Origin of the sequence: Micromonospora gifhornensis, assembly GCF_016863515.1 — a bacterium.
Taxonomy (GTDB): domain Bacteria; phylum Actinomycetota; class Actinomycetes; order Mycobacteriales; family Micromonosporaceae; genus Micromonospora; species Micromonospora gifhornensis.
This window is the reverse complement of record NZ_BOPA01000003.1, coordinates 1-57,671: the sequence shown is the minus strand read 5'-3', so window position 1 is coordinate 57,671 and position 57,671 is coordinate 1. Positions and strand designations below refer to the sequence as shown.

Annotated in this window: 51 protein-coding genes and 1 pseudogene (1 of these 52 running past the window's edge); 26 read left to right on the top strand and 26 right to left on the bottom strand. The window is 72.0% G+C overall.

The features are described 5' to 3' along the window. The 3 genes from Vgi01_RS01695 to Vgi01_RS01685 all read right to left on the bottom strand — a co-directional run. Nucleotides 1-526: the 5' portion of a 6-phosphofructokinase gene (locus tag Vgi01_RS01695; protein WP_102659493.1), read on the bottom strand. The gene continues 503 nt to the left of window position 1, outside the view; the window shows 526 of its 1,029 coding nt (coding positions 1-526); the start codon lies at nucleotides 524-526; its stop codon lies beyond the left edge, outside the window. Nucleotides 527-673: 147 nt separating this feature from the next. Continuing rightward, nucleotides 674-1,204 carry a pyridoxamine 5'-phosphate oxidase family protein gene (locus tag Vgi01_RS01690; RefSeq protein WP_102659492.1) on the bottom strand — a complete coding sequence of 177 codons (531 nt, stop codon included), beginning with the start codon at nucleotides 1,202-1,204 and terminating at the stop codon, nucleotides 674-676. An 81-nt stretch (nucleotides 1,205-1,285) separates the two neighbouring features. Next, nucleotides 1,286-1,783: a polyadenylate-specific 3'-exoribonuclease AS gene (locus Vgi01_RS01685; RefSeq protein WP_146017589.1), complete on the bottom strand. Its 498-nt coding sequence runs from the start codon at nucleotides 1,781-1,783 to the stop codon at nucleotides 1,286-1,288. 259 nt (nucleotides 1,784-2,042) lie between these two features. Here Vgi01_RS01685 and Vgi01_RS01680 point away from each other — a divergent pair, with 259 nt between their 5' ends. Continuing rightward, entirely contained in the window at nucleotides 2,043-2,735 is a 693-nt protein-coding gene (locus Vgi01_RS01680; RefSeq protein ID WP_013735136.1) for a Crp/Fnr family transcriptional regulator, read from the top strand. Nucleotides 2,736-2,822: 87 nt separating this feature from the next. On the opposite strand, the gene Vgi01_RS01675 is transcribed toward Vgi01_RS01680, so the two are convergent. After that, on the bottom strand, nucleotides 2,823-3,020 hold the full coding sequence (locus tag Vgi01_RS01675; protein WP_162097625.1) for a hypothetical protein: 198 nt from the start codon (nucleotides 3,018-3,020) through the stop codon (nucleotides 2,823-2,825). 177 nt (nucleotides 3,021-3,197) lie between these two features. On the opposite strand from Vgi01_RS01675, the gene Vgi01_RS01670 reads away from it, so the two are divergent. Further along, nucleotides 3,198-6,767 carry an ATP-binding protein gene (locus Vgi01_RS01670; RefSeq protein ID WP_204289942.1) on the top strand — a complete coding sequence of 1,190 codons (3,570 nt, stop codon included), beginning with the start codon at nucleotides 3,198-3,200 and terminating at the stop codon, nucleotides 6,765-6,767. 49 nt (nucleotides 6,768-6,816) lie between these two features. On the opposite strand, the gene Vgi01_RS01665 is transcribed toward Vgi01_RS01670, so the two are convergent. Then, nucleotides 6,817-7,518, bottom strand: a complete 702-nt coding sequence (locus Vgi01_RS01665) for a lysophospholipid acyltransferase family protein (protein WP_204289941.1) — start codon at nucleotides 7,516-7,518, stop codon at nucleotides 6,817-6,819. Nucleotides 7,519-7,688: 170 nt separating this feature from the next. Here Vgi01_RS01665 and Vgi01_RS01660 point away from each other — a divergent pair, with 170 nt between their 5' ends. The 3 genes from Vgi01_RS01660 to Vgi01_RS01650 all read left to right on the top strand — a co-directional run bounded on the left by Vgi01_RS01660 (nucleotide 7,689) and on the right by Vgi01_RS01650 (nucleotide 11,756). After that, nucleotides 7,689-9,110: a serine hydrolase domain-containing protein gene (locus Vgi01_RS01660; RefSeq protein ID WP_233196935.1), complete on the top strand. Its 1,422-nt coding sequence runs from the start codon at nucleotides 7,689-7,691 to the stop codon at nucleotides 9,108-9,110. 208 nt (nucleotides 9,111-9,318) lie between these two features. Next, on the top strand, nucleotides 9,319-10,167 hold the full coding sequence (locus tag Vgi01_RS01655; RefSeq protein ID WP_102659509.1) for a DUF308 domain-containing protein: 849 nt from the start codon (nucleotides 9,319-9,321) through the stop codon (nucleotides 10,165-10,167). A 176-nt stretch (nucleotides 10,168-10,343) separates the two neighbouring features. Then, nucleotides 10,344-11,756, top strand: coding sequence for an alpha,alpha-trehalose-phosphate synthase (UDP-forming) (locus Vgi01_RS01650; RefSeq protein WP_204289940.1), 1,413 nt, complete (start codon nucleotides 10,344-10,346; stop codon nucleotides 11,754-11,756). Between the two features lie 110 nt (nucleotides 11,757-11,866). Here the strand turns inward: Vgi01_RS01650 and Vgi01_RS01645 are convergent, their stop codons facing one another. From Vgi01_RS01645 to Vgi01_RS01620, 6 genes are all read right to left on the bottom strand, one after another. After that, nucleotides 11,867-12,691, bottom strand: coding sequence for an alpha/beta hydrolase (locus tag Vgi01_RS01645; RefSeq protein WP_204289939.1), 825 nt, complete (start codon nucleotides 12,689-12,691; stop codon nucleotides 11,867-11,869). A 5-nt stretch (nucleotides 12,692-12,696) separates the two neighbouring features. Next, nucleotides 12,697-14,103, bottom strand: a complete 1,407-nt coding sequence (locus Vgi01_RS01640; protein ID WP_102659487.1) for a flavin-containing monooxygenase — start codon at nucleotides 14,101-14,103, stop codon at nucleotides 12,697-12,699. Nucleotides 14,104-14,196: 93 nt separating this feature from the next. Continuing rightward, nucleotides 14,197-14,907 carry an endonuclease/exonuclease/phosphatase family protein gene (locus Vgi01_RS01635; protein WP_102659486.1) on the bottom strand — a complete coding sequence of 237 codons (711 nt, stop codon included), beginning with the start codon at nucleotides 14,905-14,907 and terminating at the stop codon, nucleotides 14,197-14,199. Nucleotide 14,908: 1 nt separating this feature from the next. Beyond that, on the bottom strand, nucleotides 14,909-15,856 hold the full coding sequence (locus Vgi01_RS01630; protein WP_102659506.1) for an ROK family glucokinase: 948 nt from the start codon (nucleotides 15,854-15,856) through the stop codon (nucleotides 14,909-14,911). A 68-nt stretch (nucleotides 15,857-15,924) separates the two neighbouring features. Further along, nucleotides 15,925-16,599: a hypothetical protein gene (locus Vgi01_RS01625; protein WP_204289938.1), complete on the bottom strand. Its 675-nt coding sequence runs from the start codon at nucleotides 16,597-16,599 to the stop codon at nucleotides 15,925-15,927. Between the two features lie 40 nt (nucleotides 16,600-16,639). Continuing rightward, a complete protein-coding gene (locus Vgi01_RS01620) occupies nucleotides 16,640-17,095 on the bottom strand; it encodes an SRPBCC family protein (protein ID WP_203220628.1) in 456 nt (151 codons plus the stop codon). Nucleotides 17,096-17,241: 146 nt separating this feature from the next. Between Vgi01_RS01620 and Vgi01_RS01615 the strand changes: the two genes are divergently transcribed. The 5 genes from Vgi01_RS01615 to Vgi01_RS01595 all read left to right on the top strand — a co-directional run bounded on the left by Vgi01_RS01615 (nucleotide 17,242) and on the right by Vgi01_RS01595 (nucleotide 24,130). Next, a complete protein-coding gene (locus Vgi01_RS01615; protein WP_204290008.1) occupies nucleotides 17,242-19,041 on the top strand; it encodes an AMP-dependent synthetase/ligase in 1,800 nt (599 codons plus the stop codon). A 14-nt stretch (nucleotides 19,042-19,055) separates the two neighbouring features. Beyond that, nucleotides 19,056-20,750, top strand: coding sequence for a sensor histidine kinase (locus tag Vgi01_RS01610; protein WP_204289937.1), 1,695 nt, complete (start codon nucleotides 19,056-19,058; stop codon nucleotides 20,748-20,750). A 7-nt stretch (nucleotides 20,751-20,757) separates the two neighbouring features. Next, entirely contained in the window at nucleotides 20,758-21,426 is a 669-nt protein-coding gene (locus Vgi01_RS01605; RefSeq protein WP_007072219.1) for a response regulator transcription factor, read from the top strand. 162 nt (nucleotides 21,427-21,588) lie between these two features. Beyond that, nucleotides 21,589-22,398, top strand: coding sequence for an SAM-dependent methyltransferase (locus tag Vgi01_RS01600; protein ID WP_204289936.1), 810 nt, complete (start codon nucleotides 21,589-21,591; stop codon nucleotides 22,396-22,398). Nucleotides 22,399-22,477: 79 nt separating this feature from the next. Continuing rightward, a complete protein-coding gene (locus Vgi01_RS01595; RefSeq protein ID WP_239088765.1) occupies nucleotides 22,478-24,130 on the top strand; it encodes a putative bifunctional diguanylate cyclase/phosphodiesterase in 1,653 nt (550 codons plus the stop codon). Between the two features lie 59 nt (nucleotides 24,131-24,189). On the opposite strand, the gene Vgi01_RS01590 is transcribed toward Vgi01_RS01595, so the two are convergent. From Vgi01_RS01590 to Vgi01_RS01580, 3 genes are all read right to left on the bottom strand, one after another. Then, nucleotides 24,190-25,314: a glycosyltransferase family 4 protein gene (locus Vgi01_RS01590; protein ID WP_204289934.1), complete on the bottom strand. Its 1,125-nt coding sequence runs from the start codon at nucleotides 25,312-25,314 to the stop codon at nucleotides 24,190-24,192. Next, nucleotides 25,314-26,570 (bottom strand): M48 family metalloprotease, encoded by a 1,257-nt coding sequence (locus Vgi01_RS01585; RefSeq protein ID WP_204289933.1) that lies wholly within the window; start codon nucleotides 26,568-26,570, stop codon nucleotides 25,314-25,316. Before Vgi01_RS01585 ends, Vgi01_RS01590 begins: the two co-directional genes overlap by 1 nt. 156 nt (nucleotides 26,571-26,726) lie before the next feature. Further along, nucleotides 26,727-28,256: an NYN domain-containing protein gene (locus Vgi01_RS01580; protein ID WP_204289932.1), complete on the bottom strand. Its 1,530-nt coding sequence runs from the start codon at nucleotides 28,254-28,256 to the stop codon at nucleotides 26,727-26,729. A gap of 127 nt (nucleotides 28,257-28,383) precedes the next feature. Between Vgi01_RS01580 and Vgi01_RS01575 the strand changes: the two genes are divergently transcribed. The 5 genes from Vgi01_RS01575 (at nucleotide 28,384) to Vgi01_RS01555 (ending at nucleotide 34,101) form a co-directional block, all read left to right on the top strand. After that, entirely contained in the window at nucleotides 28,384-30,138 is a 1,755-nt protein-coding gene (locus Vgi01_RS01575; RefSeq protein WP_204289931.1) for a DEDD exonuclease domain-containing protein, read from the top strand. A 129-nt stretch (nucleotides 30,139-30,267) separates the two neighbouring features. After that, complete coding sequence (locus Vgi01_RS01570; RefSeq protein WP_102659503.1) at nucleotides 30,268-32,058, top strand: RelA/SpoT family protein; 1,791 nt, start codon at nucleotides 30,268-30,270, stop codon at nucleotides 32,056-32,058. A 70-nt stretch (nucleotides 32,059-32,128) separates the two neighbouring features. Continuing rightward, nucleotides 32,129-32,671: an NUDIX hydrolase gene (locus Vgi01_RS01565; RefSeq protein WP_102659478.1), complete on the top strand. Its 543-nt coding sequence runs from the start codon at nucleotides 32,129-32,131 to the stop codon at nucleotides 32,669-32,671. Nucleotides 32,672-32,799: 128 nt separating this feature from the next. Continuing rightward, complete coding sequence (locus Vgi01_RS01560) at nucleotides 32,800-33,651, top strand: sugar phosphate nucleotidyltransferase (protein ID WP_102659502.1); 852 nt, start codon at nucleotides 32,800-32,802, stop codon at nucleotides 33,649-33,651. Between the two features lie 162 nt (nucleotides 33,652-33,813). Next, nucleotides 33,814-34,101, top strand: a complete 288-nt coding sequence (locus tag Vgi01_RS01555) for an Lrp/AsnC family transcriptional regulator (protein ID WP_013735163.1) — start codon at nucleotides 33,814-33,816, stop codon at nucleotides 34,099-34,101. A gap of 272 nt (nucleotides 34,102-34,373) precedes the next feature. On the opposite strand, the gene Vgi01_RS01550 is transcribed toward Vgi01_RS01555, so the two are convergent. The 5 genes from Vgi01_RS01550 to ctaE form a co-directional block, all read right to left on the bottom strand. After that, entirely contained in the window at nucleotides 34,374-35,072 is a 699-nt protein-coding gene (locus tag Vgi01_RS01550; RefSeq protein ID WP_204289930.1) for a DUF4142 domain-containing protein, read from the bottom strand. A 169-nt stretch (nucleotides 35,073-35,241) separates the two neighbouring features. Further along, nucleotides 35,242-36,864 (bottom strand): cytochrome bc1 complex cytochrome b subunit, encoded by a 1,623-nt coding sequence (gene qcrB, locus Vgi01_RS01545; RefSeq protein ID WP_204289929.1) that lies wholly within the window; start codon nucleotides 36,862-36,864, stop codon nucleotides 35,242-35,244. Then, on the bottom strand, nucleotides 36,861-37,937 hold the full coding sequence (gene qcrA / locus Vgi01_RS01540) for a cytochrome bc1 complex Rieske iron-sulfur subunit (protein ID WP_204289928.1): 1,077 nt from the start codon (nucleotides 37,935-37,937) through the stop codon (nucleotides 36,861-36,863). Before qcrA ends, qcrB begins: the two co-directional genes overlap by 4 nt. Nucleotides 37,938-38,007: 70 nt before the next feature. Then, entirely contained in the window at nucleotides 38,008-38,847 is an 840-nt protein-coding gene (gene qcrC, locus Vgi01_RS01535) for a cytochrome bc1 complex diheme cytochrome c subunit (RefSeq protein WP_102661004.1), read from the bottom strand. Between the two features lie 65 nt (nucleotides 38,848-38,912). Further along, a complete protein-coding gene (gene ctaE, locus Vgi01_RS01530; RefSeq protein WP_043721570.1) occupies nucleotides 38,913-39,512 on the bottom strand; it encodes an aa3-type cytochrome oxidase subunit III in 600 nt (199 codons plus the stop codon). A 167-nt stretch (nucleotides 39,513-39,679) separates the two neighbouring features. Between ctaE and Vgi01_RS01525 the strand changes: the two genes are divergently transcribed. From Vgi01_RS01525 to Vgi01_RS01510, 4 genes are all read left to right on the top strand, one after another. Further along, nucleotides 39,680-40,603, top strand: a complete 924-nt coding sequence (locus Vgi01_RS01525; protein WP_233197107.1) for a cytochrome c oxidase assembly protein — start codon at nucleotides 39,680-39,682, stop codon at nucleotides 40,601-40,603. Between the two features lie 164 nt (nucleotides 40,604-40,767). Further along, entirely contained in the window at nucleotides 40,768-41,166 is a 399-nt protein-coding gene (locus Vgi01_RS01520; RefSeq protein ID WP_102661007.1) for a hypothetical protein, read from the top strand. 81 nt (nucleotides 41,167-41,247) lie between these two features. After that, the gene (gene trpD / locus Vgi01_RS01515) at nucleotides 41,248-42,303 is read left to right on the top strand and encodes an anthranilate phosphoribosyltransferase (RefSeq protein ID WP_204289927.1); all 1,056 of its coding nucleotides are present in this window, start codon (nucleotides 41,248-41,250) and stop codon (nucleotides 42,301-42,303) included. Between the two features lie 202 nt (nucleotides 42,304-42,505). Continuing rightward, entirely contained in the window at nucleotides 42,506-42,700 is a 195-nt protein-coding gene (locus Vgi01_RS01510; RefSeq protein WP_204289926.1) for a hypothetical protein, read from the top strand. A gap of 279 nt (nucleotides 42,701-42,979) precedes the next feature. Here the strand turns inward: Vgi01_RS01510 and Vgi01_RS01505 are convergent, their stop codons facing one another. Both Vgi01_RS01505 and ctaC read right to left on the bottom strand, forming a co-directional pair. Further along, complete coding sequence (locus Vgi01_RS01505; protein WP_204289925.1) at nucleotides 42,980-43,402, bottom strand: cytochrome c oxidase subunit 4; 423 nt, start codon at nucleotides 43,400-43,402, stop codon at nucleotides 42,980-42,982. Between the two features lie 10 nt (nucleotides 43,403-43,412). Next, a complete protein-coding gene (gene ctaC, locus Vgi01_RS01500; protein ID WP_102661078.1) occupies nucleotides 43,413-44,387 on the bottom strand; it encodes an aa3-type cytochrome oxidase subunit II in 975 nt (324 codons plus the stop codon). 193 nt (nucleotides 44,388-44,580) lie between these two features. Between ctaC and Vgi01_RS01495 the strand changes: the two genes are divergently transcribed. Beyond that, nucleotides 44,581-45,732, top strand: a complete 1,152-nt coding sequence (locus Vgi01_RS01495; protein WP_204289924.1) for a cysteine desulfurase family protein — start codon at nucleotides 44,581-44,583, stop codon at nucleotides 45,730-45,732. Continuing rightward, complete coding sequence (locus tag Vgi01_RS01490) at nucleotides 45,729-45,953, top strand: sulfurtransferase TusA family protein (RefSeq protein ID WP_102661076.1); 225 nt, start codon at nucleotides 45,729-45,731, stop codon at nucleotides 45,951-45,953. Before Vgi01_RS01495 ends, Vgi01_RS01490 begins: the two co-directional genes overlap by 4 nt. An 83-nt stretch (nucleotides 45,954-46,036) precedes the next feature. On the opposite strand, the gene Vgi01_RS01485 is transcribed toward Vgi01_RS01490, so the two are convergent. From Vgi01_RS01485 to Vgi01_RS01475, 3 genes are all read right to left on the bottom strand, one after another. Next, a complete protein-coding gene (locus Vgi01_RS01485) occupies nucleotides 46,037-47,014 on the bottom strand; it encodes a carbohydrate kinase family protein (RefSeq protein WP_102661075.1) in 978 nt (325 codons plus the stop codon). A 247-nt stretch (nucleotides 47,015-47,261) separates the two neighbouring features. Beyond that, the gene (erpA, locus tag Vgi01_RS01480; RefSeq protein ID WP_013735179.1) at nucleotides 47,262-47,630 is read right to left on the bottom strand and encodes an iron-sulfur cluster insertion protein ErpA; all 369 of its coding nucleotides are present in this window, start codon (nucleotides 47,628-47,630) and stop codon (nucleotides 47,262-47,264) included. Between the two features lie 195 nt (nucleotides 47,631-47,825). Next, nucleotides 47,826-48,965, bottom strand: a complete 1,140-nt coding sequence (locus tag Vgi01_RS01475) for a glycerate kinase family protein (protein WP_102660673.1) — start codon at nucleotides 48,963-48,965, stop codon at nucleotides 47,826-47,828. Between the two features lie 68 nt (nucleotides 48,966-49,033). Here Vgi01_RS01475 and nadA point away from each other — a divergent pair, with 68 nt between their 5' ends. The 3 genes from nadA to Vgi01_RS01460 all read left to right on the top strand — a co-directional run bounded on the left by nadA (nucleotide 49,034) and on the right by Vgi01_RS01460 (nucleotide 52,476). Then, nucleotides 49,034-50,209 (top strand): quinolinate synthase NadA, encoded by a 1,176-nt coding sequence (gene nadA, locus Vgi01_RS01470; RefSeq protein WP_102660672.1) that lies wholly within the window; start codon nucleotides 49,034-49,036, stop codon nucleotides 50,207-50,209. A gap of 223 nt (nucleotides 50,210-50,432) precedes the next feature. Next, nucleotides 50,433-51,788, top strand: a complete 1,356-nt coding sequence (gene murA / locus Vgi01_RS01465) for a UDP-N-acetylglucosamine 1-carboxyvinyltransferase (protein WP_102660670.1) — start codon at nucleotides 50,433-50,435, stop codon at nucleotides 51,786-51,788. Nucleotides 51,789-51,873: 85 nt separating this feature from the next. Continuing rightward, the gene (locus Vgi01_RS01460) at nucleotides 51,874-52,476 is read left to right on the top strand and encodes a DUF3043 domain-containing protein (RefSeq protein WP_102660669.1); all 603 of its coding nucleotides are present in this window, start codon (nucleotides 51,874-51,876) and stop codon (nucleotides 52,474-52,476) included. A 53-nt stretch (nucleotides 52,477-52,529) separates the two neighbouring features. On the opposite strand, the gene Vgi01_RS01455 is transcribed toward Vgi01_RS01460, so the two are convergent. Together Vgi01_RS01455 and Vgi01_RS01450 are read right to left on the bottom strand one after the other, a co-directional pair. After that, nucleotides 52,530-52,838 carry an AzlD domain-containing protein gene (locus Vgi01_RS01455; RefSeq protein ID WP_102660668.1) on the bottom strand — a complete coding sequence of 103 codons (309 nt, stop codon included), beginning with the start codon at nucleotides 52,836-52,838 and terminating at the stop codon, nucleotides 52,530-52,532. Next, a complete protein-coding gene (locus tag Vgi01_RS01450; protein ID WP_102660667.1) occupies nucleotides 52,832-53,590 on the bottom strand; it encodes an AzlC family ABC transporter permease in 759 nt (252 codons plus the stop codon). The genes Vgi01_RS01455 and Vgi01_RS01450 overlap by 7 nt, the downstream gene beginning before the upstream one ends. Before the next feature lie 66 nt (nucleotides 53,591-53,656). Here Vgi01_RS01450 and Vgi01_RS01445 point away from each other — a divergent pair, with 66 nt between their 5' ends. Together Vgi01_RS01445 and Vgi01_RS01440 are read left to right on the top strand one after the other, a co-directional pair. Further along, nucleotides 53,657-54,217, top strand: coding sequence for a helix-turn-helix domain-containing protein (locus tag Vgi01_RS01445; RefSeq protein WP_204289923.1), 561 nt, complete (start codon nucleotides 53,657-53,659; stop codon nucleotides 54,215-54,217). 415 nt (nucleotides 54,218-54,632) lie between these two features. After that, nucleotides 54,633-57,671: pseudogene (locus tag Vgi01_RS01440) on the top strand (hypothetical protein); the annotation flags it as partial.

The window sequence follows — 57,671 nt, the reverse complement described above, 5'->3', positions numbered from 1 at the left end:
TCCAGCCGGCGTGCCGACCCATCACCTCGACCACCAGGGTGCGGTGGTGGCTCTCGGCGGTGGTGTGCAGCCGGTCGATGGCCTCCATCGCGATGTTGACCGCGGTGTCGAAGCCGAAGGTGTAGTCGGTGGCGCCGAGGTCGTTGTCGATGGTCTTCGGCACGCCGATGACGTGGACGCCCAGCTCGTGCAGCTTGGTGGCGACACCGAGGGTGTCCTCACCGCCGATGGCGATCAACGCGTCGACGCCCTGGGCGGCCAGGTTCTCCTTGATCCGCTCGACGCCGTTCTCGATCTTGAAGGGGTTGGTCCGCGAGGAGCCCAGGATGGTGCCGCCGCGCGGCAGGATCCCCCGGACCTCCGCGATGCCCAGCGGGCGGGACAGGCCCTCCAGCGGGCCCTTCCAACCGTCCCGGAAACCCACGAACTCATGGCCGTAGCTGGCGACGCCCTTACGGACCACCGCCCGGATGACCGCGTTGAGACCGGGGCAGTCGCCGCCGCCGGTGAGCACGCCGATACGCATGATCGCTCATCCTCCTGGGAGCATCTGGTCAAGCCCGATCAAGCCCCAGGATATGCGTCACGTCAGACCTTCGGCGCCGTTGCCGGCCCGGGGCGGGCCGTCATTGCGACTGTAGTCGCCGCTGGTCCGACCGGACACCGCGCCCCGCTACCGCTCAGTAGCGTGATCACGACGTTCACCGGCCGTCACCGGCACACTGCCCGGCGCGAACGCCGACGCACCAGGTGGCGCAGACCCGGCAGCACCGAGCAGATCCTGTCGACGGCCGGTGCGGTCCCAGCAACGGGCAGCGGTGACGTGCACGGCGATCAGGGTCAGACCGGGTGTGGTCGGCCCGTCCGGGAACCAGGTGGCCAGTTCCGGACGCCAGAGCCGCGCTGCCCGCGTCGGGTCGTGGTCGTCGCGAGCGGTGCCGGAGAGCGACACCCGGACCTGACTCTCCGGGTCGGCGAAGCTCACCTCGACCTCCGGGTTGACCCGCAGCTGCCGCACCGTCGCCGACCGGGCGTACCCGAAGAACCACAGCTCGCCGTCGAACGCCGCCCGTTGCAGGAGCATCGGCCGGCCCACCAGCCGACCGTCGAGCGAGATGGTGGTGAGCGTGCAACTGCCCGCCGCCCGGATCAGCTCGGTGATCCGCTCCCGCGCCGCGCCGACGGCCATCGCCTCGTCAGTCATGCTGGCGCTCGCTCATGGCGGTGCTCCCTCACGTCGACCCCCGTCAGGCCGAACCGGTGCCCGGGACGGAACCAGCCAAACCTACGATCCGGTCATCGCCCGCCACCGGGCCAGGTTGTGCCGGGCGTCGACCAGGGCGTCGTGCCGCGCCGAATCGGCGTTCGGCAGCCGCGGGCGACCCCGGTCGTCCCACAGCTGCCGCAGGTCCTTGGTGAACCGGGGGATCTCCCGGGGCAGCGCCGGCATGGCACCCCAGAGCTGGGCGAGCACCACGTGGTCGTACGCGGCGTACCAGGCCCACAGTTCCAACTCCTCGCCGTTGCCGGCGCGCAGCGGCTCGACGAGGAAGTCGTACAACTCGTCGCGGATGCGCTCACGGGAACGCCAGGCCCGATCCGCCGGCGAGGGCAGCTTGTCCAGGACGTTGCGGCGAACCCAGGGCACGGCTCGGGACGCGTCGAACTCGGTGGAGACCGCGTAGAACTCGCGGCCGTGCTCGTCGACCATGCCGATCGACACCAGTTCGACCGTGCGGCCGTCCTCGATGAATTCGCAGTCGTAGAAATAGCGGTAGACCATCTCCGCCATCCTCGCCGACGCCCGTACCGCCCTGACGAGCGGGGCGAGGCCTCGGGAGCGCTTCCACGCCACCCGCAACGGTGACATCGCAGCTGAAGCTGTCACACAAGCGACTTGAGGGGTGTACACCACGCGACCGGACCGTCATGATCTGATGTGTACCGCTACCGGACGCCGATCGGGTGTCAGTCCGCCTTGTCAGGGCCGCCAGGCTCACCCGGTGAGCGAGTTGGGTCCTTGACCGGGGAGGGGTGGGGCCGTGGAGATGCGCCTGCCAGAGCCGGGCGACGCTCTCACCGGTGTGGAGATGTTCGCCGGGCTGGAACCCGAGGTACGCCAGCGTGTGATCGCCGCCGCGGTGCCCCGGACATATCGCAAGGGTCAGTTGCTGTTCGTGGAGAACGACCCGGGCGAGTCGCTGATCGTGCTGCGCAGGGGTGCGGTCGCGGTGTTCCGCACCGCGCCGACCGGCGAACGGGCCGTTCTGTCGGTGATCCGACCACCTGACGTGCTCGGTGAGGTCTCGCTGCTGGACGCCTCCACCCGGTCCGCCTCGGCCGAGGCGATCGAGGACTGCACCGCCCTGGCCCTGTCCCGGGGCGCCTTCATGGAGTTGGTGCACTCGAACCCGCGCATCCTCGACGCGGTGATGCGGTCCCTCGGCGCGCTCATCCGCCGGCTGACCGAACAGAACGCCGACCATGTCTTCCTCGACCTGCCCGGCCGGGTCGCCAAGACGTTGGTGCGGCTCGCCGGCGAGAGCCAGGCACCGATGATCACCATCGAGCTGAACCAGAGCCAACTCGCGGAGATGGCCGGCGGTTCCCGGCAGAGCGTCAACCAGGCGATCGGATCGTTCGCCAACCGGGGCTGGCTGCGTACCGAGGGCCGCCGGATCGTGGTCACCGACGTGCCGGCGCTGCGCCGCCGCGCCGGCATGAGCGACCGCTGACCGGCAGCCGCGCGCACTTATCGCGAAGCCGGAACACGAAAGCGGCGTCGGGAACAGGTCCCGACGCCGCCCGTGTGCAGCTCACGGTCAGGGCTTGGTGCTCCCGGGCCCGGCCCAGTCGGTGCCGCCCGGCCCGGCCCAGTCCGTGCCGTCCTTGCCCTTGCCCGGCACCTCACCGACGATGCCCTGGGCCTGAAGCTGAGCGAGGGTCGCGGCGTCCACATCCACCGTGTCCCCGGCCAGGTGGGTGACGCCGTTACCGTCGGTCCAGTCGCTGCTCAACATGACGTACACCATGAGGCTGTCCCCCCTCTGATAACGATCAACGAATCGGTTGCCTGAATCTAGCCGTTGCGCCACACAGCGCACTGCCCGGCGGAGTGTCCACAAACCAACAGCCCGGTACCCGACACTCGGCTGGGCAGCGATACTCGGTCGTGCGCCCCGCGTCGGGGCTCACCAGTGGAGGGTGTCATCGCCACTCAGTGTGATCGCTGTGGACGCACCGCCGCCGACGGAGACCGCTTCTGCGGTGGCTGCGGCGCGGAGCTCGGTGCCGTCTGCCCGCACTGCCTGCGCCCGCTCGCGCCCGACGTGGCGTTCTGCACCTCCTGCGGCGCGCCCCGGGCCGGCAACGACCGTGCCCCGGCGATCCCGCAGGAGGACCGCCGCCGGGTCAGCGTGCTCTTCGTCGACCTGATCGACTTCACCCCGTACGTCGAGCGGGCCGACCCGGAGCTGGTCCGGGGCATGCAGACCGGGTTCTTCTCCGCCGCCCGGCGGGTGGTCAGCCAGTACGGCGGGGTGGTCGAGAAGTACATCGGCGACGCGGTGATGGCACTGTTCGGCGCGCCGGTGGCCACCGAGACCGACGCGCTGCGGTGCGTACGGGCCGGCCTGGAGCTGCAACGGGTGCTCACCCGTTTCACGCCCACCGGCACCGACGGGCTGCGCTTCCGGGTGGGGGTGGCCACCGGCGAGGCGCTTGTCGACGTGGCCGCCGCCCGTGACGGTGGGCAGGCGATCGTGGCCGGCGACGTGGTCAACACCGCCTCCCGGTTGCAGTCCGTGGCACCGCCGGGCGGGGTGCTCGTCGACGGCACCACGCACGCGCTGACCCGCGACACCATCCGCTACGAGGAGCAGCCGCCGGTCACCCTGCGCGGGCGCTCCGCACCCACCGAGGTGTGGCTGGCCCTGGCCGCGGTACGCCAGCAGCCCGCCGACCGGGAACCGGACGCCACCCCGCTTATCGACCGCGAACATGAGCTGGGCATGCTTGTCAACGCCCTGCACCGCAGTCTGCGCGACCGCCGACCCCAGGTGGTGACCGTCTTCGGACGGGCCGGCATCGGCAAGAGCCGGCTGGTCCGGGAGCTGCACCGGCACACCGACCGGCTGGTGGACGAGCCATTGACCTGGCGGATCGGGCGCTGCCCACCGTTCGGCGAGAACGTCACGTTCGCCGCGCTGGCCGACATCGTCAAGGCCGAGGCGGGCATCCTCGACACCGACCCGGCCGGCACCGCCGCGCAGCGGCTCGCCGCTGCCGTCGGCGAGCTGGTCGGCCCCGGCGAGCGGGACCGGGTCGCGGACGCGCTGCGCCCGCTTGTCGGCCTGGCGGGCACCCCGCTGCCGGCCGAGGAGGCGGAGTCGGCGTGGCGGCGGTTCCTGTTGGCGCTGGCGGCCCGCCGCCCCACCGTGCTGGTCTTCGAGGATCTGCACTGGGCCGACGACGCGATGCTGCGCTTCGTGGAACTGCTCGGCGCGGCGGCCCGGGACGTGCCGCTGCTGCTGCTCTGCACCGCCCGTCCCGAGCTGGTCGACCGGGACCCGAGCTGGGCGGGGACGATCACCGGCTCGGTGACGATCACCCTGCCGCCGCTGCGCGACACCGGCATCGCCGCGTTGTACGCGCACATGTTCGGCCAGGCCGCCTTCTCCGCCGACCTGCTCACCCCGCTGATCGAGGTGGCCGGCGGCAACCCGCTCTACGCCCACGAGTACGTCCGGATGCTGATCGAGCAGGGCGCGTTGCGCCAGTCGGGGCGGGGCTGGTCGCTGGAGAAGCATCTCGACCTGCCGATGCCGGAGAGCGTGCACGCGGTCATCGCCAACCGGGTCGACCTGCTCGACGCGAAGGAACGGGCGGTGCTGCTGGCGGCGGCCGTGGTCGGGGTGCAGTTCTGGCCGGGCGCGGTGGCGGCGGCGGTCGGGCAGTCGGTCGAGGCGGTCGAGCGGGCGCTGCGCCGGCTGGAGCAACGCGACTTCGTGCACGAGCAGGGTGCGTCCACCATGGCCGGTCAGCCGGAGTACCGGTTCCGGCACGTGCTGGTGCGCGACGTCTGCTACCAGCGGTTGCCGCGTACCGAGCGGGTGGCCCGGCACGAACGCACGGCGGACTGGCTGGACACGCTGTCGCAGAGCCGGGACACCGACCTGGCCGAGGTGCTGGCTCATCACCGTTGGGCGGCACACGAGATCGCCCGGTCGCTGGGCATGGACACCACCCGGTACGCCGGCCCGGCACGGGCCGCGCTGCACCGGGCGGCCCGCCGGGCGTACGCCCTGCACGGGTTGGACGCTGCCGCCGGGCACGCGGGTCGGGCCCTCGGGCTGGCCGACGACTCCGACCCGGTGGGCCGGCTCCAGCTGGAACTGTTGAGCACGGAGATCTCGTTCTACCGTGACGGCAACGCATTCCTCTCCGGTGGCGGCTCCGAGCAGGTGCAGACGCTGGCCGACCGGCTGCTGGCGCACGGCGACGAGGCGTGCGCGGCGCGGGCCTGGACGCTGCTCGGTCAGGCGGCGTGGCTGCGCGCCGACCGGCAGGCCGCACTGGCCTGCCTGGACCACGCGGTACGGCTGTTCGAGCCGCTGCCGGACAGCGCCCAGAAGGCGGACGCCTACGCCGAGCTGGGTCGGCTGCACATGCTCAACTACGAGCGCGACGCGGCGGTGGCAGCGGCCGACACCGCGTCCGAGATCGGCGAGCGGCTCGGCTTGACCGAGATCCGCACCAACGCCCGGATCACCGCCGCCACCGCCCGCTACCAGGCCGGCGACCGCTCCGGCCTGGACGAGTTGTACGCCATCGTCGAGTTCAGCCGGGGCCGGCAGCTGCTGGCGTTGCCCCGGGCCACCCAGAACCTCGCGTACGCGGTGCGGGAGGAGGGCGACTGGCTGCGCTCCGACGCCCTGCTCTCGGCTGCGCCGGCCCGCACCGCGAGCGGGCAGACGCTGACCACCAGCTACTCGGGCGAGGCGATGCGGGCCTGGTTCGAGGGGGACTTCAATCGGCTGCTCGCCGCCGCCGAGGCGTTCGTGGACACCCCGACCGGCAGCTGGGACATGCAGGTCCGTGGGCTGCGGTCGTGTCTGCTGGTGCTGCGTGGCCAGCCGGTGCCGCCGGCCGCCGGTTCGTCGACCGCCCCGGGTCCGGCAGCGGTGCCGGCGGGCGACGACGTGGCTGCCGCGCTGGAGACCGCCCGGCGCAGCGGCTTCCACCGGCTGCACTGGACGATGCTGGCGATGGGCGCGCTGTGCCGGGCGGTGCAGGGGCGCACCGAGTGCGCGGTGTCCCTGCTCGACGAGTTGGCACAGGCGTGGACGGCGGTGCCGGCGCTGGCCAGCGGCGAGTGGATCGCCGCCGCCAGTTGGGCGGCCACCCTCACCGGCCGCAGGTCCGCCGCTCGGGTACGCGGCATGCTGGATCAGGTCGGTCACCGTACGCCCTGGTCGGAGGCGGCGCTGCGGACCGTCACCGGGGCGCTGGCCGGCGCCGACGGCGACCACCGGCACGCCGCAGAGCTGCACCTGGCCGCCGCCGAGCTCTACGCGGGCATTCCCGACGTCACCGACCGGATCCTGGCGTTGACGTTCGCGGTGCGGGAACTGGAGACGGTGGGCGAGCACGCGCGGGCCGCCGATCCGCTGGCCGAGGTACGGGCCTTCGCCCACCGCAACGCCGCACCGGGCCTGCTCACCCTGGCCCGACCGGACGTCGGCGAGACCCGGACCCTCGCCGGCTGACCCGCCACCGTCGGGCGGCACAACCGAGAGGCGGCGTGCCGAAAGCGGCTCAGGCGGCGACGGGGGCGGCGGGGGCGGCGGGTGGGTTCTTCAGCTTCTGGGCGTAGACGTCGACGTACTCACGGCCGGAGAGTTCCATCAGCTCGTACATGATCTCGTCGGTGACCGCGCGCTCGACGAACCGGTCACCGGCCAGCCCGGCGTACCGGGAGAAGTCCAGCGGCGGGCCGAACCGGATGCGCACCCGTTCCACTCTGGGCAGCAGCGTGCCGGGCGGCTGGATCCTGTCGAGGTTGAGCATCACCACCGGCACCACCGGCGCGCCGCTCTCCAACGCCAGCCGGGCCACGCCGGTCTTGCCCCGGTAGAGCCGCCCGTCCGGGGAGCGGGTGCCCTCCGGGTAGATGCCGGCGATGCCGCCGGCCCGCAGCACCTTGAGCTGGGTGTCCAGGGCGGCGCGGGCCGCCTGGCCGCCGGAGCGGTCCACCGGGATGGTGCCGGTGCCGGTGAAGAACATCTTCGTCAGCGCACCCTTGATCCCCTTGCCGGTGAAGTACTCCGCCTTGGCCACGAAGGTGACCTTCCGGGGCACGATCAACGGGGTGAAGATCGAGTCGGAGAAGGAGAGGTGGTTGCTGGCCAGGATCACCGGGCCGGTGGCCGGTACGTGGTGCAGGCCCTCCACCTGCGGCCGGAAGATGAGTCTCAGCAGTGGGCCGAGAATCACGTACTTCAACAGCCAGTACAGCACCGGCGTCCTTCCCTTGGCGGTGGTTCGCGACGGCGCGGTCGCGACACGAGCCTACGAATCCGGCCCGCCGATCACAACGGTTACCGGGCAGACTCAGAAACCGTGACACAGCGCCGCCGGCAAGGGGCAGGGGCTTTGTCGGACGATCAACGCCTGTCATGATGCGGCGCATGTCTGTGCACCGCCGTACCGTGCTCGGGCTCGGCCTGGCCGCGGTCACCGCTGCCGTCGCCGGCTGCCGCCAGCCGGTGTCGCCGTCCACGCCGGACGCCGTTGCCGCCACCGGCTCACCCACCGGCCCCGCCGCGACGCACCGTCCCGGCGCCGGGGCGTCGAGTGCGCCGCCCACGGGAACGCCCTCGGCGGCGGCCGGCGAGGCGCTCGGCGCGGCACCCGGCAGCTCGGCCGAGGCGGCGGCCGACGGCAGCCTGAGCGGGCAGGCCGGCATCGGCACGCCGTCACCGCTGAGCCGGGGCCTGGCGATGGAGCTGACCCGGCACCTGAAGCCCACGGCACAGAACCCGAACCACCCCGCGTACGCCGGCGCGGTGACGTCCGTGCAGGTCGACGGCAAGCTCGTCGCCCGGGCCGTGGTCGGCAAGGCGCTGCGCTACGGTGCCGGCCCGGTGCTGCTGCCCGAGTCGAAGCAGGTCGCCATGCGTCACGACTCGATCTTCGACACCGCCTCGCTGACCAAGGTGTTCACCGCCATCCTGACCCTGCAGCAGGTCGACGCCGGCCGGATCGCCCTCGACGCCCCCGTCGTGGAGTATCTGCCCGGCTTCACCGGTGCCGGCAAGAGCAAGGTCACCGTCGGCATGCTGCTGGCGCACACCAGCGGGCTGCCCGTCGGCGCCAAGGTCACCGGTCTGCCCGACGACGCCGCCCGGCGGGCCGCCGTCCTGGCCACCCCGCTGATCAAGGGCGCCACCCCCGGCACGGTCTTCCGCTACTCCAGCGTCGGTCTCATGGTCGCCGCCCAACTCGTCGAGCACGTCACCGGTCAACGGCTCGACAAGGCGCTCAAGTCCGGCATCACCGGCCCGCTCGGCCTGCGCGACACCGGCTTCAACCCCAAGACCTGGCTCAGCAGCGCCGACCAGGCCGCGCGACTCGTCGCCACCGACGCCCGCTCCAGCCGGGGACTGCTGCGGGGCACCGTGCACGACGACGTCGCCAACCATCTCGGTGGGATCGCCGGACACGCCGGCATCTTCTCCACCGCCGCCGACCTCACCGTCATCGGGCAGCTCCTGCTGGACGGCGGCACCTACCGCGGCACCCGGATCCTCTCCGCGGAAACCACCGCGAAGATGCTGACAAACGTCAACGCCGGCCTGCCCGCCGTCGACGCCGAACGTCCCGACCGCACCTCCGACCATGGCCTGGGGGTGGTGCTTCACCAGCCCTGGTTCATGGGCAAACTCGCCACCAGTCGCACCTTCGGACACACCGGCTTCACCGGCACCTCGCTTCTCGTGCACCCCGGCCGCCGGATCGTGCTCGTTCTGCTCACCAACCGCGCGCACCCCAACTGGAGCTGGGCCAACCCCGATCCGGTCCGGGTCGCGGTGGCGAACCTCTGCGCCTGAGCATCCGCCGGATTGCCTGGCACCCGCCGCACAAAAGGACAAAGAGCCGCGTGTCGACCAGCGGCGCGGGACGCGCCCGGGTACCCCACGCCACAAGGCACTCCCCGAACCCGGTCCGGACGTGTCACGATTCAGAGCACGGCGTGTGGGTGGCGCCCAGGGGCTGGACGCGGGGCGCGCCGGCGGCGCGATGAGGAGGATGGTCCGGGTGTCAGCGGGTGGAGCCCGCCGGGGACGGCGGGACAACGGGATCGACGCGAACGAGTACGCCGTGGCCGGCGACGTCGATCCGCGCGTCGGCGAGCACCTGCTCGACGTGCTGGCGGCCGGCGGCATCGCCGCGTACCTGCAACCGTCGGCAGATCTGAATCCGGTCACCCGCACCACCACCGTCCCGCCTCGGCCGGTCGACCGGCTCTACGTGGACCGCTCGCACCTGAGCACGGCCCGGGACTACCTCAACCAACTGTCCGACGAGGGCACCTCGGGACGGGTCAACGAGGAACCGGACATCGACGCCGAATGGGCTCAGATCGTCGCCGGGTTCCACTCCTCGCCGGGCGCCGGGGCGCACCCGTGGCCGGCCGCGGAGGACGTGGACGAGCCGCCGGGCCGGGCGGGCACCACCACGACCGCGACCCTGCCGGGCCCCGACGAGCCGGCCGGACCGACCGCCACCGGCGTACGCCGGTTGCCGTACGCGGCGGACATCTCCGGTGTCTCGGTGGGCCGTGGCCCACGCGACGGCGACGGCCCTTCCCTGCTGGAGGGCCTGGACACCTTCGGCGCGGACCTGCCCGACGACCCGGACGCCGACGAGCGTTACGTGCCGCCCCCGCCCCCACCGCTGCCCCGGGTGTCGAAGTTCGCGGTGGCCGGTGTGCTGGCCATTCTGCTCGGGTTCGTGCTGTTCCTCTTCCCCGACCTGGTCCCCGCCGATCGGGGCGTGGTGACGCTGCTCGGTTTCACCGGCATCCTCGCCGGTTTCGTCACGTTGGTGTGGCGGCTGCGTCCGGGCGACGAGGAACGCGATCCCGACGACGGGGCGGTCGTCTGAGGCCGCCGAGCCGGAAGCCGCCCGGATACCGGGACGCAGACCGCCTACGCCGAGGGATGTAACAGTGGTGTAACTTACTGTCAGTAGGAATACCGACAGTACGTCACGTCACCCTCCGACTGCCCGGTTGTTCCTTTCTCGTGGCGGTCACTCCCCTGCTGATCGGAATGCCCGAGATGCGACAGAGCTCCCTCGTGGTGGTAGCCAACCGCCTCCCCATCAACGACAACGTGGCGCTCGATGGCGCCTGCGAGTGGCGACGCAGTCCTGGTGGCCTGGTGAGCGCCCTGCACCCCCTGTTGAGACACACCCCGGCGACCTGGGTCGGTTGGGCCGGCGGGACCGGTCCCGCGCCCACCCTGCCCGACGTCGACGGGGTACGCATGCACACCGTGCCGTTGAGCAGCGAAGACCTGCGCGATCACTACGAGGGCTTTGCGAACGCGACCCTCTGGCCGATCTACCACGACGCGGTGGAACAACCCGAGCACCACCGGCGCTGGTGGGACGCGTACCAGCGGGTCAACCAGCGCTTCGCCGAGGCCACCGCCCAGGTCGCCGAGCAGGGCGCGGTGGTCTGGGTGCAGGACTACCACCTGCAACTGGTGCCGGGCCTGCTCCGTGCCCTGCGACCCGACCTGCGCATCGGTTTCTTCCTGCACGTGCCGTTCCCACCGCCGGAGCTGTTCATGCAGCTGCCGCGCCGGGCCGAACTGCTGCACGGGATGCTCGGCGCGGATCTGGTCGGTTTCCAGCGGGCTCAGGCCGCGCACAACTTCGCCCAACTGGTGACCAAGGTGCTCGGGCTGCCGGCCACCGACCGACGGATCGCGGTCGAGGACCGGATCGTCCGCATCGGAGCCTTTCCGGTCTCCATCGACACCGCCGAGATGGCGGCGCTCGCCGACCGGCCCGAGGTGGCCGACCGGGCGCGCCGGCTGCGGCACGACCTCGGCAGCCCGGAACAGGTCATCCTCAGTGTCGACCGGATGGACTACACCAAGGGCATCGAGCAGCGGCTCAAGGCGTACAGCGAATTGCTCGAAGGTGGACACGTCAAGGTCCGCGACACGGTGCTGGTGCAGGTGGCGGTGCCCAGCCGGGAACGGGTCGGTCAGTACCAGATCCTCCGCGACCGGGTCGAACGCGAGGTCGGACGGATCAACGGCGAGTTCGGCCGGGTGGGCGAACCGGCGATCCACTACCTCACCCAGCCGTTCGACCGGACCGAACTGGCCGCGCTCTACCGGATCGCGGACGTGATGGCGGTGACCCCGCTGCGCGACGGGATGAACCTGGTCGCCAAGGAGTACGTGGCCGCCCGGGTGGACGACGCCGGTGCGCTGCTACTCAGCGAGTTCGCCGGGGCTGCCGCCGAACTGTCGCAGGCGTACCTGGTCAACCCGCACGACCTGGAAGGGCTCAAGCAGGGGTTGCTCGCGGCGCTGCGCGCCGAGCCGGCCGACGTGCGGGCGCGGATGCAGGCCATGCGCGCGTACCTGCGGGAGCACGACATCCGCGCCTGGGCCCGCTCCTATCTGTCCACCCTGGATCAGAGCGGGTTGCTGCTCACCCGGCTCGGCGGTTGAGCCGAGCCACCGGGCCGACCCCACTGCGCGGGCGAGCACCGGGCCGACCCCACTGCGCGGGTCGGCCCGTCGGCCCGGTCAGGGCCGGCCCGACGGCCCCGGTACCCCGATCAGGGCCGGCCGGCGCGGCCCGGGTGTTTGAGCAGCCAGTCGAGGATGGCGTCGATCGGTTCCTGCCACCGGGCGTCCAGCATCAGGTCGTGTCCCATGCCCGGAAAGAGCAGCGGGGCCGAGCCGTAACGCCGGGCGGCGCGGGTCAGCGCCGTCGCCGGCACCACCCGGTCGTCGGGGCTGCCCAGCACCAGCACCGGCGGGCGACCCACCGCCGGTTCCGGGTCGGCGCCGGTGAGCAGTTGCCACTGGGCACGCCGGGCGGCCCGACCCAGCCGGGCGGTGTACCGCCGGGCCTCGGCCTCGGGCAGTTCCCGGCTGAACAGCTGGCTGCGGCTCAGCCGCAGGCCGCCGCCGAACACCGCCGGCAGGGTGCCGAACGGGTTGCGGCGCAGCGCCGCACCCAGGCTCGCCCAGCCACCGAACACCGGGGCCACCAGCACCGCCGCCCGGGCCGGGTAGCGGGCCAGGGCGTGCGCCACCACGAGCGCCCCGGCGCCGTGCCCCACCAGCACCGCCTGGCGCGGCAGGCCCGCCGCCACCTGGACCACGTCGTGCGTGTACGCCCGCAGGTCCGCCTCCGGCGCCGGGCCGCTGCCGCCGTGCCCGCGCAGGCTCACCGCGTACGCCGGAAATCCCCGGGAGGCGGTGTGCCCGAGCCAGTGCTCGGCGTACGCCCAGGCGCCGTGCCCGAAGCCGGGTACGAACAACAGCGGCGGGTGCCCCTCCTCCAGTTCGGGGGCGGCGCTGAGCACCTCACGCCGTACCGGCCGTACCGGACGGGCCCACTCCCAGCCGCGCACGATCCGCGGCCGCTCGCTCACCTGCGTCACTTGCCCTCCAGGTCACGCAGCGCACGCTCCAGGGCGCGCAGGTAGTCGACGTGGCCGACCTCGAACCAGTGCCGGGTCGAGTCCTTGACCCGTCCCGAGTAGCGCTCGCCCGCGCCCGCCGAAACCCGGCCCGCGAAGGCGTCGGCCCGGTCCGGGCGGGTGAGGCGGGTGTGCAGCAGCCGGGCGAACAGCACCGCCTGCCAGTGCACCAGCGGGAACAGGCCGGAGTCCGGCTGGAGCAGGCCGGCGACGGCGAGGGTCGGATGGTTCGGCACGAACGCGTTGAGCCACAACCGGGGGCGTCCCACACCCTCGTCGTCACCGAGGATCTTCGCGTCCAGGAACTCGAAGCGCGGCAGGTAGCCGGTGGCGAAGACGACAAGCTCCGGGTCGATCTGCCGACCGTCGGTCAACTCCACCGAGTGCGGATGCAGCCGCGCGACGTCCGGCACCGGGGTGATCGCGCCGTGGCCGACGTGGTAGACCAGCTGGCTGTTGGCGATCGGGTGGGTCTCGTACACCCGGTGGTCCGGTGCGGGCAGGCCGAAGCGGGTCAGGTCGCCGACGGTCAGCCGCAACGTGCGGTGGTAGAGCCACTGGCGCGCTCGCAGCGGCACCCGCAGCGCCAGCAGGGTGTCGTTGACCTGGTCGGCCGGACGACCGAAGACGTACTTGGGGGCGTACCAGTAGCCCCGGCGGGTGGAGTGCCAGCAGTGTGAGGCCTGCTGGGCGGCCTCCACGGCGATGTCGCAGCCGGTGTTGCCGGCGCCCACCACCAGCACCCGCTTGCCGCGCAGCTGCGCCGGGTCCTTGTAGGACGAGGCGTGCATGACCTCGCCCCGGAACTGTTCCAACCCGTCGTAGCGGGGCAGCTTCGGCGACCAGTTGTGCCCGTTGGCGATCAGCACGGCGGCGTACCGGGAGGTGCGTTCGGGGCCGTAGCCGCCGGTGCTGCGGGTGGTGACGTCCCACCGGTCGCCGTCGACCGGCTCGATGCGCACCACCTCGGTGCCGAACCAGATGTGTCGGCGCAGGTCGAAGTGGTCGGCGTAGCGCTCGAAATAGGACAGCAGCTGGCTGTGGTGCGGATAGTCCGGCCAGTCGTCCGGCATCGGGAAGTCGGGGAACTGCGTGAACGGCCGCGACGAGATCAGGTGGGTGCTGGCGTACACCGGGCTGCGGTCGTGCCGCCAGTTCCAGGCACCGCCGATGCCGGTCTCCCGCTCGTAGCAGTCGACACCGAAGCCGTGCTCGGCGAGGTTCTTGATGGCGGTCAGGCCGCTGGCTCCGGCGCCGATGACGCAGACGGTGTCGCCCCGGTCGGCGATCGGGCGACCGTCGTGGCTGCGAGCCAGTGTGGTCGTCTCCGCATCGGGCCGGCCGTGCTCGGTGGGGGTGGGCACCGGGGGGTCTCCTTCGTCTCGGCACGCCTGCCGGGTCGCGCGAAATCCTCTCCACATCCGCGCGGTATGTCCAGCCCGTCCGAGCGCCGCAGCTCAGTCCGCGACGGGTAGGAGCAGGTCGACGACGATCGGAAAATGGTCGCTGGCGCGGCGGCTCAGCGGGGTGTCCAGCACGTCGTAGTCGACAACGGTGATCCGAGGGTCCACGAAGACCCCGTCGATGCGCCGCCGAGGGTCGGCGCAGGAGTAGGTGAGCCGGTCGGCCCGGTCCGCCGCCACCGCCGCGTCGGTCAGTCCGTGCGCGACGGTGTGCCAGGCCGGGCCGCCCGGTTCCTCGTTGAGGTCGGCCGCCGCGATCACCGGCAACGGCGCGACGTCCAACTCCCGCTTGAACAGTTTCGCCTGGTCGGGCCGCTCGACCGGGTCGGTTGCCAGGTGCGAGCCGGCCACCGTGAAGCGGGCCGGGCCCCCCACCACGCAGTCGGCGTACGCGGCACCGCGCAGGTGCCGGCCGGGGGTCAGCGGGAAGCGTTGGTGCCGCACCCCGGTCACCCGTACCCGCAGGCTGACCAGGAGCAGGTTGCCCAGCGCCGGCAACCCGCCGGCGGCGACCACGAGACCGAACGAGGCGGCCAGCGTGGCCGACTTCGCGCGCCAACCGAACCGGCGCGGCCCCTCCTGGACGATCAGGACGTCGGGTGCCAGCTGGCGGACGACCGTGGCCAGCGCGGCGACGTCGTCACGCTGGCCGTGCACGTTGTACGACACGACGCGCAGCGGCACGCCGGAGTGGGCGTCGGTCACCTCAGATCCGCCGGGCCAGGTCTGCCGCGCCGATGACCCCGGCGGCGTTGCCCAGCTCCGCGGGGCGGATCTCGGCCACCGGCAGTCGGCTGCGTTGGGCGAGTGACTCGGCGTACGACCGCCGGGTCGGGCCCATCAGCAGCTCGCCGGCGTCGATGACGCCACCGCCGACGACAAGCACCTGCGGGTCGAGCATCTGCGCCATGTCCGCCATGCTGGTGCCGAGCCAGCGCCCGACCTGGGCGAACGCCTCGGCGGAGACCGGGTCGCCGCTCTTGGCCGCGGCGGTCACCATCGGGCCGGTGATCGCCTCGGCCTCGCCGTCGGCGAGTTCCAGCAGCGCGGTGGCCCGCTGCGGCTCCTGCCGGGCCGCAGCGCGGGCGAAGCGGACCAGGGCGCTGCCGCTGGCGTACTGCTCGATGCAGCCGAGCCGACCGCAGCCGCACTGGTGCCCGTCCGGGACGGTGAGCATGTGACCCAGTTCGGCGGCGATGCCGTTGGCACCCCGGACCAGGTCACCGCCGAGCACGATGCCACCGCCGACGCCGGTGCCGATGGTGAACATGACCATCGAGTCGTCGGCGTTGCGGGCCGCGCCGTAGCGGAACTCCGCCCAGGCGGCCACGTTGCCGTCGTTCTCGACGATCACCGGCAGGCCGACCGCCGCGCTGACGTACGCCCGCAGCGGCTCGTCCCGCCAGGCCAGGTTCGGGGCGAAGAGCACGGTGGAGCGGCTGGCGTCGATCCACCCGGCCGCGCCGATGCCGACCGCCTGGATGTCGTGCCCGGCGGCCAGTTCGGTGACCAGTTCGGTGATGACGTCGCGGGTCTTGCCCACGTCGTCGGCGGGGGTGTCCCGTCGGGTCTGCACCAGCACCGTGCCGGTGTCGTCGACGACACCACCGGCCACCTTCGTGCCACCCACGTCGACTCCGATGGTCAGCGTCACCGCTGCCACTCCCCTCTGCTGTGCCCCGCGCGTACCTGCCCTGGCCGGTGGTGCGGGTCGTCCTGAGATCAGGCTTCGTCGCCTGCTGCGCCCTGCTGCTCGGCGCTGGTGGGCGCCGCGGCCTCCGACGCGGTCCGGCGCTCGCCGTCCGGCGTCCGTGAGGCGGGCACCACCGGGCGGCCGGTCTCCGGCGTCGGGCCTACGGCGTCCGCGACCGGCCCGGCGGCATCGACGGGCGGGACGGCCGGGACGGCACCCTCTTCCGCTCGCGTCGCGGCGGTCCAGACGTGCCGATCCGGTGCCGGCTGAGAATCATGCCCGGTACGGGTCGCCTCGCGCCACACGTGGTCGCTGTCCGGGTCCCCACCCGGGCCGCTGGAGGGGTCGTCGGACGTCTCGGGCGGGGCGAAGGCCCGCAGAAAGCTCGCCAGTCCGGCGGCCAGATCGCCCGCGCCGGTGGCCAACCTCTCGGCGAATTCCGGACTCGGATCGCGTAACGCGGCGATTCCCCGGCAGACCGGACAGACGCAGCATTCCGCCGCACCAGTGGCGAAACCCGGGCCGGCTGCCGCTCCGGACGCCTCGTCCGAGTCGCTGTGACCGAGGACACTGGTCATGATCCCGCTCAGTGAGCCCAGCGGCCCTGTACCGGGGTTGCCGGCGGCCAACCGCGCGCTGGCCAGCAGAGTGGCGACCAGCCGCTCCGCCTCCTGTCGGGCCGAACCTGGATCCGTTGCACCCATCGTGGGCTCCTCTACCGTGGCGACCGCGTCGCCGGACGCGTCACTGCGCCGAACCAGTTGCTTCTACCCGGCGCTTGAGCTGCTTCAACGCGGTGTCCATGATCATCTTTTCGGCCTTGCGGCGGAACATTCCGAGCATCCCGACCGCGAGTTCCACCTCCAGGGTGTAGGTCACGGTGGTGCTCCCGTCGGCATTGCCGACCAGGTCGTACGACCCGCGCTGGAGCTTCTGCATCTTCGACGGCGTCACCAGGTGCCACTCGATGCGGGACAGGTCCTCGGCGTAGGCGTACTCCAGCACGTACTCGTCGGCCAGCACGCCGGCGTCCAGGACGAAACGGACCTGGCTGGCGTAACCGTCCTCGTACTCCTCGATGACCTCGACCTCGCGCATCGCGTCGGTCCACCGGGGATAGCTCGGGAAGTCACAGATGACCGCCGCCACCTGGTCCGGTGACGCGGCAATGGTGATCGACTGGGTGGAGGAGTCCGCCATGGGGGGAGGCTACCCGTCCCGGGAGCCGGTCGTGCCGCGCCGCCCCACCTGCGATGTGCTCGTCAGCGGCAGGGCAGGTAGGTTTCGAGATGAGCAGACCCGCCGGTGGCACCCCGACCGGCCAGTGCAAGCACGAGGGAGTGCAGGTGCGCGAGTTCTCCGTCCCGCCGATCGTCACCGTCGGCGACTCGGCCAACCTCACCGATCCCGTCTGGGAGAACGCCGAGGTCGCGCCGGACGCGGTGCAGTTCATCCGCCGCGACTCCCAGGGCGGCCTGGTGGACGTCACCTGCCGCCAGTTCCGCGACGAGGTCGTCGCGGTCGCCCGCGGCCTGGTCGCCGCCGGCGTCCGGCCCGGTGACCGGGTCGCGCTGATGAGCCGGACCCGCTACGAGTGGACGCTTGTCGACTACGCGATCTGGGCCGCCGGTGCGGTGACCGTGCCGGTCTACGAGACCTCCAGCGCCGAACAGGCCGCCTGGATCCTGGCCGACTCCGGCGCGGTGGCCGCCGTGGTGGAGTCCACCGCGCACGCCACCCTGGTGGCCGGCGTCCGCGACCGGCTGCCCGAGCTGGCACACCTGTGGCAGATCGACCTCGGCGGGATCGACGAGCTGAAGACCACGGGCAGCACGGTGGAGCCCGCCGAGATCGAGCAACGGCGCGCCGGGCTGCGGTCGGTGGACATCGCGACGATCATCTACACCAGCGGCACCACCGGCCGCCCCAAGGGCTGCGTGCTCACCCACCGCAACATGTACTCCGACATCGCCAACGCGGTGCCGGTGCTGCCGAACCTGTTCGGCCCGAACGCCTCCACGCTGCTCTTCCTGCCGCTGGCGCACGCCTTCGCCCGGCTCATCCAGATCGGCGTGGTGCAGGCCCGGGCCACCATGACGCACTGCTCGGACGTCAAGAACCTGGTCCCCGAGCTGCAAGAGATCAAACCCACCTTCGTGCTGTCCGTACCGCGGGTCTTCGAGAAGGTTTACAACGGCGCGAAGCAGAAGGCCGAGGCCGCCGGCAAGGGCAAGATCTTCGCCCGGGCCGAGGCGGTCGCCATCGCCTACAGCGAGGCACTGGAGACCTCCGCCGGGCCGGGCCTGGCGCTGCGGGTCCAGCACGCGCTCTTCGACAAGCTGGTCTACGGCAAGCTGCGGGCCGCGCTCGGCGGGCGCTGCCGGGACGCGATCTCCGGCGGGGCGCCGCTCGGCGCCCGGTTGGGCCACTTCTTCCGGGGCGTCGGAGTGCCGGTCTGCGAGGGGTACGGCCTCACCGAGACCTCCCCGGCGGCGTCGGCGAACCTGCCGGGCTTCACCCGCATCGGTACGGTCGGTCGGCCGCTGCCCGGGGTGACCATCCGGATCGCCGACGACGGCGAGGTCCTCATCGCCGGTGACATCGTCTTCCAGGGGTACTGGCGCAACGACGAGGCCACCGCCGAGGCGATCAGCTCCGACGGCTGGTTCCGCACCGGCGACCTCGGTTCGCTGGACGGTGACGGCTATCTGACCATCACCGGTCGGAAGAAGGAGATCATCGTGACGGCCAGCGGCAAGAACGTCGCCCCGGCCGTGCTGGAGGACCAGGTACGGGCCCACCGACTGATCAGCCAGTGCGTCGTGGTGGGCGACCGACAGCCGTTCATCGCCGCGTTGATCACCCTCGACGAGGAGGCGCTACCGGCCTGGTTGGAGTCGGTCGGCCTGCCCGCCGACACAAGCGTCGAGACGCTGCGCGAGCACGACGGGCTGCGCGCGGAGATCCAGGGCGCGGTGGACCTGGCCAACCAGTCGGTCTCCAAGGCCGAGGCGATCAAGGTGTTCCGCATCCTGCCGCAGGACTTCACCGAGGCCACCGGCGAATTGACCCCGTCGATGAAGGTCAAGCGTCAAGTCGTCCACAAGTCGTACGCGGCGGAAATCGCAGACATCTACCGCGGCTGACTACCATCCGTCACGTGTCCGCCTCGACAACCGCCCTGGCCCGCTCCCATCCGCTCGCCTCGGCGACCCGGGTGGTCGTGCTCGCACTGGTCGCCGTCCTGACCCTGCTCGCCACCCGTGACCTGACCCAGCTCTGGTGGATCGTGCTGCTCGCGGTCGCCGGTCTGCCCGCGTCGATGGCCCCCGAGCACTGGCTGATCGGACCGATCAGCCGGATGGCGGAGGTGGTGGTGCTCGGCCTGGCGGCGAGTCAGGTCGCGGCGGTCGCCACCATCGGCGGGCACATCGACGGGCTGGGCGCCTCCGCGGTGCTGCCGTACCTGGCGGTGCCGGTGACGGTCACCGCGTTGCGACGCCGCTTCCGCGAGGGTGCCCTGCTGATCGCGACGGTCGCGGCCACCCTGCTGATCACCGGCGCGTTCACCGAGGTCGGCGGAGCGCGGCAGGTGACCCAGACGGGGTACCTCGCGGTCTGCGCCCAGTGGCTGATCCTGGCCGTGCTCGGTCTCTACGCGGCGCAGACGCTGCACCGGGTGATGCAACTGCGGCAGGACACCAAACCCCAGCCGTACGCGGAGGCGACCCGGCTGCTGACCCAGCTGCGTACCGTCGCCCGCCAACTGCCCGGCGCGACCCTGGACCCGGGTGGCATCTCCGAGCATCTGCTGGAGGAGTTGCGCACGGTGGCCCGCACCGACCGGGGGGCGGTGCTCTCCGCCAGCGGCGGCGGGCGACTGGTGGTGCTCGCCCAGATCGGTGCGGACCGGGTCGACTGGGAGACCACACTCGACGCCGACTCGGCCATCGCCGACGCCTGGGCCAGTCAGCAGCCGCAGACCGCGGCCCGTTCCCAGTCCCGCTCCCACCGTGGTGGGGACGTGTCGGCGTTGATCGTGCCGCTGGTCGCCGGGGTCCGCACGGTCGGCCTGGTGGTGCTGGAGGCCGACGCCGCGCACGCCTACCCGTCGCCGGTGACGGCCGAGGTGACCGGGCTGACCGGGCCGGCGGCGCTGCGGCTGGAGGCCGCCCTGCTCTTCGACGAGGTGCGGTCGCTGGCCACCAACGAGGAACGGCAGCGACTGGCCCGGGAGATCCACGACGGGGTGGCCCAGGAACTGGTGATGGTCGGCTACGGCATCGACAACGCGCTGGCCACCGTGCACGAGGACGCCGAGGAGACCGCCGAGAGCCTGCGGACCCTGCGCCAGGAGGTCACCCGGGTCATCACCGAGCTGCGGCTGAGCCTGTTCGAGCTGCGCAGCGAGGTGGACCGGCACGGCGGTCTGGCCGCCGCGATCGCCGAGTACGCCCGTACCGTCGGGGCCTCCGGCGGGCTGCGGGTGCACCTGTCGCTCGACGAGTCCACCGCCCGGCTGCCCGCCGCCACCGAGGCCGAGTTGCTGCGCATCGCCCAGGAGGCGGTGACCAACGCCCGTAAGCACGCCGGGGCGACCAACCTCTGGGTCACCTGCGAGGTGGATCCCCCGTACGCCCAGATCGAAGTGTCGGATGACGGTCACGGCATAGGTGACAAACGTTCCGACGGGCACTATGGGCTTGCGATCATGGCCGAGAGGGCGGAACGTATCCGGGGCCGGTTGGAGATCAGACCACGTCAGCCCAGTGGGACGACCGTGGCGGTGGTGGTCGGCTCGTCACCCCGGCGCGATAACCTTCGCGGTAGCGCCGCCGCAGCAGAAGGGGAGTAACCCGAGGATGACCACAAGTCCGACACCGGCTACCCGTACCAAGGTCCTCCTTGTCGACGACCACGACTTGATCCGTAAGGGCCTGCGGCACGCCTTCGAGCGCGACCGGCAGTTCGAGGTCGTGGGCGAGGCCGCCACCGCGGCGGAGGGCGTACGGCAGGCCGGCGCGCTGCAGCCGGACGTGGTGATCATGGACCTGCGGCTGCCCGACGGCAGCGGCCTGGAGGCCACCCGCGCACTGCGCAAGTCCAGCGCGTCGATGGGCATCGTGGTGCTCACCATGTACGCGGGCGACGACCAGCTCTTCGGCGCCCTGGAGGCCGGGGCGAGCGCGTTCGTGCCGAAGACCGCGCCGGCCGACGAGGTCGTCGCCGCCGCCCGGCACGCCGCCTCCTCCCCCAGCGCCTTCACCGCCGCCGACCTGGCCGAGGCGATGAAGCGCCGGCTCGCCCCGTCCGGGCCGCAGCTGTCGCCGCGTGAGGGCCAGGTGCTGCGGCTGCTCGCCGACGGCATGAGCGTGGCCGGCATCGCCAAGCAGCTGTTCGTCAGCGAGTCGACCGCGAAGACGCACATCTCCAAGCTCTACGAGAAGCTCGGCGCGGCCAACCGGGCCCAGGCGCTGATGACCGCGCTGCGGCTCGGTCTGCTCGAAGCGCCGGACGCCCCCAAGTTCTGAGCAACACCCACGGCGACGAAGGGATCCGTGTCCGCCACCGCGCGGGCACGGATCTTTCGTATCGACCTCCGTCTGCGGACGCACTATGGTCTCGGTGATGAAAGCGGGGCAGAATACCCGCCGGGGCATTGACGCCTACACCGTGTGCGGAGGAGTGAGACATTGCAGCGGCCGGACTGGGCACCCGAGACGATCGATGTCGAGCGGCCCAGCGTCGCTCGGATGTACGACTACTACCTCGGCGGATCGCACAACTTCGCGGTGGACCGGGCGGCGGCCCAGGCCATGGTGGCCGCGGTTCCCGAGGCCCCGCTGATGGCCCAGGCCAACCGCGCCTTCCTGCGCCGGGCCGTGCAGTTCCTCTGCGAGGCGGGGATCCGCCAGTTCCTGGACATCGGCTCGGGCATCCCGACCGTCGGCAACGTGCACGAGATCGCCCAGCGGCACGCCCCGGACTCCCGGGTGGTCTACGTCGACGTCGATCCGGTCGCGGTGGCACACAGCCGGGAGATCCTGGCCGGCAACGAGAGCGCCACGGTCGTCCAGGAGGATCTCCGCCACCCCGAGCGCATCCTCGCCCACCCGGACGTCCGGGCGATGATCGACTTCTCTCAGCCGGTCGCCGTCCTGATCGTGGCGGTGCTGCACTTCGTCGGTGAGCACGACCGGCCGGCCGAGGTGCTGCGCACCCTGCGGGCGGCGTTGGCCCCGGGCAGCTACCTGGTGCTGTCGCAGGCCAGCGACGACGGTCGCAGCGAGGCCGAGCGGGCCGAGGCGCAGAAGGTCTACCAGCGCACCGACAACCCGCTGTGGGTTCGCAGTCGGGCCGAGCTGACCGCGTTCTTCGACGGCTTCGAGCTGGTCGAGCCCGGGGTGGTGTGGGTGCCGCAGTGGCGTCCGGAAACCCCGGACAGCGCCGAGGACGCCGAGCGGGCGGTCTTCCTGGGTGGGGTCGGGCGACTCGGTGGGTGAGCCTCCGGACGGTCCCGCCCGCCCCGGCGCGTTCGCTCGGGCGTGGGCCAAGGCGTTGGCGGGCACCAGCTACCTCCCGATGACGCACGCCCAGCTGGAGACGCTGTTGCAGCGGCTCACCGACCAGCTGGCCGCGGCACTGCGCACGGAACCGCTCGACCTGCGCGCCGGGCACCGGGTGGCCACCGAGCTGGTCGCCTCGCACATCGCCTCCGCCGAGGCGCTCGGTCGCACCGTCGAGGTGATCCAACTCCGGCTGGTACGCGACCTGGACCTGGTCGCCGACGACATCGCCGACCGGATGGCCCGGCTGCTCGCCGCGATCGCCACCGGCTACGCCCGCGCCCTGCGCGACCGGACGTTGGACGAGCAGGAGGCGATCCGGCGGGCCGCCCTGATCGCCCGGGCCGACGCGGAGCGGGCGCTGCGGGCCAGCGAGGCACGCTTCCGGCACCAGGCCACCCACGACCCGCTCACCGACCTACCCAATCGGACGCTGTTCGCCGAACGGCTCGCCGCGGTCTGCACCGCACACCGCGACGACGTCCACCGGGTCGGGCTGTGCTTCCTCGACATCGACCGGTTCAAACGGATCAACGACTCGTACGGGCACCAGATCGGCGACCGGGCGTTGGTGGCGGCGGCCCACCGGCTCAGCCGTGCCGTGGAACCTCACCTGGTGGCCCGGCTCGGCGGGGACGCCTTCATGATCCTCGTCGAACGCTCCACCGGCACCGGGGACGTGGTGGCGGTCGCCGAGTCGGCGCTGGCCGCCCTCGCCGAGCCGGTGCTGGTCGGCGGGCACGACGTGACGGTCACCGCGAGCGTCGGTGTGGTGGAACGCCAGGTCGCCGGCACCACTCCGGACGACCTGTGGCGGGCCGCCGGCAGCACCCTGCACTGGGCCAAGAGCGCCGGCGGCGCGGGCTGGGCGCTGTACGACGCCGAACGCGACAACCGGGAACAGGCTCGGCAGGCGCTCAGCGCGGCCATCCCCGGCGGGCTGGAGCGCGGCGAGTTCTACCTCGACTACCAGCCGTTGACCTCGTTGCAGGACGGTTCGGTGCTCGGGGTCGAGGCGTTGGTGCGCTGGCAGCATCCGCAGTTGGGGGTGCTGCGTCCGGACAGCTTCATCGGGCTGGCCGAGGAGACCGGCCTGATCGTGCCGCTCGGCTCCTGGGTGCTCGCCGAGGCCTGCCGCGAGGCGGTCGGCTGGTCGGCAGCCACCGGTGAACCGCCGTACGTCAGCGTCAACCTGGCCGTACGTCAGCTGCGCCGCCCCGACCTGGTGCAGGAGGTGTGCAGCCTGCTGCGACACACCGGCCTGCCACCGAACCGGCTCCAGCTGGAGATCACCGAGAGCATGATGATGAGCGGCGCCGAGGAGCCGGTGCGCACCCTACGGGCGCTTGCCGACCTCGGGGTACGCATCGCCATCGACGACTTCGGTACCGGCTACAGCAACCTGGCCTACCTGCGGGACCTGCCGGTGACCGAGCTGAAGGTGGCAGGCGAGTTCGTCCGGGGCCTGCGCGCCCCGGAGGCGGCCGACGAGCGGATCCTCGCCTCGCTTGTCTCGCTGGCCCACGCGCTGGACCTGACGGTGACCGCCGAGGGCGTGGAGACCGTCGGTCAGGCCGAGCGGCTGCGCGCGATCGGTTGCGACGCCGGTCAGGGCTGGCACTTCGGCCGTCCCGCCCCCGCCGATCACATCCTCGCCCGGCTGCGCTGAGGTGTAAGGAAGGGCACCCTGTTAACGCCTGCGGTAGAGCAGGGGACCCCTGTTAACAGTCAGCCGTTCAACAGAGCGGTCAGGCGGTCGGCCTGGGTCTCCCAGCGCCACTCCCGTTCCACCCAGGCCCGACCGGCCGCGCCGAAGGTACGCGCCAGGTCCCGGTCGGCGAGCAGGGTGCCCACCCGGTCGGCGAGTTCGGTGACATCCCGGCCGTTGACCACGTACCCGGTCTCCCCCTGCCGCACCGCGTCCGGCGCACCGCCGGAGTCACCGGCCACCACCGGCAGGCCGGTCGCCGACGCCTCCAGGTAGACGATGCCGAGCCCCTCCACGTCCAGCCCCCGGTTGCGGGTCCGGCAGGGCATCGCGTACACGTCACCGGCGGCGTAGTGGGCGGGCAGGTCCTCCGCCGGAACCGAGCCGGTGAAGACCACCGCATCCTCGACGCCGACCTCGCGGGTCAGCCGGGCCAGCGTCGCCCGGTACGGTCCGCCACCGACCACCAGCAGCGCCGCGTCGGGCACCCGGCTGTGGATCAGCGGCAGCGCCCGGATCAGCATGTCCTGGCCCTTGCGCGGCACCAGCCGCGAGACGCAGACCACCACCGGCCGGTCGGCCAGCCCCAGCCGGCGGCGGACCTCGGTGCCGTCCACGCCCGGGTGGTACAGCTCGGTGTCCACGCCGGGGGCGAGTTGCCGCAGCTCGGTCAGCCCGTCGAGGGCGCGGGCCAGCCGGCTGCGGGTGTACTCCCCCAGGTAGGTGACCACGTCCGCGCCCCGACCGATGCGCCGCAGGGCGGTCCGGGCCAGCGGCAGCGCCGCCCAGCCCACCTCGTGCCCGTGGGTGAGGGCGACCACCCGGCGTACGCCCGCCCGGCGGCGCAGCCCCGTGGCGAGCAGACCCAGCGGGGCCGCCGCCCCGAACCAGACCTTGTCGCAGTCGTAGGCCCGAGCCAGCCGGGCCGCGCGACGGGCCACCAACGGGGTCGGCAGCAGCATCCGGGTCCGCTCGCGGATCACCTCGAACGGCTGGTCGGCGTCGAACTTGTCGGCATCCGGCCAACTCGACGCGTACACCACCACCGAGCCGGCGGGCTGGCGTACCGCCAGGTTGTGGACGAACGACTGGATGCCGCCGGGACGCGGCGGGAAGTCGTTCGTGACCAGCAACGTGCGACCCATCAACCGGCCTTTCTGGCGTACGCGCGGGCGGCGGCGATCCGCTCCACGGTGGAGGGGTGGGAGGCCGAGTAGAGGTACTCCCAGCGGGGCGGATCCGGGTCGGAGAGGTTCACCGAGGACAGTCGCCGCTGCATCGACTCGAAGGCGGCCGGGTCACCGGTCAGCGCGAGCGCGTGCGCGTCGGCGCGGGCCTCGACCCGGCGCGACATCAGCGCCTGCACCGGCGCGAAGACCAGCCCGGCCACCGTGACCAGGGCGAGTAGCAGCCCGAACGCACGCGGCTCGGCGACCGAGCCGACACCGGCCAGGCGCAGCAGTGGCGGCCAGGAGCCGATCAGGTAGAGCGCCACCACGGCGGCTGCCGCGCCGAGCGCGCCGGTGAGCGTACCGACCGGCACGTCCCGGTCCCTGGCGTGGCCGAGTTCGTGGGCCACCACCGCGGTCACCTCGGCGTCGGTCGCCTCCCGCAGCAGGTTGTCGTAGACCACCACCCGGCGGGTCGGGCCGAATCCCGAGACGTAGGCGTTGACCGCCCGGGTGCGCCGGGACGCGTCGGCGACCAGCACGTCGCGCACCGGTACGCCGTCGCGGGCGGCCAGGTCCATCAGCTGGGTACGCAGCGGCCCCGGCTCCATCGGGCTGAACCGGTTGAACACCGGCTCCACCAGCACCGGCAGCACGAACGACAACAGCACCACCAGGGTCGCCGCCCCCGCCGCGCCGAACGCCCACCACCAACGCGGGGCGAGTCGCACGACGGTGTAGAAGCCGAGCAGGGCCACCGCGCCGACGACGGCACTGACGGCGTACGACTTGAGCAGGTCGACGGTCCAGCCGGCCCAGCCGTTGGTGGCCAGTCCCCACCGGGTGAGCACGCTGTGCCGCCAGGCGGCGAAGGGCAACGTGACCAGGTCGGCCACGAGCACCACGGCGAGCCCGCCGAGAATCGCCTGCGCGGTCCAGTGGTCACCGAAGGGGCGCCCGGCCAGTTCGATCAGGCGGCTGCCCAGCGGGGTGAGCCCGAGCGCGAGCGCCACCAGCAGGCCGACACCGAGCACCGTCCAACTGCCGGGGCGCAGCGCGGAGCGGAACTGTCGGGCCCGTTCCACCTGGTCGGCGGGGAGTTCCCGGAGTGCGGCAAGCTGATCGGCGCGGGGCGCGGGCGGACGGTTCCACGGGATCAGCACCAGCGCCGCCACCAGCAGCGCGAGACCGAGCCCGGCCAGGGTGAGTACGGCCCAACCGCGCGGGCTCACCGGGCCACCCGATCCGCCTGCGGCGACCCGGCGCAGCGACCGGTATCGGACCGGCCGTCCGCTCTGCCGCTCATACCGTCGCTCCTGTCGCCATGGGCGCCAATCCTATTGCCCGGCCCACGTTGTCCCCACTCGAGTGGATCGCAACCGATCCGGTCAGGAGCGGGAGAGGCGGCGCAGCAGCGAGTCCGCGCCCAACGGGTAGGCGCCGTGTCGGCGTACCCCGTCGGCGACCTCGCGGTCGGAGGAGACCACCACCACCGCACGCCCCGGTGGCTCGGCGCGGACCAGCCGGCGGATCAGTTCGTCGGCGGTCTCGCCCTTGCGGGAGAAGAGCACCCGCACCCCCCGCGGGGTGGGCGGCAGCCCGTGCATCCGTTCGGCGCCGTCGAAGACCACGGTGACCTCGTCACCGGTCTGCGCGGCGATCCCGCCCAGGCCGGTGATCAGCCGCTTGCGCTGCTGTTCCAGCGACATCTCCCCGAAGCCCCGCTTTGTCACGTTGTAGCCGTCGACCACCAGGTGGGCGCGGGGCAGGGCGAGCAGCTGGTCCAGTCGGGCCGGGTCGTCGGTGTCCCGGGCCCGCGCCGCGGCCCCGGTGGAGGTGGCCGTCGAGGAGTCGGCGAAGGAGTCGGCGACGAAGTCGGCGGGCAGCTTCTCCACCGGATCCAGGGCCAACTCCCGGCGCAGCCCGACGGCGGCCTGCCCGATGGTCTCCAGCAGTAGCCACAGGCGGGCGTCGTCGACCGAGCGGGCCTCCTTGGCGCTGGCCCGGGCGACCCCGGCCGCCGCCTCGGCTTCGGCCAGTCGAGCCCGAGCCCGGCGCAACTCGGCGTCCGCGTCCGCCGCCGCCCGCGCGGCCCGGCCCCGCTCGGTGGCCAGCAGCTCACTCGCCCGACGTTCGCGGGCCTGACTCTCCCGCAGCGCCCGGGCCAGCTGGCGGGACTCCTCGCGCAGTTGGCCCAGTTCCTCGCGGACCCGGGCCAGTTCGTCGCGCAACTTGTCGGCCTCGACCCGGGCCACCGCGCGGTCGTGGTCGGCCCGGTTGGCCCGCTGTTCGGCCTGGCGGACCAGTTCGGCCACCACGGCGGTGTCCGCCTCGGCGCGTACCGCCGCGCCGCTGGCCTCGATCAGCTGCCGCCACCCGCGCGGCCGGGCCAGGTAGGCCAGGGCGGCCACCTCGACCGGATCGGCGGCGGCGGGGGCCGTCCCGTCGACCACAGCGGCACCCAGGTCACCGGCGTCGGCCAGCACCCGGGCGGTGACCCGCTGGCGGAACAGCGGGTCGGCGGCGAGTTGGGCGGCGATCACCGGCGCGCCGAGGCGGGCCCGCCGGTTCGGGGCGAACTTGGCGACCCGACGCAGCGGCACGGGCACCTCGTCGCCGGGCAGGCCGGGCAGCACGGCGGCGGTGAGTGAGACGATCCGCTGCCGGACCGGCTCGGGCAGGCTCGGCTCCGGCTCGGGCGTCTGCTCGGCGTCGGGCGTCTGCTCGGCATCCGGATCGGCGGGGGTCTGCGCATCGGCGGTCCCGGCGTCGGCGCCGCCGTCGGCGGCGGTCTGCGGGTGCGGCGGGTCCCCCAACCCCCCGGCGGCGGCGACATCGGCGAGGTCACCGGCAGCCGGCACCGCGACGACCTGCTCCTCCTGGGAGAGGTTGTCGTCGTACGGCTCGGTGAGGGGCATGTGGCAAGTCTCCCACCGCGACCGGGCCCACCGCCCGGTGAGTGAGCCGATCTCTCATCCTAGACCGGTGGCGGCGAATGGGACCGGTGGGGCGGGAGTGTCGGACCGGACGGTTACCGTGCCGCCGATGGCAGCACAGGAATACCTCCAGCCGGCGCTGGCCGGGCTCGACCCGGCCGTCGACGGCGTCGACCCGGCGCTGCCGCTGTATGCGACGACGTTCGTGGTCGTCGACCTGGAGACCACCGGTGGGGCACCGGACGGCGGCGGCATCACCGAGATCGGCGCGGTGAAGGTACGCGGTGGCGAGGAGCTGGGGGTGCTGGCGACCCTGGTCAACCCCGGCGTGCCGATTCCACCGTTCATCACCGTGCTGACCGGCATCACCGAGGCGATGCTGCTGCCCGCGCCCCCCATCGAACAGGTGCTGCCGAGCTTCCTGGAGTTCATCTCCGATGCCGTGCTGGTCGCCCACAACGCCCCGTACGATGTCGGTTTTCTCAAGGCCGCGTGCGCCCGGCACGGTTACCGCTGGCCCAACCCCCGGGTGCTGGACACCGCCGCGCTGGCCCGCCGTGTGCTGCTGCGCGACGAGGTGCCAAACCGCAAACTCGGCACCCTGGCGGCCTACTTCCGGGCTGCCACCACCCCGACGCACCGGGCGTTGGACGACGCCCGGGCGACCGTGGACGTGCTGCACGGGCTGATCGGGCGGCTCGGCGGGCACCGGGTCGACACCATCGGCGAGGCCATCGAGTTCGCCCGGGCGGTCACCCCGACGCAACGCCGCAAACGGCACCTGGCCGACGGGCTGCCCCGCTCCCCCGGGGTCTACATCTTCCGGGCCGCCGACGACCGACCGCTGTACGTCGGCACCTCGCGCGACATCGCCACCCGGGTCCGCAGCTACTTCACCGCCGCGGAGAAACGCGCCCGGATCTCGGAGATGCTGGCCGCCGCCGAGCGGGTCGAGGCGCTGGAGTGCGCCCACTCGCTGGAGGCGGAGGTCCGAGAGCTGCGGTTGATCGGGGCGCACGCCCCGCCGTACAACCGACGGTCGAAGTATCCGGAGCGGGTGGTCTGGCTGAAGCTGACCGACGGGCCGTACCCCCGGTTGTCGGTGGTGCGGGAGATCTCCCCCGACGACCGCGCCTACCTCGGGCCGTTCTCCTCGCGGCGGGCCGCGGAGCTGGCCGCCGCCGGCTTCCACGACGCGGTGCCCCTGCGTCAGTGCACCCATCGGCTGTCGCTGCGTACCGTCACGCCGGCCTGCGCGCTGGCCGAGCTGGGCCGCTGCCCGGCACCCTGCGAGCACCGCATCACCCCCCAGGAGTACGACGCCGTCGCGGTGACGCCGTTCGCCGAGGCCACCACCGGCGACGCCAAGCCGGTGGTAGACGCCCTGCTGGCCCGGATCGAGGCACTGGCCGCCGGTCAGCGCTACGAGGAGGCGGCGGTGCTCCGATCACGACTGGCGGCGGTGCTGCGCGCGACCGTACGCATGCAGCGGCTGGCCGCGCTGACCGGCATCGCCGAGGTGGCCGCCGCCCGGCCGGCCGAAGGCGGCGGCTGGGAGCTGGCGCTGGTGCGGCACGGTCGGCTCGCCGGAGCGGGGGTCAGCCCGCCCGGGGTCCACCCGCGACCGACCCTGGCCACCATCCGCGCCACCGCCGAGACGGTGTCGGCCGGGCACGGCCCGGTCCCGGCGGCCACCCCGGAGGAGTCGGAACGGATCCTGTCCTGGTTGGAACGGCCGGAGACCCGACTGGTGGAGATGTCGGCCGGTTGGGCCTCTCCGGTGTCCGGCGCGGGTCGCTTCCGTGACCTGTTGACCAAGGCCGAGAACGCAGCGTCCCGTCAACTCTGGTCCGAACGCTCATGAGCAACTGACCGATCGGACTACGTCGACTCACTTAGTCTGTTAAGGGAGTGCAGTCCTGCCCGTTTCGAGGTTCTGCTCCCGGTTGCCGATCCGCAGGCGCGCCGGTGCGGAAGTGAGGGGGTGTCCCACGTGGACGTCGACGCCGGACGCGGCGGCGCCCTACGGGGCGCACTACCCGCACAACCAGGCGAACTTCCGCTCGCCCGCCGACTCCGGTCGCTGCTGAGCTGGCCGACCACCGACACCGAGCCGGTGGGGCAACTCGTCCGCACCCACCGCAGCATCCATTCGGGTGCCGACCCCGCGGTGCTGCGCCGGTCGTACACGATCGCCGAGAACATGCACCGCGGCCAGTTCCGCAAGAGCGGGGAGCCGTACATCACCCACCCGCTCGCGGTCGCGCAGATCTGCGCCGAGCTGGGCATGGACACCACCACGCTGGTCGCGGCGCTGCTGCACGACACCGTGGAGGACACCCGCTACACGCTGCAGGCCCTCGCCGAGGACTTCGGCCACGAGGTGGCCCACCTGGTCGACGGGGTCACCAAGTTCGACAAGGCGTTCTACGGTCAGGCCGCCGAGGCGGAGACCATCCGAAAGATGATCATCGCGGCCGGCAAGGACGTCCGGGTGCTGATCATCAAGCTGGCCGACCGGCTGCACAACATGCGCACCCTGGGCGTACGCTCGGCGGCCTCCCGGGAACGGATCGCCCGCAAGACCCTCGAGGTGCTGGTACCCCTCTGCGACCGGTTGGGCATCCAGACCCTCAAACGGGAACTCGACGACGTGGTGCTGCTGCACCTGGAGCCGGACGAGCACGCCCGCATCGCCCGCCACGTGCACGACCGCCCCGGCTGGGACAGCTACCTCAACGACGTGGTGGCCCAGGCCAAGGTGGCGCTGCGGCGGAGCCGGGTCGACGCCCAGGTCGCGCCCCGACCCCGGCACCTCTACTCGATCTGGAAAGACACCGTCGCCGGCGGCCACACCGTGCCGTACGACCTGCCCCGCATCACCGTCGTGGTGGACGGCCCGGCCACCGACTGCTACGCGGCCCTCGGCGCCATCCACGGGCTCTGGCGACCGGTGCCCGGCCGGTTCAAGGACTTCATCGCCTCCCCGAAGAACAACCTCTACCGCTCCCTGCACACAAGCGTCTGCGGCCCCCGCGACCGCACCGTAGAGGTGCTGATCCGCACCGAGGAGATGCACCGCTCAGCCGAGTACGGGGTGGCCGCCGACTTCCGCTTCCCCCGTGCCAGTGGCGCGCCGGCGGCCCGTACCGAACAGCTCGACTGGTTGCGCCGGGTGCTGGACTGGGAGCAGGACGCCGCCGACCCGGCGCAGTTCCTCCAGTCGCTGCGCTGCGACCTGGCCGAGGCACAGATCCAGGTGGTCGCCGAAGGTCGGCAGATCGTCCTGCCGGCCGGGGCGACCCCGGTCGACCTGGCCTACGAGTTGGGCACCGACCGGGGCGAGCGATGTCTCGCCGCCCGGATCAACGGTCGGCTGGTCCCGCTCTCCTCCGAGTTGGAGGAGGGCGACGTGGTCGAGATCTTCACCGAGACCGACGAGGAGTGCTCCCTCGACGCCGAGGTCGCCCCGCGCGGCCCGCGCCGCGAGTGGCTCGGCTTCGTCAAGTCGCCGCACGCGCAGATGCAGATCAACCGCTGGTTCGCCGAGCACAGTGAGCCCGGCATCTCGATCAGCGACAAGGTCCGGCTGGGCCGGGCCACCATCGGGCTCGCCCTGCGCCAACACAACCGAGGGCTGGCCAGCGACCTGCCGCTGCTGCGGCTGTCGGAGGAACTCGGCTACCCCGACCTGGAAACCCTGCTGGTCGCGGTCTTCGACCGGGTGCTCGAACCGGACGCCGTCGTACGCCAACTCATCGACCTCGTCGACCACCGGCAGTAAGGCGACCACCGGCAGTGACGCACCGCGTTCCTCGGGCGCGAGCGCGTCTCGCGGCCACTAGCCTGAAGCCATGACCCCCCGCTCGCGCCGCATCGGACGCGCCGTCGCATACCAGGTCTTCTATCGGCTTCCGCCGTCGGTACGGCGCCGGCTGGTGCGGCTGGCCGTGCCGAAGTACATCGTCGGCGCGGTCACCCTGGTGCACGACAGCGAAGCCGAGGGCGCGGGTCGCCTGCTGCTGCTGCGCCAGCCACCGGGTCGAGGCTGGTCGCTGCCGGCCGGGCTGCTGCAACGCGGCGAGAACCCGGCCGTGGGCGCGGCCCGCGAGTTGCACGAGGAGTCGGGCGTACGCCTCTCCCCCACCCAGTTGACCCCGGCGACCCCCAACGCCGTCGTACACGCCAAAGGCTGGGTGGACGTGGTCTTCACCGCCGAGGTGCCGGCGTCGAGCACCACGCTGACCGTGGACGGGGCCGAGGTCTTCGAGGCCGCCTGGCATCCGCTGGACGACCTGCCCAAGCTGACCTGGCCCACCGCGCGACTGCTCGCCTACTACGACATCGGTCCACTGGCCGGGCAGTTCCCGCCACCACTGCCCGACACCCTGCCATGACCAGCCCACCACCCGATCCGACATTCTCGCCGGCACCGACGTCCTCGGCGGCCCTGGCGTCCTCCACCTCCCCGCGGGCACTGACGTCCCCGCCAGCCGCGACCTCGGGCGGGCCTGGGGTGGGGGCCGTGGCCAGCCTCGACGGTGAACTCTGCGCGGTGGTGCTCGCCGCCGGGGAGGGCACCCGACTACGCCCGCTGACCCAGCGGTTACCCAAGGCACTCTGCCCGGTGGGCAACGTGTCACTGTTGGATCGCGCGCTGGCCCGGCTCGCCGGGCTCGGCCTGGCCGGGCCGCAGCAGGTCGCCGTCAACGCCTGCTACCTCGGCGACCAGGTGGTCGAGCAGGTCGGCACCCGAGCCCACCTCTCGGTGGAGCAGGGCACTCCGCTCGGCACCGCCGGTGGGGTCGGCAACCTGCGAGACTGGATCGCCGGTCGGGGCGTACTTGTCGGCAACGCCGACGCGTACCTCGCCGACCCGGCGTCGCCGCCCGGGCCCGACATCGCCGCGCTGCTGCACGACTGGGACGGCGAATCCGTACGCCTGCTCGGCCAGCCGGCACCCGACCCGACGGCACCGGGCACCTTCGACGGGCACCTCTTCACCGGCTTCTCGCTGCTGCCCTGGCGCCTGGTCCGGGAACTGCCGCCGACCTTCGGTGACCTGGTCCGAGCGGTGTGGCGCCCCGCCGAGGCGGCCGGTCAACTGACCGTGGTCCCCTACCCGGGCACCTTCTACGACACCGGCACCCCCGCCGACTACCTCACCGCCAACCTGCACGCCGCCGGCGACGACAGCCTGGTCGATCCGACCGCCACGGTCACCGGTCACTGCCACCACTCGGTGATCGGCGCAGGCGCCACGGTACGCGGCACGGTGACCCGCTGTGTGCTCTGGCCCGGTGCCACCGTCCACGCGGACGAGCATCTCCACGACGTGATCCGGGTCGGCGACGACCTCACCGTCCCCGCATCCTGACCCGTCCCAACCGCCCTGACAGTTCCGATCGCCCTGCCCCGCCCGGGCAGCCCTGACCGGTTTCCGAGCCCCGGGTGCGCCGGGCTTTGCCGTCCCAGCAGCGCTGATCCGGTCGGCGGGCCCTAGCATGGGCGAGGAAGACCGACGAACGGAGAACCTCCAGTGATCACCGCGATCGTGCTGATCGACTGCGCCACCGACGCGATTCCTGAGGTGGCCGAGGCCCTGGCCAACCTGCCCGGGGTGAGCGAGGTCTACTCGGTGGCGGGACACGTGGATCTGATCGCCATGGTCCGGGTCCGCGAGTTCGACGAGATCGCCCGGGTGATCGCCGGCAGCATCTCCAAGGTGCCGGGCGTCCTCAACACCGAGTCCCACATCGCCTTCCGCGCCTACTCCCGCCACGATCTGGAAGAAGCCTTCGCCATCGGCCTAGCCGGCGCCGACTAACCCCCACCCCCACCCCACCCCCACCCCACCCCACCCCACCCCACCCCACCCAACCGCGCCCTGCCCCACCCCGCCCCGCCCTCAGCTCGTCGATCTTGCACTTTCGGTCGCCTAATTGCACCTTTTGGTGGTGAATGTTCCGACCGAAAGTGCAAGATCGCGCGGAGAGGGTGGGGGTGGGGAGAGGGAGGGGAGGGCATGGGAGGGGGTGGGGGGGGTGAGAGCCGGCCCAGCCTGGGTGGGCTGGGCCGGCTGGTTGTGCTGGTTGTTGGTCAGCTCTGCTGGGGCGCCGGGCTTTCGGTGATGGTGCCGCCCGGAGCCGGGGCCCCCTCGGTGGAGGTGCCACCCGGAGCCGGCGTGGTGCCGCTCGGGGCCGGCGTGGTGCCACCCGGAGCCGGGACGGTACCGCCCGGGCTGGGCGTGCCGCTCGCGCTGGTCTCCGGCACCGGGATGCCGAGTTCCTCAGCCAACTGCACCAGGGCGTCGTAGTGCGCCTGCAGGACCGGCAGAGCGGTCTGCGCCAGCTGGACCACCTGGGTCTCGGTACCCTGCGAGATCTCCGTCTGGGTGGCCTGGATGGCCTGCAGGTGGCCGGCCAGCCCCTGGGTCACCCAGAGCCGGTCGAACTCCTCACCACTTGCGTTGTTCAGCTGGTCGAGAGCCGTCCGCTGATCAGGAGTGGGCTCGTTCGGCAACTGGACGTTGAGCTGCCCGGCCAGGTCCTTCACCTGCGTGTCGAGATCCTGGTGATCGGTGACGATCATCTGTGCCAGGTCCTTGACCTGCTGGTCCTGGGCCTTCTTCTCCGCAAGCTCGCCGGCCTGCACCTCGTAGAGGTTGACCTGGTGGATCGCTTGCAGGTACTGGGTGTCCTGCTCCGACGGCTGCGCGGCCGCCTGCGCTGCTGCGGCGGGTGCGACACCCACCAGCACCAGTGCGGCCAGCAGGCCGAGGCGTTTGATTCCCAACATGCTTCCTCCCCGTTGAGACGTTGGACCGAACGGATACCCGGCTGACCGGGGTTATTCCTGCGATCCGGTGACGGGCGGGAAGCTCCGACGGGGCGGCGAAGGGCGGGAAAAGGGCGTGGCGCCCGCCGGAGTGATCCGGCGGGCGCCACGTCCCACTGTGCGAGTCGACTCAGCTGCGGCGGCTGTCTCCGCTGCCGATCTCCTCCCGCTCGGCGCGGGGCTCGACCGGCGGGTGCCCCGGCGAGACCGGCGCTTCGGCCGGCTTCTCGATCGGGTAGAAGAAGCCCCGGATGGCCGGGCCGAGGGCCCCGAGCCGGTTCATCTTCTTCGGCACCACCCAACCGGCGTACGGCAGCTCGCCGTGCTCACCACCCGAGCTGAGCGGCTGGTGCACCTCGACGAACCGGCCGTCGGGCAGCCGTCGGATGATGCCGGTCTCCACACCGTGGGCCAGCACCTCCCGGTCGTGCTGCTGCAGGCCGAGGCAGATCCGGTAGGTGAGGTAGTACGCCACCGGCGGCAGGACCAGCAGACCGATCCGGCCGGCCCAGGTCATCGCGTTCAGGCTGATGTGGAACTTGTCGGCGATGACGTCGTTCGCACCGGTGAGCGTCAGGATCACGTAGAACGTGATGGCCATCATGCCCAGGGCGGTACGGAACGGCACGTCGCGGGGACGCTGGAGCAGGTTGTGGCTCCGGTAGTCCTTCAGGTAGCGAGCCTCCATGAACGGATAGAACAGGGAGAGCATGACCAGGATGCCGGGTAGCACCACTGTCGGCCAGAACAGCGGCGGAATCACGTAGCCGTCGCCGATCGGGATGAAGATCTCCCAGTCCGGCATCAACCGGGTCGAGCCGTCCAGGAACATGACGTACCAGTCGGGCTGGCTGGCCGCGGAGACGACCCACGCCTCGTACGGGCCGAACAGCCAGACCGGGTTGATCTGGAACAGACCGCCCATCAGCGCGATCACGCCGAAGACGACCATGAAGAAGCCGCCCTGCTTGATCGCGTACCGGGGGAACATCCGCTCGCCCACGACGTTGCCGTTGGTCCGGCCCGGGCCCGGCCACTGGGTGTGCTTCTGCTTGAAGACCAGCCCCAGGTGAACGCTGATCAGCGCGACAAGCAGGCCGGGGATGAGCAGCACGTGGGCGATGAAGAACCGGCTGATGATGATCGTGCCGGGGAACTCGCCGTTGAAGACCGACGAGGTCACCCAGGACCCGATCACCGGGATGGAGAGCATGATCGCCGAGGCGATCCGCAGACCGGTGCCGGAGAGGCCGTCGTCCGGCAGCGAGTAGCCGGTGAAGCCGGCCAGGAAGCCGACCCAGAACAGCAGCGAGCCGATGATCCAGTTGGTCTCCCGCGGCTTGCGGAACGCGCCGGTGAAGAAGACCCGGAGCATGTGCACCACGATCGCGGCCATGAACAGCAGCGCGGACCAGTGGTGCATCTGCCGCATGATCAGGCCACCCCGGACGTCGAACGAGATGTCCAGAGTCGAGGCGTACGCGGCCGACATCGGCGTACCCCGCAGCGGGGCGTAGCTGCCGTTGTAGATGACCTCGGTCATCGCCGGCTCGAAGAAGAACGTCAGGAAGACACCGGTCAGCAGCAGGACGATGAACGAGAAGAGCGCGATCTCGCCCAGCAGGAACGACCAGTGGTCCGGGAAGACCTTGTTCAGCAGCCGGCGCAGCGGGGTCGCTACCTGGAAGCGCTCGTCGACAGCGCGGCCGGTCTTGGCGGGCATTGCCGCCATGTCAAACTTGCGCCGCTTCACGGCCGCTCCCAGAAGTCGGGCCCGACAGCTTCGGTGTAGTCGGACTTCGCCACGAAGTAGCCCTCAGCGTCCACTTCGATCGGCAACTGCGGCAGTCGCCGGCTGGCCGGACCGAAGATGGGCTTCGCGTTGTCGGTGATCAGGAACTGCGACTGGTGGCACGGGCAGAGCAGCCGGTTGGTCTGCTGCTCGTACAGGCTGGCGGGGCAGCCGGCGTGCGTGCAGATCTTCGAGTACGCGGCGTAGTTGCCCCACATGTAGCCGCCGTGGCCCACCCGCTCGTTGTTGCGGCGCGACTCCTCGGCGTCGGCCTCGCGCAGGTGGATCAGCAGGGTGGGCGAGTCGGCGTGCAGGTTGCTGACGCCGTGCTCGATGCCGGGGAAGACGGTGATCTGGCCACCGGCGCTGATGTCCGCCGGCCGGATCGGCCGGCCGTCCTCGCGTACCAGGCGGATCTTCTGCCCGTCCTGCGGGCTGAAGCCGGTGACCATCATCTGGTTGTTCTTGTGCGGGTTGGAGATCAACCCACCCACCAGCGGCGCCGCGGCGACCGCGCCGACCGGCGCCAGGCCGACCAGCAGCGAGACGCCGAGCAGCGGGCGGCGCTTCACGCCCAGCTCGTCGGCCATGTACGCCATGGTCTGCCCGGTGATCCGCTGGTCGTCGGCGGACACCGCGCCCTCGTGCCGGTCCTGGATCGACACCTCCTTGGGCAGCAACTTCTTGCCCCAGGTGAGGATGCCGAAGCCGAGGCCCAACAGGGCGATTCCGAGGGTGAGGCCGAGCAGCGGGGTGTAGAGCTTGTCGCCGCCGCGACCCATCTCGTACTCCCACGGCCACCAGATGTAGACCACCAGGAAGGCCGTCGCGGCCAGGCCGGTGAGCAGGAACATCGCGGCCACCGTACGGACCAGCCGGCGCTCGGCCTTGCTGCCCGGCATGACCTGCGGCTCGTAGTGCACGATCTCGATGTCGTCCCGGCGAGCTCCCTCACGGACGATGTCGAACTGGCTCAGCCGGGGGTCGTTCACGTCTACCTGCTCGTGGCCCGGGTGGGCCGTGTGGGTGCTCATGCCGCCACCTCGCTCCGCTCGGCGCCGGCACGTGGCGGCACCACAGCACTGACTCGGGAGATCAGTTCGGTCACGACTTGCCTGCGATCCACAGGCTGGTGAAGACCAGCGCGACGATGCCGATCAGGAAGATCGCCACACCCTCGGTCGACGGGCCGTAGCGGCCCAGGTTGAACACGCCGCCCGGGTCACTGTCGTGCTTCAGGGACTGCTGGATGTAGGCGATGATGTCCGCCTTCTGCTCCGGCGTGATCTGGTTGTCGCCGAACACCGGCATGTTCTGCGGTCCGCTCAGCATCGCCGCGTAGATCTGCCGGTCGGTGGCCGGCGAGAGGCTCGGCGCGTACTTGCCGGAGGAGAGGGCACCGCCGCCGCCGCTGAACGCGTGGCACTGCGAGCAGTTGATCCGGTAGAGCTCACCGCCCACCGCGACGTTGCCGTCGGCGTGCAGGTTGTCACCGGCCGGCACGACCGGGCCGCCACCCAACTGCTGGATGTACGCGGCCAACTGGTCGATCTCGTCGGGGCTGAACACCTCGGGCTTGCGCTGCGCCTGGGCCTCCTGCCGAGCCATCGGCATCCGGCCCGTGCTGACCTGGAACTCGACCGAGGCCGCGCCGACGCCGATGAGGCTCGGCCCGCGCCCCTCGACCCCCTGCGCGTTGCGACCGTGGCAGGTCACACAACTCACGTCGAACAGCGCCTTGCCGTCGGCGGCGGCCCCGCTCAACGGCGGGTTGTCCTGCGCCGACGCGCTCGGAGCCAGAAGCGTGTACGCGCCGCCGGCCAGCATCAACGCGGCGACCAGCCGGACCGCGGCACCCAGCCGGCGGCGGCCCCTGCTGCGCACCACGGGCCGCCCGCGCAGCCGCGCGAGCAGACCGCGTCGGCGGTCGTTGTCAGAAGTCATGAGCTGTGTCCTTAACCGGTTGGACCTGTCTCAGGGGGTGGAGCGACGGCGTGCGGGCGCCAAGATCACTGGAGCCAGTAGATCATGGCGTAGAGCCCGATCCACACGACATCGACGAAGTGCCAGTAGTACGACACGACGATCGCCGATGTGGCCTGGGCTGGGGTGAACCGACCCATCGTGGTACGGATCATGAAGATCACGAAGGCGATCAGACCACCGATCACGTGCAGGCCGTGGAAGCCGGTGGTGAGGTAGAACATCGAGCCGTAACCGTCTTCGTTGATCTTGATGCCGTGGTGCACCAGCTCGCGGTACTCGTTCGCCTGACCCATCACGAAGATCAGGCCCATCACGAAGGTGATCGTGAACCAGCGCCGCAGCGCGTGCACGTCACCTCGCTCCGCCGCGAAGACGCCGATCTGGCAGGTGATCGAGGAGAGCACCAGGATCAACGTGAAGGTCGTCGCGTACGGGACGTTGAGTACCGCGGTGTGCTTCTCCCACTGCTCCGGCGCCGCCGCGCGGATGGAGAAGTACATCGCGAACAGCGCCGCGAAGAACATGAGTTCGCTGGAGAGCCAGACGATCGTCCCGACGCTGACCATGTTGGGACGCGTCAGAGAGTGGATCCGGCTCTTGTCAATGGCTGGGGCCGCAGTCACGCGGTCATTATTGCCCTTGACCACGGCCGGCGATCAGCGGGGGGCCAAACCCGAGGGCAGATGGCCCGATCGGTACCGTCCGGTTCGCCTGACCTAGGCTGATTGGCGTGCTGCACGTCGATCCGATCTTCCTGGCCGCACCGGCCGCGCCGCAGCTCACGGCGGGCCTGCCCGGCCCCGGCGGCGCCTCGGTGCTGGCGGCCGAGGGCGCCCTGCCGCCGTTCTCGGTGACCAGTGTGGTCACCGAGGCCCGGCTGGACAACTGGCTCGCCGTCGTCCTGGTGCTCGCCGCCGGCCTCTACCTCTACGGAGTGAACCGCCTGCGGGTACGCGGCGACCGCTGGCCGGTCGCGCGTACGGTCTTCTTCCTGGGGCCCGGCCTCGGCGGCATCGCCTCGGTCACCCTCACCGGCCTGGGCGCGTACGACACCACGCTGCTGTCGGTGCACATGGTCCAGCACATGGTGCTGTCCATGGTGTCGCCGATCTTCCTGGCGTTGGGCGCACCGGTGACCCTGGCCCTGCGGACGCTGCCGACCAGCCCGCGCAAGCGGCTGCTCGCGGTGGTGCACAGCCGGATCGCCCGGATCTACAGCTTCCCGCTGGTGGCGTTCGCCATCTTCGTGGTCAACCCGTTCGCGCTCTACTTCACCGACCTGTACCGCTACACGCTGGAACACGGCTGGGCGCACGAACTGGTGCACGCGCACTTCATCATGACCGGCTGCGTGTTCTTCTGGCCGCTGCTCGGCCTGGACCCGCTGCCGGGCCGCTGGCCGCACCCCGCCCGGGCGCTGCTGATGCTGCTGTCGGTGCCGTTCCACACCGTGCTCGGGCTGACCATCATGCAGAGCAGCACCCTCTTCGGCGGCGACTGGTACCCCTCGCTGGGCCTGAGCTGGGCCGATCCGCGGGAGGACCAGGTGCTCGCCGGCGGCATCCTGTGGGCCGGTGGCGAGTTCGTCAGCGTGACCATGCTCGCCGTCCTGGTCGTGCAGTGGATGCGCCACGCCGAACGGGAGGCCCGCCGGGTCGACCGCGAACTGGACCGCCAGGAGGCCCGCCAGCGCGCCACCGAGGCCACCGGCTGACCTCGCCGACCGTCACGGGGGGCGTGCGGCACAGGGCACACCGACCGGTACGATCGGCCACGCAGCTACGAGGTGAAAGCCGTCTCGAAGCCATCAGCGGGCGGGTCATCCGGCTCGCCGCGATCCTCGGTGGCGAGCGGCAGGAAGCGAAGCGGAGTGTCGGCATGAGCGATCGTCTGTGCACCGTCGTGCTCTACAGCGACGACCCGCAGGTACGGGACCGGATGCGGCTCGCCGTCGGCACCCGCCCCGCGGCCGATCTGCGCATCGAGTTCGTCGAGGCGTCCACCTACGCCGAGTGTGTCCGGCTGGTCGACGACTACGAGATCGACCTGATGCTGCTCGACGGCGAGGCCTCCCCCGGTGGCGGCATCGGCATCGCCCGGCAGATCAAGGACGACTTCGACGAGGCGCCCCCGACCTGTGTGGTGATCGCCCGGGCCGCTGACCGCTGGCTCGCCGCGTACGCCGAGGTCGACGCCACCCTGGTTCACCCGCTCGACCCGGTGACGGCCGCCGCCACCGTGACCGAGCTGCTGCGGACGCACGCGCCCGCCGCCTGACGTTCCGCACCGGCACCGCCACGGCGCCGGGACGAGCCGGCGCCGGTCCCCACCCGCACTCGTCTGCTCGGGAGGCCCGCAATGGGCGAACGGACCTGGCCGCACCTGCTCACCGCGCTGCTGCGCGGGGAGGAACTCTCCGCCGCCGACACCGCCTGGGCGATGGGCGAGATCATGTCCGGCGCGGCGGCGCCGGCTCAGATCGCCGGCTTCGCCGTGGCGCTGCGCGCCAAGGGCGAGACACCGGCGGAGTTGGGCGGGCTGGTGGAGGCGATGCTCAGCCGCGCCGTCCCGGTCGTCCTCCCCGAGCAGGTACGCGCCAGCGCGCTGGACGTGGTCGGCACCGGCGGAGACCTCGCCCACACTGTGAACATCTCCACGATGACCGCCCTGGTCGTCGCCGGTGCCGGGGTACGCGTCGTCAAGCATGGCAACCGGGCCGCCTCCTCCTCCTGCGGCACCGCCGACCTGCTGGAGTTCCTCGGCGTACCGCTGGACCTCGGCCCCGAGCAGGTGGCTCGGTGTGTGGCCGAGGCGGGCATCGGATTCTGCTTCGCCGCCCGGTTCCACCCCGGCATGCGCCACGCCGGCCCGGTCCGCCGGGAGTTGGGCGTACCGACCGCGTTCAACTTCCTCGGACCGCTGACCAACCCGGCGCGTCCCCGCGCCGGCGCGGTCGGCTGCTTCGACGCCACCATGGCCCCGGTGATGGCCGCCGTGTTCGCCGCCCGAGGCGACTCGGTGCTGGTGATGCGCGGCGAGGACGGCCTGGACGAGTTCAGCACCGCCGCGCCGACCCGCTTCTGGGTCGCCCAGGGCGGCACCGTCAGGGAAACCCTGGTCGACGCGACCGACCTCGGGGCACCCCGGGCCACCCTCGCTGACCTGCGGGGCGGTGACGCCTCGTACAACGCGCAGGTGGCCCACCGTCTGCTCGCCGGTGAGCCCGGCCCGGTCCGCGACGCCGTCCTGGTCAACGCCGCCGCGGCGCTGGCCACCCAGGGCCCGCTGGACGGCGACCTCACCACCGCGCTCCGCGCCGGCCTGGACCGGGCCGCCGAGTCGATCGACTCCGGCGCCGCCGCCCGCACCCTGGACCACTGGATCAAGGTCGCCCAGAGCGCCCAGACCGCCTGACCACCCCACTCGCCCCCTCCGTGGGGCGGCAGAAGTGTCGGACCGACGTGGGAAACTACAGGTGAGTAATTCCCACGATCGTCCCTCGGCCCCGCACCGTCGAGCCGGAACGCAGCGGTCCCTCGCTGAGCCGGCCGCCCCGGCACCCCCGCCGGCCGGCAAGCGCCGCCGCACTCCGGGCCGAGCAGCAGGAGGAGTCTTCATGGCCGAGCGCGAGCTGCACTGCGACACCTGCGAGAGCCCACAACTGTTCGAGGTGCCCCCCTGCCTCGACGGCCACGGCCCCACCTGCCCCGAACTGGCCTGCACCCGCTGCGGCACCGCCCTCTTCCTCGCCCCCACCCCCACCCCCACTCCCCTCCGCCACCCCCTCCCCACCCCCCGCCGCGCCGCCTAACCCTCCCCTCTCCCCCACCCCCCTCTCTCTCCCCCTCTCCCACGCCCCCTTTCCGCGTCGATCTTGCACTTTCCGTCCCCGCAAAACGCCACATCCCTGACAAAAGCGCGACCGAAACTGCAAGATCGACGCGCAGGGCCGCGCGAGGGGCGCGCGAGGGGCGCGCGAGGGGTGGGGACGTGCAGGGTGAGGGGCGCGGGTCGGGGCGCGCGGGGTGGGAATGCGCGAAGGCCCGCCTCCTTCAGGAGGCGGGCCTTCGTGGGTGTCGGGGTGGGTGGGTCAGTGTTCGGCGGTACGGCGGGTGCCGCTGTAGTACTCGAACAGCAGGCCGCAGGCGGCGAAGATGACCGCGACGGCACCGAGGCCGAGCAGCCACATCTGCCAGAAGACCAGACCCGCGATCGTGGCGGCCAGCGCCAGCCCGAACGGCCAGTAGCTGCCGGGGCTGAAGAAGCCGATCTCGCCCGCACCGTCGGCGATCTCACCGTCCGGCCGGTCCTCCGGACGCAGGTCGATGCGCCGCGAGACGAACCAGAAGAAGCCGCCGCACATCGAGCAGAGCAGGAACGACAGCAGCAGGGCCACCGTGCCGATCCACTCGACGCGACCGTCGGAGTCGGCCCAGGTCCAGCCGCCGTACAGGACGGCCGCGAAGAGCAGGAACGCGGCAATGGTCAGGAAGATGCGCCACTCGGTCTTCATGCCCGTTGCCTCAGCTTCCCGCGCCGACGGGCGCGCTGCCCTGGTTGAAGTTGTCCTGGGTACGCCGCGTCTCGAACGGCTTGGTGGTGATCGCGTACGGCTCCTCGCCGATCGCGGTCAACGCCTCCTGCGTCGAGGCACCGTCCTGCTTGGCCGCCAGGAAGCGGTCGAAGTTCTCCGGCGAGACGACCCGCAGCTCGAAGTTCATGAAGGCGTGGTAGCTGCCGCACAGCTCGGCGCAGCGGCCCACGTAGGCGCCCTCGGATTCCAGCGAGGAGACCTCGAAGACGTTGCGGATGCTGCCGGGGAAGACGTCCCGCTTGAACAGCATCTCCGGCACCCAGAACGAGTGGATGACGTCCTTGCTGGTCTCCTCGAACCGGATGGACCGGTTGCTCGGCAGCACCAGGATCGGGATGACCTCGCTGGTGCCCAGCACCGAGGCGGTGGTGTTGGCGTCGACGCCCTGGCCGTCGCGGTAGTTGAACTGCCAGTTCCACTTGAAGGCGACCACCTCGACCGTCACGTCGGGGTTGCGGGTGGTCTTCACCACGTCGGTCTGCACGATCGCGGTGTAGTAGAACAGCACGGCGACGATCAGCACCGGCGCGATGGTGTAGAGGAACTCCATCGGCAGGTTGTACCGGGTCTGCACGGGCAGCTCGTTGCCCCGCTTGCGGTACCGCACCACGCACCAGAAGATCAGGCCCCAGACGAAGACACCGACCGCGAGCGCCGCGATGCACGAGGCGATCCACAGGTCGTACATCCGCCGGGCCTCCGGGGTGATGCCACCCTGCGGCCAGCCGAAGCCCCCGAACGCCGCGCCGACGTCACAGCCCGTGAGCAGGACCAGCAGCGCCGCCCCACCGAATCCGAGCCCGGCGAGACGCCCGGCACGACGCCGCCCCCGCCGAGCACCGGCTCCCGGGGATGCGTTGTGCCGTACGGCCGTCGGCCGTACCTCCGAACTCCTTGCGACCACCTGGTCCTGCCTCCCTAGCGCGCCGCGGTGTCTTCATCTGGCCGGCTCCGCCGAGCGGAGCCGCCACACCAGCGGCAAAGGCGTCACCGACGGTCGCAGATTACTCGACCATGACGGGCTCGACCCGGTTGGGGTCAGTGTCCGCCCCCAACGGGGGATCTTGTCGCGGTGCAGGGCTATAGCGTGGGTAGATGTGATTCCATCCTCGGTCTACCTGGACGCCGCCACCGCCGCGCCGCTGCACCCGGTAGCGCGGCAGGCGCTGCTGGCCGCCCTCGATGACGGTTGGGCCGACCCCGACCGGCTCTACACCTCCGCCCGGCGGGCGCGCCAGTTGCTCGACGCCGCGCGCGAGGCCGCCGCACAAACCCTGGGCGTACGCCCCGACGAGCTCTCCTTCACCAGCAGCGGTACGACCGCGGCCCACTCTGCCGTGCTCGGCGGCCTGCGGGGGCGGCGACGTGCCGGTGCCGTGCTTGTGCATTCGGCGATCGAGCACTCCGCGGTGCTGCACGCGGCCCAGCAGCACACGGCCGGCGGCGGTACGGCCGTCGAGGTGCCGGTCGACCGGCTCGGCCGGCTGGACCTGGACGCCTGGTCGACGGCGGTCACCGGGTCCGGGGTGGCGCTGGCCGCTCTGATCGCGGCCAGTCACGAGGTGGGCACGGTCCAGCCGGTGGAGGCAGCGGCGGCGGTCTGCGCCGATGCGGGCGTGCCGCTGTACGTCGACGCCGCCCAGATGGTGGGGCGGATGCCGGTGCCGCCGGGCTGGTCGGTGCTGACCGCGAGCGCCCGCAAGTGGGGTGGCCCGCCCGGCGTGGGGCTGCTGGTGGTGCGCAAGGGCACCCGCTGGGAGTCGCCCTGGCCGGCCGACGAGCGTGAGTCGGGGCGTACGCCCGGCACGGTGAACCTGCCGGCGGTGGTCGCGGCGGCGGCGAGCCTGCGCGCGGCGGCGGCCGACGCGGCGGCCGAGGCGGCCCGGTTGACGCCCCTGGTGGACCGGATCCGGTCCCGGGTGGCGGCGGAGGTGCCCGACGTGGAGGTGGTCGGTGATCCTGAGCGCCGGTTGCCGCACCTGGTGACCTTCTCCTGCTTGTACGTCGACGGCGAGGCGTTGCTGCATGCGTTGGACCGGCGTGGCTTCGCGGTCTCGTCGGGCTCCTCCTGCACCTCTTCGACCCTGCGCCCGTCGCACGTGCTGGAGGCGATGGGGGTGCTCTCGCACGGCAACGTCCGGGTCTCGCTGCACGCCGGCAGCACCGAGGCGGACGTGGAACGGTTCCTCGCCGAACTGCCCGGCATCGTCGCCGACCTGCGAGCCGAGGCAGGGGTGGTCGGGCTGTGACCGCCGAACCGGACGAGGTCCTCGACTGTCTCGGTCAGCGATGCCCGTTGCCGGTGATCGCGCTGGCCCGCCGGCTACCGGCGCTTCCGGTCGGCGCGGTGCTGCGGGTGTTGGCCGACGATCCGGCGGCGGCGGTGGACATTCCGGCCTGGTGCCGGATGCGCGACCAGGAGTTCCTCGGCACCTCCGGCACCGCCCACCACGTCCGCCGCCGCCAGTGAAAGGAAGGGCACCTTGTTAACGCCTCGCGCATAGGCGGGGCCCCCTATTAGTACGAAACCAACCGGACGGGTGCCGGCGACGGTCAGGGCAGCAGGTGCGGGCGGATCTCGTCGGCGGCCTCGTCGCCGTACGACTCGGCGAGGCGCTTGACGAACAGGTCCCGCCGTACCTGGTACTCCTGCGTGCCGACGGTTTCCAGCACCAGCGTGGCCAGCAGCGAGCCGACCTGCGCGGCGCGCTCCAGCCCGACGCCCCAGGACAGCGCGGTGAAGAAGCCGGCACGGAAGCCGTCGCCGACCCCGGTGGGGTCGACCGCCTGTGCCTCCCGGGCGATCGGTACGTGGATCGGGTCGATGTCCCGCCCCACGATCTCCACCCCGTGCTTGCCCAGCGTGGTGACCCGGATCTTGACCCGGTCCAGCAGTTGATCGTCGCTCAGCCCGGCCTTGCTCTGCAGCAGCGACTTCTCGTAGTCGTTTGTCATCAGGTAGTCGGCGCCGTCGATCAGCCCGACCACGTCCGTGCCCTCCATCCGGGCGAGCTGCTGCGACGGGTCGGCGGCGAACGGGTAACCGCGCTCCCGGCACTCCGCGGAGTGGCGCAGCATCGCCTCCGGGTCGTTGGCACCGACCAGCACCAGGTCGAGCCCGCCGAGGCGCTCGGCGACCGGCCGCAACTCGATGTTGCGGGCCTCGCTCATCGCGCCCGCGTAGAACGAGGCGATCTGACACATGTCGGTGTCGGTGGTGCAGACGAAACGCGCGGTGTGGGCCACCTCGCTGACGTGCACCGAGTCACAGTCCACGCCGTGCCGTTCCAGCCAGGAACGGTAGTCGGCGAAGTCGGCGCCGACGGCGCCGAGCAGCACCGGCCGCAGCCCGAGCTGCCCCATGCCGAACGCGATGTTCGCCGCCACCCCGCCGCGACGCAGCACCAGGTCGTCCACCAGGAAGGAGAGCGACACCTTGTGCAACTGGTCGGCGATCAACTGGTCAGCGAACCGACCCGGAAAGCTCATCAGGTGATCGGTAGCGATCGAGCCGGTTACGGCGATCTTCATGGCAGCCCTCAGGGTCGATAACAGAGCCCGAACAGCCTACCGCCCTCACCCACCACCCCACACCCATCCACCCCCACCACTCACACCCTCCACCCCCACCCCACCCGTCCCGTTGATCAAGAGGTTTTGGTCGGATGCCGGCGGTTATCCGACCAAAACCTCTTGATCACCGGGGGCAGCGCTGGGTGCGGGGACGACGAAGGGGACGGCCGGAGGCCGTCCCCTTCGTCGTGGAGTATCAGCTGGATCAGCTGAAGGAGTCACCGCAGGCGCAGGAGTTGCCCGCGTTGGGGTTGTCGATGGTGAAGCCCTGGGCGTCGATCCGGTCGGCGAAGTCGATGGTGGCGCCGGCCAGGTACGGCGCGCTCATCCGGTCGACGACGACCTCGACACCGTCGTAGTCGGTGACGACGTCACCGTCGAGGGAACGCTCGTCGAAGAAAAGCTGGTACCGCAGGCCGGAGCAGCCGCCCGGCTGCACGGCGACCCGGAGCCGCAGGTCGTCGCGGCCTTCCTGCTCGATCAGGGCCTTGACCTTCTGCGCCGCGACGTCGGTGAGGACGACGGACGTGGGGGCCTTGGCCTCGGTCGACTCGGTCTGCGCTGGCGTGGTCACGTGGAATTCTCCCTGCGCGCGTTCGGTGTGGTCTTCCCCTGGCCAACATCAGTCGCCGGTCAGCGATTCCCACAGTGGTCCAGTTCTCGATTGTAGGCCGCCGACAGCCCCGTCACCCGATGGCGTGACCAGCCGCTCCCCCGGGGACCGCGGCCAGCGGCCAAACGGTGGGTCGACGGAGGGCCTCCAGCAGCGTCAGCGGCTCCACTGGCGGGCCAACCGGGCACCGAGCGCCCGTAGCCCCTCCCCGGGGCGTTCCAGGGCCGCGGTCAGGCCGCCGCGTTCCTCCCCGCCGAAGTGCTCCACCAGGCTGTACGCCTCGGTCACCCCGACCGAGGCGGCCTCCCGCCGGCCGGTGCTCACCTGGCCGGCCAGCACCACGCACGGTACGCCCTGGTCGCGCGCCGCGCCGGCGACGCCCGCGACCACCTTGCCGCGCAGCGACTGGTGGTCGAACTTGCCTTCCCCCGTGATGACCAGGTCGACACCATCGAGCGCGGCATTCAGGCCGACGGCCCGGCTGACCAGCCCGATCCCGGACTCGCAGCGGCCACCGAGGGCCAGCAACGCCGCCCCGATGCCGCCGGCCGCGCCCCCGCCGGGCAGCGCGCCCAGGCTGCTGGGGCAGCCGGGGACCTGCTGCTGGAGCACCTCGGCCCAGCGTTGCAGGGCGGCGTCGAGCAGCAGCACGTCGGCCCGGTCAGCGCCCTTCTGCGGCCCGAAGACGCTGCTCGCCCCGTGCAGGCCGAGCAGCGGGTTGTCCACGTCGGTGGCGGCGATCAGCCGTACGTCGCGCAGCCGGGGTGCCCCGTCGAGCGTGGCCACGGCGGTCAGCGCGGCGCCGCCGTACGGCAGGGCCGTCCCGGTGTCGTCCAGCGCGACGGCGCCCAGCGCGGCGAGCATCCCTGCGCCGCCGTCGTTTGTCGCCGAACCGCCCAACCCGACCACCACCGTACGGGCCCCTGCCTCGACCGCAGCCGTGATCAGCAGCCCCAGCCCGTACGAGGTGGTGGTCTTCGGGTCGCGCTCGCCCGCGTCGAGCAGGTGCAGCCCGCACGCCTGCGCGCTCTCCAGCCAGGCGGTCGCCCCGTCGTCGGTGAGCAGGATCTCACCGGGGACCGGACGACCCAGCGGATCGACGGTGGCCACCGGGACCCGGCGGCCGGGCAGCGCCGTAGCGAGCACGTCGATGAAACCGGGTCCCCCGTCGGCCAACGGCCTGACCAGCAGATCGTCGTCGGGGGCGATCTCCCGCCAGCCGTCGGCCACGGCGGCGGCCACCTGGGGTGCCGACAACGTGCCGGCGAACTTGTCCGGGCAGAGCAGTACGCGCATGCCTGGCAGTGTGGCAGCCCACAGCGGCCGGGGCGGCACACGTGCCCCGCTGTGGGACCATGGAGGGCGTGACGTCGACCTGGGTTGAGCCCTCAAACACCGCCACTGCGTTGCTGCTCCTCGGCCGCGGCAGCGACCCCGCCACCGAACGTGGCGTGGAGTGTCCGGGTGACCTGCCGGCGCCGAGCGACCCCGACCTGGTGGCCCGGGCGAGGGCGGCGAAGGCCGCCCTCGGCGACAAGGTCTTCGTGCTGGGCCACCACTACCAGCGCGACGAGGTGATCCAGTTCGCCGACGTGACAGGCGACTCGTTCAAGCTGGCCCGCGAGGCCGCCGCCCGGCCGGATGCCGAGTACATCGTCTTCTGCGGTGTGCACTTCATGGCCGAGAGCGCCGACATCCTCACCTCCGACACGCAGCGGGTCGTCCTGCCCGACCTGGCGGCCGGCTGCTCGATGGCGGACATGGCGGCGCTGCCGCAGGTCGAGAACGCCTGGGACGTGCTCACCGAGTTGGGCATCGCGGCGCAGACCGTGCCGGTGACCTACATGAACTCCTCGGCCGACATCAAGGGTTTCGTCGGCCGCAACGGCGGTGTGGTCTGCACCTCGTCGAACGCGAAGCGGGCCCTGGAATGGGCCTACCAGCAGGGTGAGAAGGTGCTCTTCCTGCCCGACCAGCACCTGGGCCGCAACACGGCGGTGCTGGAGATGGGCTTCTCGCTTGACGACTGCGTGCTCTACGACCCGCACAAGCCAGGCGGCGGGCTCACCCCCGAGCAGTTGCGCGACGCCCGCATGATCCTCTGGCGCGGGCACTGTTCGGTGCACGGGCGATTCACCCTGGACAGTGTGAACGACATCCGGGAGCGGGTGCCCGGGGTCAATGTGCTGGTGCACCCGGAATGCCGGCACGAGGTGGTCAACGCCGCCGATCTGGTGGGTTCGACCGAGTACATCATCCGGACCATCGAGGCGGCACCGGCCGGTTCCGCGTGGGCGATCGGCACCGAACTGAATCTGGTACGCCGGCTCGCGCTGGCCCACCCGGACAAGCAGATCATGTTCCTCGACCGGGCGGTCTGCTACTGCTCGACGATGAACCGCATCGATCTGCCGCACCTGGTCTGGGCCCTGGAGGAGCTGGTGGCCGGCCGGGTGGTCAACCAGATCACCGTCGACGCCGACACCGCGCACCACGCGCGGGTGGCCCTGGATCAGATGCTCGCGCTGCCCGGCGCTTGACCGGAGATGTAATCACTCTCAGTAACAACACTTGTACGCGAAAGTGCCGGATCACCGATAAATGCCCTCCAATGCGGTGTGACCGAATCCATTCTCATCACGGAGGGCTATGCTGCCGGGCGATGGCACTCGCGGCGCGTGCGTTTGAGCGCGTCCGCTTCCCGGGTAGCGACCGGTGGTGTCCCCACATCGAAACGGCAGCACGCACGCGCTGGAGGTTGCGTTGACCGACGACGTTCTGGTCGTACACGGAGGCACCCCGCTACAGGGGCGGATCCGCGTGCGTGGTGCGAAGAACCTGGTGTCCAAGGCAATGGTCGCCGCCCTGCTCGGCGACAGCCCGAGCCGGCTCTTCGACGTACCCAAGATCCGTGATGTGGAGGTTGTCCGAGGGCTGCTCGGGCTGCACGGTGTCAAGGTCAGCGACGGCGTCGAGGACGGCGAGCTGGTCTTCGATCCGGCGAACGTGGAGAGCGCCAGCACCGACCAGATCAACGTGCACGCCGGCTCCAGCCGGATTCCGATCCTGTTCTGCGGGCCGCTGCTGCACCGCCTCGGGCACGCCTTCATACCGGACCTGGGCGGCTGCCACATCGGGCCCCGGCCGATCGACTTCCACCTCCAGGCGCTGCGCGAGTTCGGCGCGACGGTCGACAAGACCCCCGAGGGGTTGCACCTGTCCGCGCCGAACGGCCTGCACGGCACCAAGTTCGCGCTGCCCTACCCGAGTGTGGGCGCGACCGAGCAGGTGCTGCTCACCGCGGTGATGGCCGAGGGCGTCACCGAGCTGCGCAACGCCGCCGTGGAGCCGGAGATCATCGACCTGATCTGCGTCCTGCAGAAGATGGGCGCGATCATCAAGGTGCACACCGACCGGGTGATCGAGATCCAGGGCGTACCGAAGCTGCACGGGTACACCCACCGGCCGATCCCGGACCGGATCGAGGCGGCGAGCTGGGCGGCGGCGGCGCTGGCCACCCGCGGCCACGTGGAGGTGCTCGGCGCCGAGCAGGCCGACATGATGACCTTCCTGAACGTGTTCCGCTCGATCGGCGGCGAGTACGAGGTCACCGACACCCGGCCCCCACGCCCGGGGCAGCCGGGCCAGGAGGGCGGCATCCGCTTCTGGCACCCGGGCGGCGAACTCCAGGCCACCGCGCTGGAGACCGACGTGCACCCGGGCTTCATGACCGACTGGCAGCAGCCGCTGGTGGTGGCGCTGACCCAGGCCCGAGGCCTGTCGATCGTGCACGAGACGGTCTACGAGCAGCGGCTGGGCTACACCGAGGCGCTCAACTCGATGGGCGCCAACATCCAGGTCTACCGGGACTGCCTGGGCGGCACCCCGTGCCGCTTCGGTCGGCGCAACTTCAAGCACTCCGCGGTGATAGCCGGGCCGAGCAAGCTGCACGCCGCCGACCTGGTCATCCCGGACCTGCGGGCCGGCTTCAGCCACCTGATCGCGGCGCTGGCCGCCGAGGGCACCTCCCGGGTGTACGGCGTCGACCTGATCAACCGGGGCTACGAGGACTTCGAGGCCAAGCTCGCCGACCTCGGCGCGCACGTCGAACGGCCGTAATCCCGGCCACACCACCAGTTGTCCGCCACGTGGCCGTCACACCCGCGATGTGCAACGGCCACGTGGCGTTGGCTACCCTTGCCGCGTGCCGTCGCTGTTTCGTCGCAAGTCCGCCGACCTCGCCGACCCCGCCACCGAGCCGCTGACCCCGGCCGAGGAGGAGGCCGAGGCCAACCGTCCGCGTGGTTACACCCCGAGCAAGGGACGTGAGACGCCCAAGCGCCCCAACAGTGGCCGTCGCCCACCGGGTACGACAAAGCCGCTGACCAAGGATGAGGCGAAGGCCCTACGGCGGCAGCGGCGGGCCGAGGCGGCCGCGGAGTTCCGGCGTGAGGGTGGCCCCCGCGACCGGGGTCCCGAGCGGCTGCTCGCCCGCAACGTGGTCGACGCCCGGCGTACCGTCGGCACCTGGTTCTTCGGTGGTGCGCTGATCGTGCTGATCGGCTCGAACCAGGCGATGCCCCCGGCGATCCGGCTGGCCTCCAACCTGTTGTGGGGTGCCCTGGCCATCGGCGTGGTGATCGACTCGGTGCTGATCTCACGGAAGATCAAGAAGCTGGTCCGGACCCGCTTCCCGCAGTCCACCCAGCGGATGGGATCGCTGTACCTCTACGCGATCATGCGGGCGATCACCTTCCGGAAGCTGCGTACCCCGGAGCCCAAGGTCGCCATCGGCGACCCCGTCTGAGCAGCTCAGGGCACATCGAGCAGGGCAGCTCAGGGCACATCGAGCAGGGCAGCTCAGGGCACGCCGAGCAGGCGCAGCAGCGCCGTGGTGCCGGCGGCGGCGACGACCACGAGCACGAACGGCGCTCGCCGCCACGCCAGCACCACGCCCACCAGCACCCCGGTCGGCCGGGCCCAGCCGGCGAATGCGGCACCCTCGGTCAACGCCGCGGTCGCTGCCAACGCCGCCAGCAGGGCCGCCGCGGCGACCGGCAGCAGTTGCCGCGCCCACGTCGGCAGGTCGAGCCGGTCGCGCAACAGCACCCCGGAAACCCGGAAGGCGTACGTCCCGACGGCCAGCGCCACGATCACCGCGATCAGCACGACGACTCCTGCCGGCCGGCCCGCACCGCGTGGGCCTCGTTCTCGGGCTCGACGACCTGTGCGGTCGGAGGCGCCGGTGGCCGTCTGAGCCGGTGCACGGCCAGCAGTGCCGGCCCGGCCAGCGCCAGCAGTACCGGCAGACCGGCCGGCAGCACCGGCGTGGTCAGCACCGCCAGCGCCGCGCCACCCAGCGCCGCACGTCGGGTGTCCGGGTCACGCAGGGTCGGCAGCAGCAGGGCGATCAGGCCGGCGGGGAAGGCGGCGTCCAACCCGAGCGTGGCCGGGTCTCCGGCCACCCCACCGGCCAGTACGCCGAGCACCGTGCCGGCGTTCCAGGCCACGAAGAGCAGCGTGCCGGCCAGCCAGAACGCGCGGTGCCGCACCTCACCGGCCGGCCGGGCGAGCGCGAAGGCGGTCGCCTCGTCGGTCATCAGGTGGCTGCCGAGCAGCCGTTGCCAGAGCCGGCGGCCGAGACTGTCGCCGAGGGTCAGCCCGAACGGCAGGTGACGGGCGTTGAGCAGCAGCCCGGCCAGCACGGCGGCCATCGGGTTACCGGCAGCCGCCAGTCCGACCGCCATGAACTGCGCGCCGCCTGCGTAGACGAACAGGGACATGGCGATGACGGCCCAGACGGGCAGCCCCGCGGCGACCGCCACCGCCCCGAACGAGGCGCCGACGGCCACTATCGCCGCGCCGATGGCGGCGACATCGCGGAGCATGCCGGCACCCGCTGTTCGTTCTGGCGTACGCATGGTTCATCATGATGAACAGCCCCCTCATGTTCGTCAAATAGAACAATGTGAACGACGGAGCGAACAATGCCCTCGGATCCTTCGCCCCCGCTCGCCACCATCGCCGCTGCTCTCCGCCAGGAGCGGCAGCGCGTCGGCATCTCGTTGACCGAACTCGCCCGCCGGGCCGGGATCGCCAAGTCGACCCTGTCGCAACTCGAGGCCGGCCTGGGCAACCCGAGCATGGAGACGCTCTGGGCTCTGTGTGTGGCGCTCGACATACCGTTCAGCCGGCTGGTCGAGCCCCCGGCCAACTCGGTACGGGTGATCCGGGCCGGCGACGGCCCCCGGGTACGCTCCGAACACGCCGACTTCACCGGCACCCTGCTGACCGCCGGCACCGCGCACGCCCGACGGGACGTCTACCTGATCGAGTTGGAGCCGGGGCGGATCCGCAACGCGGAACCACACACCCCACGCACGGTCGAACACCTGGTGGTGGGGACCGGCCGGATGCGCTGTGGCCCGGAACACGAACAGGTGGAACTCGGCCCGGGCGACTACGCCACCTTCGCCGGTGACGCGCCGCACCGGTACGAGGCCCTCGAATCGGGCACCTTCTTCGTACTGATCATGGAGCATTCCTGAGACGTGCCCGGTGGTGGGCGGCGACCGGACGCGGCACGCTACCCGCCGGGTTCGTCGTCGGAAGTCCGATTCGACCGAAGACCTAAATGTCCGGATCAACTGGATAACGTTTGGGTCCGTCGCGAGTGCCACAGTGGCGTCGACCGAGCCCACGCCGCTACCCTCCTTGCGCAGCCATTCGGTGCCCGGACGAGCGAGTTTGGCCGATTCCGGGCGGGTGCCCAGCGACCATTTCCGACGAGGTGACATTCGCCGTGAGCGAGCGGACGCGAGCCGACCATCGGGGCGCGGCCGTGAGCGAGCGGACGCCGGTCCGCGGGCTCCGCACGGCCGAGCCCGGGCTGCCCGACCCGGTCGTCCCGGAGTGTCACCCGACCCGCCGCCCACGTCCTGGGCGGCACGACGGGTCCGGCGGATGAGTCGCGGCTACGCCGACCGGTGGCACGATCCCGCCGAGCCGTCCTGGGTCGTCGAGCCGACGACCGAATGGCAGCCCCAGTTCCCGGGCCAGCGCTACCCGGGTGACGACGGTCAGGACCATCAGCAGCCGCGGGCGTGGGGTCGGGCGAGCGCGATCGGTCGGGCCGAGGTGCCACCGCTGGCACCCACCCGGCCCGACGGTACGTACGTGGGTCGTTCCTGGAACGACGAGCCGGACGGCTGGCCGGGCCGACAGGACGGGCCTGCTGCGCGGCGTCCCGACGGCGGCAACGGCGGACGCCCGTACGACCAGTCCCCGTATCCGGGCAACCAGCCGGGGCGGCCGGACGGCCGGTGGTCACCACCCGTCGAGCCGGTACGCGGACGCGACGGCGTCACCTGGTCCGATGCCGGTCCACAGGCGACCGGTGTCACCGGCGCGCCGGCCCAGCGCGATCAGCGCGCCGGTGAGCGGTACGCCCAGCCCGACGTCGACGGGTACCCGCCGCACCGGGGTCGCCGGGACCGTGGCGGCTTCGAGCCGCCCGAGCGACGCGCCCCCGACCGGTACGCCCGGCGGCAACCCGAACGAGGTGAGCCCGACCGACGACAGCCCGACCCACGTGGGCCCGACCGGCGTGAGCCCGACCGTTATCCGCACCACGAACCGCAGTGGCGCGACCGCGATTCCGACCGGCACGGCCAACGCCCACGCCGCCCCGAGCCGACCGACGGCGATCCGTACCGGCGTGGCGCGCCAGGGTCGCCGGCCGGGCGACCGGAGCGCGGTTGGGCGCCCGAGCCGGGCGGGGAGACCCGCCGCCCGGCCAACCACCGGCCCGTCGACGACGCCGACCGCCGCTCCCCCGACGACGACTCGCGGCGTCCCCGCTACCAGTGGAGCAGCCACCCCGGTCAGCCCAGCTATGACGACGGGCCACGGGTGGACGGCTACCGGGAGCAGTTCACCGTCGGTGACCCCGATGCCGCCCCGTACCCCGACGGCTACGTCGACGACGAGCCGGCCCGTGGGCCGCACGACGAGCGGGGCCGCCGCCCCGAGCGGTCACCGGAGCGCTCCCGCACCGAGCCGGTCGTCCGAGACCCCCAGCGGTACGCCGAACCGCCGCGCCGCGACCTCCCCTGGCCCGAGCCGGGACCGCTGCGCCCGAGCACCGGTCGAGACCACCGGGAGTACCAGCGTCCCGTCGTACCCGAGACCGGCGACCGCCCCGGACGCGAGGACCGGCGACCGGCAGTCCCCAACCGGCCCGGGTCGGATCGTCATCTGGACCGGCCGGCCGCGCAACGGCCCGACGCCGACCGTCCCGTCTCGCCCGCCCCCGACCAGGGCCCGCCCCGCCGTCACCTGTCGGTGGTGCCCGAGCAGCCCGTCTCTCCCGCCCCGGAACGGGATCGACCCGTATCCCCGGCCACCGGGCGTGCCCGCCCGGTCTCCCCCGCCCCACATCAGGGCCCGCCAGACCCCGTCCACCCCCACCGCGACCGGCCCGACACCGTCGACCCGCATCGCGATCGGCCCGGCACTGTCGACCCGGACCGGGATCGGTCCTCGGCCCCGGCGGCGGCACACGACTGGCCCGAGGGCGCAGGCCCGGTGTCGGACCGCCCCAGGGCCCCGCGCTCCGACCAACACCGGCCCGACCAGTACCCGCATCGGCCCGACCAGCACCCGCACCAGGCCGACCAGCCCTGGCCCGACCGTCCCCGGCCGATCCAGGAGGTGCCGGAGCGTCCCGGACCGAACCAGGCACGGCCGGAACGACCCGCACCGAGCCAGGAACGACCGGGGCCGATCCACGAGCGACCCGCCGCCTCGGGTGCCGACCGCGCACAGGGTGGGGAGACGGTTCGACCCGCTCCGCTGCACCAGCACGAGGTACGCCCGGCACCACTGCACGAACACCAGGTGCGGCCCGCACCACTGCACGACCAGCCGGTGGTGGCCACTCCACCGCCGGTCCCGACGCCAGTTGTCGTGTCAGCACCCCCCGCCACCGCATCCCCGACCCCCGTGCCGCCCACCCACCGACCCGTCTCCACGCCCCCGGCCGCTGCACCGCCCACCCACCGGCCTGTCTCCGCACCCCCGACCACCCCGCCGCCCACCCACCGACCCGTCTCCGCACCCCCGACCGCTGTGCCCCCGGCGCCTGTTCACCGGCCCGTTTCCACGCCGCCCGCCTACGGGCCGGTCGCCACGCCGCCGATGCCGTCGCAGGTCTCGGGTCCGCCGACGTCCGGCGTTCCGGTCGCACCGCCCGTCGCCGGTCCCGGCTCCACCGCGACGCCCCCGCCACCCACCCGGTATGTCCCACCGGCACCGGAGACGTCGCCACGGGTCAGCCCGCCGTCCGACGGACCGCAGGCATGGTTCGGGTCGCCCGCGCCCAGCCCGGTCCCCACCTCCGGGCGCGAGGAGCCAGCCCCGACCGAGCGTGTGACTCCCGCCGGGTTCGACGAGTCGCCCGGCAGCCTCGCGGCAGCCGGCGGATCCGAGCCGGTGAGCTGGCCCGACGACGCGGAGGACACCCGGCCGGTCTCGGCACCGCCGGCCGATCCAACGCCGGCACCGCCGTGGCACGCGCCGGTCTCGGCACCTCCCGTCACGCCGGCACCGCCGGTCACGTCGGCACCGCCATGGCAGACGCCGGCCTCCGCACCGTCAGCCAGCCTGGAACTCACCCCACCGTCCACAGCTCCGGTCTCCGCACCACCGGCCACGTCCACCCCTGAATCCGCATCGCCGGCGACGGCCAGCTCGAACTCCGCACCACCTGCCGCCACCAGCCCTGACTTCACGTCACCGCGCACCGACGGCCCGGACTCGACACCACCGCTCGCCGACGGCCCGGACTCCACACCGCCGGCAACGGCAACACCGATCGCCGTGCCGGCCGCATCGCAGGTTGCGGCAGCACCGATCTCCGCACCACCAGCCGACGAAGCACTCGCCCCGATCTCCGCACCACCAGCCGACGAAGCACTCGCCCCGATCTCCGCACCACCAGCC

Coding starts and splice junctions, on each gene's coding strand:
- Vgi01_RS01445 (WP_204289923.1), top strand. CDS start 53,657: ATGCCCTCGGATCCTTCGCCCCCGCTCGCCACCATCGCCGCTGCTCTC.
- Vgi01_RS01580 (WP_204289932.1), bottom strand. CDS start 28,256: ATGCCCCTCACCGAGCCGTACGACGACAACCTCTCCCAGGAGGAGCAG.
- Vgi01_RS01625 (WP_204289938.1), bottom strand. CDS start 16,599: ATGGGTGCAACGGATCCAGGTTCGGCCCGACAGGAGGCGGAGCGGCTG.
- Vgi01_RS01450 (WP_102660667.1), bottom strand. CDS start 53,590: ATGCGTACGCCAGAACGAACAGCGGGTGCCGGCATGCTCCGCGATGTC.
- Vgi01_RS01505 (WP_204289925.1), bottom strand. CDS start 43,402: ATGAAGACCGAGTGGCGCATCTTCCTGACCATTGCCGCGTTCCTGCTC.
- Vgi01_RS01685 (WP_146017589.1), bottom strand. CDS start 1,783: ATGGTCTACCGCTATTTCTACGACTGCGAATTCATCGAGGACGGCCGC.
- Vgi01_RS01485 (WP_102661075.1), bottom strand. CDS start 47,014: ATGAAGATCGCCGTAACCGGCTCGATCGCTACCGATCACCTGATGAGC.
- Vgi01_RS01475 (WP_102660673.1), bottom strand. CDS start 48,965: ATGCGCGTACTGCTCTGCCCGGACAAGTTCGCCGGCACGTTGTCGGCA.
- Vgi01_RS01575 (WP_204289931.1), top strand. CDS start 28,384: ATGGCAGCACAGGAATACCTCCAGCCGGCGCTGGCCGGGCTCGACCCG.
- trpD (WP_204289927.1), top strand. CDS start 41,248: ATGGGCGAACGGACCTGGCCGCACCTGCTCACCGCGCTGCTGCGCGGG.
- Vgi01_RS01605 (WP_007072219.1), top strand. CDS start 20,758: ATGACCACAAGTCCGACACCGGCTACCCGTACCAAGGTCCTCCTTGTC.
- Vgi01_RS01590 (WP_204289934.1), bottom strand. CDS start 25,314: ATGGGTCGCACGTTGCTGGTCACGAACGACTTCCCGCCGCGTCCCGGC.
- qcrA (WP_204289928.1), bottom strand. CDS start 37,937: ATGAGCACCCACACGGCCCACCCGGGCCACGAGCAGGTAGACGTGAAC.
- Vgi01_RS01620 (WP_203220628.1), bottom strand. CDS start 17,095: ATGGCGGACTCCTCCACCCAGTCGATCACCATTGCCGCGTCACCGGAC.
- qcrC (WP_102661004.1), bottom strand. CDS start 38,847: ATGACTTCTGACAACGACCGCCGACGCGGTCTGCTCGCGCGGCTGCGC.
- Vgi01_RS01650 (WP_204289940.1), top strand. CDS start 10,344: ATGCGACAGAGCTCCCTCGTGGTGGTAGCCAACCGCCTCCCCATCAAC.
- Vgi01_RS01510 (WP_204289926.1), top strand. CDS start 42,506: ATGGCCGAGCGCGAGCTGCACTGCGACACCTGCGAGAGCCCACAACTG.
- Vgi01_RS01565 (WP_102659478.1), top strand. CDS start 32,129: ATGACCCCCCGCTCGCGCCGCATCGGACGCGCCGTCGCATACCAGGTC.
- Vgi01_RS01520 (WP_102661007.1), top strand. CDS start 40,768: ATGAGCGATCGTCTGTGCACCGTCGTGCTCTACAGCGACGACCCGCAG.
- Vgi01_RS01595 (WP_239088765.1), top strand. CDS start 22,478: ATGACGCACGCCCAGCTGGAGACGCTGTTGCAGCGGCTCACCGACCAG.
- Vgi01_RS01690 (WP_102659492.1), bottom strand. CDS start 1,204: ATGACTGACGAGGCGATGGCCGTCGGCGCGGCGCGGGAGCGGATCACC.
- Vgi01_RS01660 (WP_233196935.1), top strand. CDS start 7,689: ATGTCTGTGCACCGCCGTACCGTGCTCGGGCTCGGCCTGGCCGCGGTC.
- Vgi01_RS01675 (WP_162097625.1), bottom strand. CDS start 3,020: ATGTTGAGCAGCGACTGGACCGACGGTAACGGCGTCACCCACCTGGCC.
- Vgi01_RS01550 (WP_204289930.1), bottom strand. CDS start 35,072: ATGTTGGGAATCAAACGCCTCGGCCTGCTGGCCGCACTGGTGCTGGTG.